This window comes from Streptantibioticus rubrisoli, from assembly GCF_024436055.1.
GTDB classification, from domain to species: Bacteria; Actinomycetota; Actinomycetes; order Streptomycetales; family Streptomycetaceae; genus Streptantibioticus_A; species Streptantibioticus_A rubrisoli.
Window position 1 is genome coordinate 1 of sequence record NZ_JANFNH010000011.1, and the last position, 57,460, is coordinate 57,460.

The window sequence follows — 57,460 nt, forward strand, 5'->3', positions numbered from 1 at the left end:
CCGGAGGCGCCCGCCGCCCCCGAGCCGCCCAAGCGGCAGGCGGTACTGGTGGGTTACGGGGTCGCCGAGTCCTCGACCAAGCGCCGTCCCCGCAAGGCGTCCGCCACCCCGGCGGCCCCCGCCGCCGTGACCCAGCAGCCGGTGCTCAACGGGCACGGGGGCACCGCCCAGGCCGCGCCGGAGCCGCCGCTGGCCCCCGAGCCGCCCCGGCCGCTGGCCAAGCCGCCGGTGCGCAAGCTCGCCAAGGACCTCGGGGTCGACCTGGCCACAGTGGTCCCCACCGGGCCGAACGGCACCATCACCCGCGAGGACGTCCAGGCGGCGGCCGCGCCCGCACCGGCACCGGTCGAGCAGGCCGCGCCCGTGGCTCCCGCCGAGCCGGTCGCCGTTTCACGTGAAACACGGGAAACTCGCGTGCCGATCAAGGGAGTTCGCAAGGCGACCGCACAGGCGATGGTGGCCAGCGCCTTCACGGCCCCGCATGTCACCGAGTTCGTCACCTTCGACATCACCCGCACCATGCGGCTGGTGCAGGAGCTGAAGACGGACCTGGCGTTCGCCGGGCTCAAGGTCAGCCCGCTGCTGCTGGTGGCGAAGGCGCTGCTGGTCGCCATCAAGCGCAACCCGCAGATCAACGCCTCCTGGGACGAGGAGAACCAGGAGATCGTGCACAAGGAGTATGTGAACCTCGGCATCGCCGCGGCCACCCCGCGTGGCCTGATCGTCCCCAACATCAAGGACGCGCAGGCCAAGACGCTCCCCGAACTGGCCCGGTCCCTCGGCGAGTTGGTGGCCACCGCCCGCGAGGGCAAGACCGCGCCCGCCGACATGCAGGGCGGTACGGTGACCATCACCAACGTCGGCGTCTTCGGCGTCGACACCGGCACGCCCATCCTGAACCCCGGTGAGTCCGCGATCCTCGCCTTCGGCGCGGTCAAGGAGCAGCCCTGGGTCCACAAGGGCAAGGTCAAGCCGCGTCAGGTCACCACGTTGGCGCTGTCCTTCGATCACCGCCTGGTCGATGGCGAACTCGGCTCGAAGGTGCTCGCCGACACGGCGGCCATCCTGGAGTTCCCGAAGCGCCTGATCACCTGGGCGTAGCCTCCGGTCATCAGACAGGGGCCCGAACGCGCACGACGCGTTCGGGCCCCTGCGCTTGCCGACGGTCCGTATGCCGGACACTCGGTTCTCACGCATACCTGTTGTATCTATGCTGTGCGCATCATGGATGCCGCCATCTCCACCAAGCAGCCGCCCGCCGCCGAGCGGGTCTACACACACGTCAAACGCGCCGTGCTCGACCGCTCCTACCAGGGCGGCACACTGCTGACCGAGGGCGATCTCGCCGAGGCGGTCGGGGTCTCGCGCACACCGGTGCGCGAGGGGCTGCTGCGGCTTGAGGCGGAGGGGCTGATCAAGCTCTACCCGAAGAAGGGCGCTTTGGTGCTGCCTGTCTCCGCGCAGGAGATCGCCGATGTGGTGGAGACCCGACTGTTGGTCGAACAGCACGCGGTGCGCAAGGTGGTACCCGCCCCCGCCCAACTCCTGAGCAGGCTCGAGGAGTTGCTGGACGAGCACGAGGAGCACCGGGAGACCGGTGACCTGGCCGCGGCCGCGGTCACCGACCGCTGCTTCCACGCCACCATCGTCCGGGCGGCAGGCAACGAGATCCTCTCCCAGCTCTACGACCAGCTGCGCGACCGCCAGTTGCGGATGGGCGTGGCCGTGATGCACGCCGAACCGGACCGGATCGCCAGGAACATCGAGGAGCACGCGGACATACTCGCCGCGCTGCGCGCGGGCGACGGCGAACGCGCCGCCGCCGTCGTACGGCAGCACGTCAGCCGGGTCAAGGCCATCGTCAGGGGGGAAGCATGAGTGCGCTCGACACGAGCCGAAGCAGGCCGCGGCTGCCCGGCGATCCACCCGGTGGCGCGCGCGCCTGCGCGGTGTGGGGGCTCGGCGTCTTCGTCTACTTCATCGCCGTGGTCCACCGCTCCAGCCTCGGCGTGGCCGGAATCGACGCGGCGACCCGGTTCCACATCAGCGCCTCCGAGCTGTCCACGTTCTCCATACTCCAGGTGCTGGTCTACGCCGGGATGCAGATACCCGTCGGCATGCTGGTGGACCGGTTCGGCACCAAGAAGGTGCTGACCGCCGGGGTCATCCTGCTCACCGTCGGCCAACTGGGCTTCGCGCTCAGCCACTCGTACGCGATGGCGCTGGGCTCGCGCGCGGTGCTCGGCTGCGGGGACGCGATGACGTTCATCAGCGTGCTGCGTCTCGGCTCCCGCTGGTTCCCGGCCCGGCACGGGCCGTTGATAGCCCAGGGCGCCGCCCTCTTCGGCATGGCGGGCAACCTGGTCAGCACCATCGCGCTGTCCCGGCTGCTGCACTCCGCGGGCTGGACCCCGACCTTCGTGGGCACGGCGCTCGGCGGCGCCCTCGTCCTGGTACTGATCGTGCTGTTCATGAAGGACCACCCCGAGGGGTTCGAGCCCCTGCCCGTGGGGCCGCGGCCGCGTGGTGCGGTACGGCGTCAACTCACCGACGCCTGGCGGGAACCCGGCACCCGGCTCGGCCTGTGGGTGCACTTCACGACGCAGTTCTCGGCGATGGTCTTCCTGCTGCTGTGGGGCATGCCGTTCCTGGTCGAGGGCCAGGGGCTGCCCCGGGGCACCGCCGGGTCACTGCTGACCCTGGTGGTGCTGTCGAACATGGTGCTCGGCATGGTCTTCGGCCAGATCATCGCCCGCCACCACGGCGCGCGGATGCCGCTGGCGCTGGGCACCGTGACGGTGACCGCGGCCAGTTGGGCCGTGGTGCTCGCCTGGCCCTCGGCACACGCGCCGCTGTGGCTGCTGGCCACGTTGTGCGTGGTGCTCGGTGCCAGTGGTCCGGCCTCGATGATCGGCTTCGACTTCGCCCGCCCGGCCAATCCGCCGGAGCGGTTCGGCACCGCCTCCGGCATCGTCAACATGGGCGGCTTCACCGCCTCGATGATCGTGCTGCTGGCGGTCGGTGTGCTGCTGGACGCGACCGGTGACGACTTCACCGTCGCGCTCAGCAGCGTCTTCGTCGTACAGGCGGTCGGCGTCAGCCAGATCCTGCGGCTGCGCGGGCGGGCGGCTCGGCGCGAGCGCGAGACGATCACCGTGAGCCGGGTGGAGGCGGTGCACACCGCCGAGGCCAGGGCCTGACGCCTGACCTCGGCGTGATGCCCGGTGCGTGACGGGGCTCAGGGCGTCACGGCGAGCGAGGCCAGCACCGCGTCCGCCAGCTCCTGGTCGCCCTCCACCTTGACCCGGTCCGCGACCCCTTCCGGCCGCACCCGTCCGCAGGCCAGCCGGAGGAAGGTCTCCCAGTCGGTCGCCAACGTCACCGTGGGGCCCAGCGAGACGCTGCTGTCGATCGTGCCGGTGCCCTCGGTGTCCACCCGCACCGTGCGCATGAACTCCACCGGGCCGTGCACGTCGAACGCCACCGTCGAACCGGCGGGCGCGCCCGCCGTCTTGGCGACCACCTTCGGCAGTTGCGGCAGCAGGAAGTCCCGGGTGACCACGGCGCCCGGCGAGTCCAGGTTGCCGGGCTTGTCCAGGGCCCGCCGGATGTCCTGTTCGTGCACCCACACGTCGAACGCCCGCATTCGCAGGGACAGTTCGAGGGTGCGCTCCGCGCCCATCAGGCCGCGCACCATGGTCTCCGGGTCGCGGTTCTCGTTCCTTAGCTGCCGGGACCGGCGGATGATCGTGTACTCCAGCTCCGCGGTCATCTCCGGCCCGGTGTGGCAGCGCCGTACGTCCACCGGCACCTCCATGTACCGGCTGAACTCGTCGGTGACGTGGAACAGGTCGCGCGGCAGCGAGTGGATGGGGCGCGGATCGCCCATCGCCTCGCACTCGACCCCGATCACATGCGAGACGACGTCCCGCACTGACCAACCCGGGCACTCTGTGGGCCGGTTCCACTCTCCCTCGGTGAGCTGCGAGACCAACTCCGATATCGCCTCTATGGAGTGGGTCCAGGCGTCGATGTAGGGCTGGAGCTTGCTGTGGACGGTCACGGTGCCCCTCGAACGGATCAGTGCGGTCGTGGCTTGTTCTGTACTGGATGGTTTCGCGCTGGCGCGCTTAATGGTGACGTGCGCCCAAATTACGCTGTGCGCTGGCACCATGGCAGTGCTTTCGTGTGACGATGGTAGGCCCGCGTTGACGCGGCGAACTTCTGGGCGGTGGTACGGTGCGCGCTTCGCTCCTGCAGATCGACGTCCGACCCGACGAGCGGGTCGCGGACCGGCGCTCCCGGGTGGCCGCTCTCGTACGTGAGCAAGCGGGCGCTGACCTGGTCGTTCTGCCCGAGCTGTGGCCGGTGGGCGCGTTCGCCTACCAGGACTTCGAGACGTACGCCGAGCCGCTGGACGGCCCGACCGCCAGGGAGTTGGGCGCGGCGGCGCGGGCGGCGCGCGTCTGGCTGCACGCGGGGTCGATCGTCGAGCGCGGCGGCGCGGGCGAGCCGCTCTACAACACCTCACTGCTGTTCGCGCCGGACGGCCAACTGCACCGTTTCTACCGGAAGATCCACCGTTTCGGTTTCGACACCGGCGAGGCGACGATGATGGCCGCGGGCGACGAGATCGTTACCGCGCGGCTGTCCGGTCCCGGCACCACGATCGGTCTGGCGACCTGCTACGACCTCCGGTTCCCCGAGCAGTTCCGGCTGCTGGTGGACGCGGGGGCGGAGTTGCTGGTGATCTGCGCGGGGTGGCCTGAGCGCCGCCGCGCGCACTGGTCGCTTCTGGCGCGCGCCCGTGCGGTGGAGTCCCAGGCGTACGTGCTCGCCTGCGGGACCGCGGGGACGCACGCGGGGGTCCAGCAGGCCGGGCACAGCGTGGTGGTGGACCCGTGGGGTGAGGTCCTCGCCGAAGCGGGCTCCGGTGAGGAGGTCCTCACCGTCGACCTCGACCCGTCCCGGGTCGCCAAGACGCGCTCGGAGTTCCCCGCGCTGCGCGACCGCGTCCTGGGCCTGCCCCGGCCCTAGCGGCCAGCACCTCGGGGGGCGCGGTGGGTTCGACGGTGCCGCAGCGACCGCAAGCCGCCGCCGCTACGGCAATCGGCTCACGGTGCGCTGCCCTGCGGGCGTGTCTGACGCATTCCGTGGACGTCGGGTGATCGGATTATCGCGGACAGTAGTGCACGCCCAGTCAGGGGAGCCGCCATGTACCGCGCCAGAGTCCTCATCGCCACCGTGGCGACGGTCCTCGCACTGTGCGGCGCGCGGACCGCGCCGCATCCCGTGCGCTATGTCGCCCTCGGCGACTCCGCGGCCGCCGCGCCCGGCGTTCCCGACCTGGTCGACGCCCGCTGTGTGCGCTCCAACCACAACTACCCCTCCCTGGTGGCCGCCCGCCTGCACGCGGCCAGCTTCACCGACGTCACCTGCAGCGGCGCCACCACCTCCGACCTCGGCGGCCAGTTCCGGGCGCTGTCCAAGCGCACGACCCTGGTCACCGTCTCCATCGGCGCCAACGATGTCGGTGTCACCGGAATCGTCACCAAGTGCACCGTCCTGGGGCTGTTCCACCCCGACGGCGCCTACTGCCGCGCCGCGTACACCCGCACCGGTACCGACGAACTCGACGAACGCCTTCACACCACGCAGCCGAAGGTCGCGGACGCGCTGCGCACCATCCACCGACTGGCCCCGCACGCCCGGGTGCTGCTCGTCGGCTACCTGCGGCTGACCCCCCTCGACCACCACGGCTGCCGCCCGCGCGAGTTGTTCTCCGACGGCGACCTGGCGTACCTCGACGACTTCGAGAAGAAGATGAACACGATGCTCAGCCGCACCGCCCAGGCGAACGGCGCCGTCTTCGTGGACAACCACCCGGCCAGCGCCCAACACGACATCTGCCGCCCCACCGGCACCCGCTGGACCGAGGCCCTGATCCCCAGCAGCCCGACCGTCCCCTTCCACCCCAACGCACTGGGCGAACACGCCATGGCCGAACAGGCGTTGGCAGCGGCCAACCGCTGAGCGCACGGCCGGTGCCGGACGCAAATCGCTCACTCTCCGCGGTTCCAGCGTCGAGACGACCGGGAGCCTGCCCGGCTGAGCGCTGGCTGTGCCGTCGCGACGGATCGGGCGGTGAGCGTGCCGTGCCGGGGCGCGCCCTGTTGCGCGGGATGCTTCCGGTTCCCCGTCAAGCCCGCCGGTACGCGCCCTTGACGGCCTTGGTGGGACGGGTGACGCTCGTGAAACGGTGTGGAACCCGCAGCAGACCGGAGGCAGTCATGGCACTACGGTTCATCGCCAAGGACCCCAACACCAACGGGACGCAGTGCCCTACGGCTTGGGTGGACGACGAAGCGGAAGAGATCGTGATTCAGGGCTGGAAAGCGGGTGAGGTGCTGCTGGCGCGGTGCCTTGAGACGGGCCCGATCCCGGAGACCGAAGCGGTGGTGAGGGTGCCGATCCGCATGGTGCCCGCGCTGAGGGAGGCGTGCGATGTCGCAGACCGACTTGGCGTTCGTTGACCTGCTGGCCAACGCCTGCCATTCGGCCGTGCACCTGGAGCTACGCGACTCGTACGGGATCGGGGAGGAGGCCGCCGAGTTCGAGAAGTGGCGCGCTGGTTGGCGTCCCGATCCCGACCCGGCGACCTGGTGGAACGACTTCCACACGTGGGTGCGTGATGCGACAGCGCGAGGGGTGGTGTTTCGTCGTGCGCGGATCGTGTCTGAGCCGGTAAGCGCGTACATCGCGTACGAGTACGGATGTACGTATCAGAACCTTGCCGCTGGTGAGTTGGTTCGCTGGCTACCGCGCCGCAAGGCATCTGACCTCGCGCTGCCTGGCAATGACTTCTGGCTGTTCGACGAGCGCGTGATCATGTGGAACCACTTCACCGGCGAGGGTGGTTCCGCTGGACCCGAGCTGGACGAACGGCCCGGCGTGGCCAAGTTCTGCGCGACGGCGTTCGAGGCTGTGTGGGAGCGTGCCACGCCGCACGAGGACTACCGGATCTGACGAACAACACATGCCCGCGTCCCCCTCTTCGAGTGTGCAGGCTGCCCGCAAGGCCGTCGCCGACCGGCTACGGGAGATCAGGAGGGACGCGGGCCTGTCCGGCAGTGCCGTGGCCCTCAGCGCTGGTTGGTACAAGTCCAAGGTCTCTCGGCTTGAGAACGGCGTCACTCCCCCTTCCTCCGCCGATATTCAGGCGTGGTGCCGGGCTTGTGGGGCTGAGGACCAGGCCGCCGACCTGATCGCGGCTGCTCGCTCGGCGGACAACATGTATGTCGAGTGGCGGCGCGTTCAGCGCTCGGGGCTGCGGCAACTCCAGGAGTCGTACCTGCCGCTGTATGAGCGCACACGGGTCTTCCGAACGTACTGCTCCAATGTGGTCCCCGGTGTTCTCCAGACCCACGCCTACGCGATGGCACTGCTGCGGTCCATCAGCACGTTCCACGAGACACCCGACGACGTGGCCGATGCCGTAGATGCCCGCTTGGACCGGTCGGCGCAGGTCGTGCGGAACAGCGACCACTGCTTCGCGCTCGTGCTGGAAGAGTCGGTGTTGCGGCACCGTGTAGGGGACGCTGAGACGATGGCTGGGCAGCTTGGCTATCTGTTGGCCGCGATGGCGTTCCCGTCCGTCTCGCTCGGGGTGATTCCGTTCGCTGCCGAGCGCCGCATGTGGATGATCGAGACGTTCACGGTCTACGACGAGGAGCAGGCCGAAGCGGAGTTGCTGACAGCGCGGGTGAACGTGACCACGCCGACCGAGGTGCAGCAGTACCTCAAGGCGTTCCGCGAGTTCGCCAAGCTGGCCGTCTACGGGGCCGATGCGCGTGCGCTGATCACGGCTGCTATCGACTCTTTGGGGTGATCCACGTGGAACTTGGTGGAACTTGCTGTGAGTTGGACCCCTCACGTTCCTAGCGTTGTCATCACACAGACGACGTTGAGGGGATCGGCATGACCGAGCCGACGAGATACCAGACAGCCCCGGTCGAGTTGCCCTTGCGCTTGGACCTGCGGGAGCCGACGCCCGTTGACGGTTGCCCAGGGTGTGTCGAGCTAGTGAAGGTGCGGGAGCGCGCCCGCGCGGGCGGGGACATGACCACCGTGACCGATTGCAACGTCTACATGCGACGGCACCCGGAGGGGCACGGATGAGCACGCGCACCATATTTCGGTACGTGCGGCACACGCTCCGGCACGTCCCAGAGGGCGGGATCACGTACGAAGCTTTCTGTGTCACGCACCGCTGTGATGAGGGCTCCGGCCCGCAGGAAGAGCAGGAAGCGGCACAGGACTGGTGCCTACGGCACACCGGGCGTACCGGTCATGACCTGTTTCGGCGCGTCTTCACGGACCATGCGCGGGTCGCCCGTCAGGCCGACGTTCGGCACTCCTGACACCCAAGCCCCCGTTCCGGCGCGCACTCCACTCTTGGACAGGTCGAGCGCCCGCAGCGGGTTCTTTGAGCAGTACCCACACAGGGAGGGAACCACATGAATCAGTGGTGGACGACCAGGGCGACCGGCGGAGGGAACCCGCAGGATGACAGCGACTCCAGTAACAAGCATGGCGGGGGCGGTTCCGACGAGGGTGGCAACACCAACGACGGCCAGGGCCCGGCGGACGGTAGGTAAGTGAGCACACAGCACGAGGCGGAGGCTGGCCCCGAGCGGCTGGCCTCCGCGCTGATCGAAAACGGCGCGCTGACGAGCGACTGGCTTCCCGCCTTCCAGGCCGTGCCCCGGTATCTGTTCGTGCCGGACACCATTTGGCCGGGGCGCGGAGGTATGAACAGGCAGAGTGATCGCGTCATCCGGGCGGACGACCCGGAGCTGTGGTGGAGGGCCGTCTACACGGACGCGCCGATCACCACCCAATGGGACGACGGCGCGTATACCGGTCCAGGGAAGGGTCAGACCCCCTCGTCGTCCAACTCCATGCCCACCATGGTCTTTTCGATGCTGGACGCGCTCAGTGTGGAGCCGGGGAACCGGGTGTTGGAGATCGGCACGGGTACCGGCTGGAATGCCGCGCTGCTCTCGCACCGGTTGGGCGCTGAGAACGTCGTCACGGTGGAGGTGGATGAGGCCAGCGCGAGAGACGCGCGGGCACGTCTGAACGCAGCGGGGTTCGATCCGCTGGCGGTTGTCGGCGATGGCGCGAAGGGGTACCCGGAGGGCGCACCGTATGACCGGGTGATCGCTACCTGCTCGATCGGCAGCGTCCCGCGAGAGTGGATCGAGCAGACCACGCCGGGCGGGGTGATCGTCGCTCCGTGGGGGCCGACCTACGGCGGGGAAGCGGTCGTACGTCTCACCGTCGCTGGGGACGGCACGGCGTCCGGTCCGTTCGTGGGCTCCTCGGCGTTCATGCGGCTGCGCGCCCAGCGCAAGGACCTGCCTTCGACCCAGGCGTACCTGGGCGGCATGGAATGGCCCGCCGACGGCGCCAAGAGCATGACGACGCTCTCACCGGACGACGTGGGCGACTGGATCCACATGTTCGCGATAGGCGTTCAGGTCCCGGGGCTGTTCTGCCGGGTGCGTTGGGGGGCGGACGGCGCGTACCGCCTGTGGCTGCATGACACCGACGTGACCTCGTGGGCGACAGCGGACTACGAGAAGGGGCGGACGCGGTACGAGGTCATGCAGTCCGGCCGCCGGAACCTGTGGGATGAGCTGGAGGCGGCTTGGCGCTGGTGGGACCGGCAAGGACAGCCCGGGTTCGAACGGTTCGGGCTCACGGTGTCAGGGCAAGGGCACACGATCTGGCTGGACAGCCCCAGGAACCGCGTACCCACCTTCCCCCGATGAACGGCACCCGTCCGAGCGCTGCCCCCGGTGGCGCTGCTCACAGCCGGGCCGAGCCGAAAGCCCGCAAGCCGGATGGCACCCTTGACCCCATGACCGACGCCTCACCCGCCCCGCGCGCCCGCGCCCGTGTCCGTGCCCCCGAGCTGATCGGCAAGGGCGGCTGGCTGAACACTGGCGGGAAGCAGCTGTCCCTCGCCGACCTGCGCGGTTCCATCGTCGTCCTGGACTTCTGGACGTTCTGCTGCATCAACTGCCTGCACGTCCTGGACGAGCTGCGCGAGCTGGAGGAGCGGCACCGCGACACGGTGGTGATCATCGGGGTGCACTCCCCGAAGTTCGTGCACGAGGCCGAGCACGCGGCGGTGGTCGACGCGGTGGAGCGGTACGGGGTGCACCACCCCGTGCTGGACGACCCCGAGTTGGCCACCTGGAAGCAGTTCGCGGTGCGTGCCTGGCCGACGCTGGTGGTGATCGACCCCGAGGGGTACGTGGTCGCCCAGCACGCCGGTGAAGGGCATGCACACGCCATCGAGAAGCTGGTCGAGGAACTGGAGGCCGAGCACTCGGCCAAGGGCACGCTGCGCCGCGGCGACGGCCCGTACGTGCCCCCGGAGCCGGAGCCGACCGTGCTGCGGTTCCCCGGTAAGGCGCTGCGGCTGCCGAACGGCAACCTGCTGGTCTCCGACTCGACCCGGCACGCACTGGTCGAGCTGGCGGCCGACGGCGAGACCGTGATCCGGCGGATCGGATCGGGTGAACGAGGTTTCGACGACGGCCCGGCGCAAAGCGCGCGGTTCAGCGAGCCACAAGGGCTCGCACTGCGGCCGGACGGTACGGCGGTCGTGGTCGCCGACACCGTCAACCACGCGCTGCGCGAGGTCGATCTGGCCACCGGCGCGGTGCGCACCCTGGCCGGTACCGGCCGGCAGTGGTGGCAGGGGGCGGCCACCAGCGGCCCGGCGCGCGAGGTCGACCTGTCCTCACCGTGGGACGTGGCGTGGTTCGACGGCCGGGTGTGGATCGCGATGGCGGGCGTGCACCAGCTGTGGACGTACGACCCGGCCACCGGCACCGTGTCGGTCGCCGCCGGTACCACCAACGAGGGGCTGGTCGACGGCCCGGCCGCCGAGGCGTGGTTCGCCCAGCCGTCCGGGCTGGCCGCGACGCGGGACCGGCTCTGGGTCGCCGACTCCGAGACCTCCGCGCTGCGGTACGTCACCAGGGAAGGCGACGGCTACACGGTCGGCACCGCGGTCGGCACCGGCCTGTTCGACTTCGGCCACCGCGACGGCGCCGCCCAACAGGCCCTGCTGCAGCACCCGTTGGGCGTCACCGCGCTGCCGGACGGCTCGGTGGCGGTCAGCGACACGTACAACCACGCGCTGCGCCGCTACGACCCGGCGAGCGACGAGGTCAGCACGCTCGCCACAGACCTGCGCGAGCCGTCGGACGCGGTCGTGGTGGACGGCGACGTGGTCGTGGTCGAGTCCGCCCGGCACCGGCTGACCCGGCTGCGGCTGCCGGAGGAGGCGGTACGGGTCGCCGCGGCGGCGCACCGTACCCAGCGGCCCGCGACCGAAGTAGCGCCCGGCAGGCTCCAGTTGGACGTGGTCTTCCAGGCTCCAGCGGGCCAGAAGCTTGATGAGCGGTACGGTCCTTCGACCCGGCTCCTGGTCAGCTCGACCCCTGCCGAACTGCTCGCCTCCGGCGAGGGGAAGGGCACGGACCTCACCCGCGAACTGGTCCTGAACCCCGAGGCCGGCGAAGGCGTCCTCCACGTCTCCGCGATGGCCGCCTCCTGCGACGACGACCCCACCAACGAGTACCCGGCCTGCCATGTCCACCAGCAGGACTGGGGAGTTCCGGTCAAGCTCACCGAGGGCGGCGCGACCAGGCTGCCGCTGGTGCTGGCCGGGATGGATGCGGACGGTGAGTGACCATCGTATTCCTCTGCGTGTACGGTAATTGGCCCTCGACGGAAGGGTGGCGGCCCTCGACGCGGAGATGCGCCAGGGCTTCGCCACCGTACTCACCGCTGTGCAGGCGATCGCCGACCGTCTCGACGACCGCCCGGGTGGCAACGGCTAACCCTCCAGGAACGCCTTCAGGGTGGAGGCGAGCAGGTACGGGTCCTGGGCGCCGCACAGTTCGCGGGCCGAGTGCATGGACAGGATCGCCACGCCGATGTCGACCGTGGTGATGCCGTGCCGGGCCGCGGTGATCGGGCCGATGGTGGTGCCGCACGGCATCGCGTTGTTGGAGACGAAGGACTGCCACGGCACACCCGCGCGCTCGCAGGCGGCGGCGAAGATGCCGCGACCGGTGCCGTCGGTGGCGTACCGCTGGTTGACGTTGACCTTCAGGATCGGGCCGCCGTTGGGCACCGGCAGGTGGCCGGGGTCGTGCCGCTCCGGGTAGTTGGGGTGCACGGCGTGGCCGGTGTCGGAGGACAGGCAGACGGTTCCGGCGAAGGCGCGCGCCCGGTCCTCGTAGGAGCCGCCGCGGGCGAAGACCGAACGCTCCAACACCGTGCCGAGCAGCGGGCCTTGCGCACCGGTGTCCGCCTGGCTGCCGTTCTCCTCGTGGTCGAAGGCGGCCAACACCGGGATGTGCGGCAGCGGTTGGCCCGCCACCGCGGCCAGCGCGGCGGTCGCCGCGTGCACCGACAGCAGGTTGTCCATCCGCGGCGCGGCCAGCAGCTCGCGGTCCCGGCCGAGGTAGGCGGGCGGCTGCACGTCGTGCGTCATCAGATCCCAGCCGACCACGTCGGAGGCGTCAACTCCGGCCTCCGCTGCCAGGAATCCGATGAGCGCGCCCTCGTCGGTGCCGCCCAGACCCCAGATCGGCTGCATGTGCTTCTGCCGGTCGAGCGTCATGCCCTCATTGACCTGCCGGTCGAGGTGGATGGCCAGTTGCGGCACCCGCAGCAGCGGCCGGTCCACGTTCACCAGCCGGGTACCGCCGTCCCGCAGCGTGAGGCGGCCCGCGAGGCCCAGGTCGCGGTCGAGCCAGGAGTTGAGCAGCGGGCCGCCGTAGATCTCCACGGCGATCTGCCGCCAGCCGTACGACCCGCTGTCCGGGCGCGGCTTGACCCGCAGGTTGGGCGAGTCGGTGTGCGCGCCGACGATCCGGAACGGGGTCTGCGGTCCCGCGCCCTCCGGCACGTACCAGGCGACGATCGCGCCGCCGCGCAGCAGGTACTTGCCGCCGGACGACCCGTCCCACGCCTCCGTCTCCTCGACCCGCCGGAATCCGGCCTTCTCCAGCCGCTCGGCCGCGCTGGCCACCGCGTGGTACGGGGACGGGCTCGCGGTGGTGAACGCGATCAGGTCATCGGTGTGGGCGCGGTCGAAATAAGGGGTCATGGGCACCAGCATAGAAGCGGACGGCGGCCCGCCCCCTGGCTGGTGGCGGGCCGCCGGAGCACTTGGCGAACGGCTCAGAAGGCCTCTTCCGGCAGCTCCATCAGCTCGTTGGTGACGGACTCGGCGAGCTGGCGCTGCACGCCGACGCCGGGCAGCACGTTCTCCGCGAAGAACTTCGCCGCGGCGACCTTGCCCAGGTAGAAGGCCTTGTCCTTCTCGTTGGCGGTGGCCAGCTTCTCGGCGGCGACGGCCGCGCCCTTGAGCAGCAGGTAACCGACGATCACATCACCGGAGGCCATCAGCAGGCGGGTGGTGTTCAGGCCGACCTTGTAGATCGACTTCACATCCTGCTCGGTGCCCGCGAGATCGGTCAGCATCTGGCCGACGATCGCCTCCAGGTCCACCGCCGCCTTGGCCAGCTTGGCGCGGGCGTCGGCCAGTTCGGCGCCGCCGGTCTCGGCGCCGAGGAAGCCCTTGATCTCCTCGGACAGGGCGGTGAGCGCCTGGCCCTGGTCGCGGACGATCTTCCGGAAGAAGAAGTCCTGGCCCTGGATGGCGGTGGTGCCCTCGTAGAGGGTGTCGATCTTGGCGTCCCGGATGTACTGCTCGATCGGGTACTCCTGCAGGTAGCCGGAGCCGCCCAGGGTCTGCAGCGACTGCGCGAGCTGCTCGTAGGACTTCTCCGAGCCGTAGCCCTTGACGATCGGCAGCAGCAGGTCGTTCAGCCGGTGGGCGGCGGAGGCGTCCTCGCCCGCGGCCTCCTTGATCAGGATCTCGTCCTGCACGGCGGCGGTGTAGAGGACGAGGGCGCGCATGCCCTCGGCGTACGCCTTCTGCGTCATCAGCGAACGGCGCACGTCGGGGTGGTGGGTGATGGTGACGCGCGGCGCGGCCTTGTCCATGAACTGCGCCAGGTCGGCGCCCTGGACGCGCTCCTTGGCGTACTCAAGGGCGTTGAGGTAGCCGGTGGACAAGGTGGCGATGGCCTTCGTGCCGACCATCATCCGCGCGAACTCGATGATCTTGAACATCTGGCGGATGCCGTCGTGCTTCTCGCCGAGCAGCCAGCCCTTGGCGGGGTGGTTGGCGCCGAAGGTCATCTCGCAGGTGTTGGAGGCCTTCAGGCCCATCTTGTGCTCGACGTTGGTGGCGTAGACGCCGTTGCGCTCGCCGAGTTCGCCGGTCTCCCAGTCGAAGTCGTACTTCGGCACGATGAACAGCGACAGGCCCTTGGTGCCCGGGCCGTGGCCCTCGGGGCGGGCCAGCACGAAGTGGATGATGTTCTCGGCCATGTCGTGCTCACCGGAGGTGATGAAGCGCTTCACGCCCTCGATGTGCCAGGAGCCGTCCTCCTGCTGGACGGCCTTGGTGCGGCCAGCGCCGACGTCCGAGCCCGCGTCGGGCTCGGTGAGCACCATGGTGGAGCCCCACAGCTTGTCGGTCATCCGCTGGGCGATCTTGTGCTGCTCCTCGGTGCCCTCCTCGTAGAGCACCCCGGCGAAGGCCGGGCCGGAGGCGTACATCCACACGGCCGGGTTCGAGCCCAGGATGGTCTCGGCGAAGCCCCAGAGCAGGGAGCGCGGCGCGGTGGTGCCGCCGATGGCCTCCGGGATGCCGAGCCGCCACCACTCGGCGTCCATGTAGGCGGAGAAGCTCTTCTTGAAGCTGTCGGGGACGGGCGCGGTGTTGGTCTCCGGGTCGAAGACCGGCGGGTTGCGGTCGGCGTCCGCGTAGGACTCGGCGAGTTCGTTCTCCGACAGGCGGGCGATCTCGGCAAGGATGTCCTTGGCGGTGTCCACGTCCATGTCGGCAAACGGACCGGTGCCGTAGACCGTGTCCCGGCCGAGCACCTCGAACAGGTTGAACTCGATGTCGCGCAGGTTCGACTTGTAGTGGCCCATGACGAAAGGCTCCGTCTGCTCGTGAGGACACGCCTGAGGACATGCCTCGCACATCTACTGATTAGTAGTTCACGATGATGCTACCCGTCGGTAATAAGAAGCAAGCCCCTATCGCTCAAGTGTGACTCGCTACTCTTAGGCGCGTGTACGGCTACGACCAGACTGCCGCCCCGGGTGCCGCCGCACCGCCCTCCGGAGGGTACGGCCCCCAGCCGCCGCTCTACCCCGAGCCGTCGCCGCCCTCGCTGGCCGACGCGGTGCGCGCCTTCACCACCGGTTCGATGTCGGCGGAGGACTTCCAGAGCGTCTTCGCCACTTCCCGGGTCTACTGCCCGCGCGGCGACAACCCCGGTTTCCTGGCGCTGCACAACACCCAGCAGCCGGTCATCCCGATGTTCACCTCCCTCAAGGAGCTGCGCCGGTACGCGGGCAAGGAGTCCAAGTACTTCGTGATCACCGGCGCGGAGGTGCTGGACCTGCTGCCGACCGGTTACGGGTTCGTCCTCGACATGGAGGGTGACCACCGGATGGTCTTCGACGCCAAGGCCGTGGAGCAGATGGTCGACTTCGCCATGCGGCGGATGTACGGCTGACGCGGTTCGCGCCGCTTCCACTCCTTTTGTCCGTGGCTTAAGCCCTGGCAGTGATCCCTGCTAGCGGCGGGTGTCCCTGGTGGCGCCTGGCCGGAATAGCTGACGCCTTGCAGGTTGTTCACCGTTCAACTAAATTGGACGGCGAAGGACCGAGGAGGTCGTCATGCCTGCCGTGACTGTTGAGAACCCGTTGACCCTGCCGCGCGTCGCGGCGCCGGACGGGGCCGTGAACCGTCCGGTGCTCGCGGTGTCCACCGCCCCCAGCGGCTTCGAGGGCGAGGGCTTCCCCGTCCGCCGCGCGTTCGCGGGCATCGACTACCGGCGCCTCGACCCGTTCATCATGATGGACCAGATGGGCGAGGTGGAGTACGCGCCCGGCGAGGCCAAGGGCACTCCTTGGCACCCGCACCGCGGCTTCGAGACCGTGACGTACCTGATCGACGGCACCTTCGTGCACCAGGACTCCAACGGTGGCGGCGGGGTGATCAACGGCGGTGACACCCAGTGGATGACCGCGGGCAGCGGTCTGCTGCACATCGAGGCGCCGCCGGAGGAACTGGTCGTCAGCGGTGGGCTGTTCCACGGCCTGCAGTTGTGGGTCAACCTGCCGCGTGAGCACAAGATGATGCCGCCCAGGTACCAGGACATCGACGGCGGCCGGGTCGCGCTGCTGACCTCCGCGGACGGCGGCGCGCTGCTGCGGCTGATCGCGGGCGAGATCGCGGGGCACCGCGGTCCTGGCATCACCCACACGCCGATCACCATGCTGCACGTCTCGCTGAGCCCGGGCGCCCAACTCACGTTGCCCTGGCGGGCGGACTTCAACGCACTGGCCTACGGCCTGGCCGGACGGGGCCTGGCGGGCGCGGAGGAACGGCCGTTCCGTACCGGGCAGACGGTGGTGTTCGGCGGCGGAGAAACGCTCACCCTGCGGGCGGACGCCAGCCAGGAGTCGCGCAGTCCGAACCTTGAGGTGGTGCTGTTGGGTGGGCTGCCGATCAGGGAGCCGATGTTCCACTACGGGCCGTTCGTGATGAACAGCCACGCGGAGCTGGCCCAGGCCTTCGAGGACTTCCAGGCGGGCCGCTTGGGCACGGTACCGGCCACGCGCCAACGCTGACCCTTCCCACCCGCCCGCCCCTTGGGGGCTCCGCCCCCAGGCCCCCGTCGGGCGGGAACAGGCTTCGGGGCTCCGCCCCGAGCCTCGGCATCGGGGGCTGCGCCCCCGGGCCCCCGCTGGGTGCGCGCCGTCTGTCCCGGTGGGCGGGGTGGAGGGCGGGCTCCGCCCCCAGCGCCACTACCGCAAGCCACCCCCAACGCGGGCAGGGTCCGGGCACACCGCCCCGAGCGGTCTGGGCGCAGCCCGGCTCCCCGGCCCCGGGGGCGCACCCCCCACCCCCATGCGGGCCGCGGGGGCACCGCCGCCACCCCCATGCGGGCCGCGGGGGCACCGCCCCGCCCCCGTGCCCCGGGGAGTCCGGGGGCGCTGCCCCCGGATTTGGGCTGAACCCCAGCGGGAGGCGTCACGGTACCCTTGGGGAGCCTGCTGTGTTATGGCGGGTCTGATCCGGATCCCAGACTTGGATGGACGATGCATCGGTACCGGTCCCACACCTGCGGCGAGCTTCGCGCCGCTGACGTCGACAAAGAGGTGCGCCTGTCCGGTTGGCTGCACAACCGGCGCGATCTGGGCGGCATCCTCTTCGTCGACCTGCGGGACCACTACGGCCTGGTGCAGCTGGTAGCCCGCCCCGGCACCGCCGCCTACGAGGCGCTGGACCGGCAGACCAAGGAGTCCGTCCTGCGGGTCGACGGCCGGGTGCTGGCCCGCGGTGCCGAGAACGTCAACCCCGAGTTGCCGACCGGTGAGATCGAGGTAGAGGTCACCGAGGTCGAGGTGCTGGGCGCCGCCGACCCGCTGCCTTTCCCGGTCTTCCCGGAGGACAACGCCAACGAGGAGGCCCGGCTCACCAACCGCTTCCTCGACCTGCGCCGTCAGCGCATGCACCGCAACATCATGCTGCGCTCCCAGGTCATCGCGTTCCTCCGCCAGGAGATGGCCGCCCTCGGCTTCAACGAGCTGGCGACCCCGATCCTGTCCGCGACCTCCCCCGAGGGTGCCCGCGACTTCCTGGTCCCCTCCCGGGTCCACCCCGGCAAGTTCTACGCGCTGCCGCAGGCCCCCCAGCAGTTCAAGCAGCTGCTGATGATCGCGGGCTTCGACCGCTACTTCCAGATCGCGCCGTGCTTCCGCGACGAGGACAGCCGCGCCGACCGCTCGCCGGGCGAGTTCTACCAGCTCGATGTCGAGATGAGCTTCGTGGAGCAGGAGGACGTCTTCTCCGTCATCGAGACGGTGATGACCGACCTGTTCGAGAAGTTCGGCGGTGGCCGCCACGTCACCTCGCCGTTCCCCCGCATCCCGTTCCGCGAGGCGATGCTCAAGTACGGCTCCGACAAGCCGGACCTGCGCGCCGAGCTCGAACTGGTCGATGTCTCTGGCGTGTTCGCCGACTCCGGTTTCAAGGCCTTCGCGGGCAAGCACGTCCGTGCCCTCGCGGTGCCGGACACCGCGGGCCAGCCGCGCAAGTTCTTCGACCAGATGGGCGAGTTCGCGGTCGAGCTGGGCGCCAAGGGCCTGGCCTGGATCCGCATCGGCGAGAACAACGAACTCACCGGCCCGATCGCCAAGTTCCTCACCGACGAGGACGTCAAGGCGCTGGTCGCGGCCGTGGACGGCAAGCCCGGCACCGCCGTCTTCTTCGGCGCGGGCGAGTTCGACGAGGTCTCCAAGATCATGGGTGCGGTCCGGGTGGAGGCCGCCAAGCGGTCCAGCCACTTCACCGAGAACGTCTTCCGGTTCTGCTGGATCGTGGACTTCCCGATGTTCGAGCGGAACGAGGACACCGGCCAGATCGAGTTCAGCCACAACCCGTTCTCCATGCCGCAGGGTGGCCTGGAAGCGCTGGAGACCAAGGACCCGCTGGACATCCTGGCCTGGCAGTACGACATCGTCTGCAACGGTGTCGAGCTGTCCTCGGGCGCGATCCGGAACCACGAACCCGACATCATGTACAAGGCGTTCGAGATCGCGGGCTACTCGCGGGAGGCCGTGGAGCACGAGTTCGGCGGCATGCTGCGCGCCTTCCACTACGGCGCCCCGCCGCACGGTGGCATCGCCCCGGGCGTGGACCGCATGGTGATGCTGCTCGCCGACGAGCCCAACATCCGCGAGACCATCGCCTTCCCGCTCAACCAGACCGCCCAGGACCTGCTGATGGGTGCTCCGAGCGAGGTGGACGAGGCACGGTTGCGTGAGTTGCATCTCAGCCTCCGCAAGCCCGCGGCCAAGCCGGGCACGGAAAAGTAGGACATAGCGCGACAAAGACCCCGGAATCTCCTTTTGATTCCGGGGTCTTCGCGTATGCGGACGCGCATCCGCGGGCCACAGCATCTGGCAAGGTCTACTAAGGTTCGCCTAAGCTAAGTTGCCCGTCCGCGAGAGGAAGCGACGACATGTGGGACGACGCGTTTCCCAGCTTTCTGATCGGCCTCAGAGAAGGACTCGAGGCCGGTCTGATCGTCTCCATCCTGGTGGCAACGCTGGTCCGCGCGGAGCAGAAGTCCCGTCTGCCGCAGGTGTGGACGGGTGTGCTGGGCGCGGTCGCGCTCTCCATGAGCTTCGGCGCGGTGCTCACCTTCACCGCCGCCAACCTCTCCGCCACCGCACAGGAGGCCTTCGGGGGCGCGCTGAGCGTCGTCGCGGTCGCCTTCGTCACCGCGATGGTCTTCTGGATGCGCCGCTCCGCGCGCAACCTGTCCGGTGAGATCCGCGAGAAGGTCACCAACGCGCTCTCCATGGGCGCGGGCATGCTGATCGTCACCTCGTTCCTCGCGGTGGGCCGTGAGGGACTTGAGACCGCGCTGTTCCTGTGGACCACCGCACGGGCCGCGGGCGAGTCCACCGGCCCGATGATCGGCGCCGCCATCGGCCTGGTGCTGGCCGCCGGGCTTTGCTGGGGCCTGTACCGCCGGGTGTTGAAGATCAACCTCACCAGGTTCTTCACCTACACCGGCATCGTGCTGATCGTCATCGCCGCGGGCGTGTTCGGCTACGGTCTGCGCGACCTCCAGGAGGGCGGCGTACTGCCCGGCGCCACCTCGTTCGCCGTCCACCTGAGCCAGAGCGTGGACGCCAGTTCGTGGTGGGGCACCCTTCTGCAGGGCGTCTTCAACCTCACCCCGCAGATGACCTGGCTGCAGACGGTCGCGTATGTCGGCTACCTCGCCGTCGTGATGACGCTGTTCGTACGCGGTGTTACGGCGGCCCGTCCGACAACCCCCAAGCCGCAGAAGGCGGTTGAGCCGCAGGCCGAGCAGCCCACACCGGAAGGGCAGGCGGAGCCGGAGAAGCAGCCCGCACCGCAGGAGCAGCCGGAGCCGCAGGAGCGGCAGGAACCGCAGGAGCGCCCGGAACCGCAGGGCGAGCAGCCGGAACCGCAGGAGCCGCAGAAGCAGCCGGAGCCGGAGCCTGAGCCGGAGAAGCAGCCTCACAGGCGCCCCGCGTGGGTCGTACCCGCGGCCGTGGTCGCCGTCCCCGTGGTGGTCGCCGGAGGCGTCATCGCGGTGTCCGGCGCCAAGCCCGACCAGACGCAGACCATCGCCGTCTCGGAGACCGACTGCGGCAAGGGCTTCAAGGCGCCCAAGCCGGGCCGCCAGAGCTTCCAGATGCACAACACCGGCAACAAGACCTCCGAGGTCTATCTGATCGACCCGTCGACCAACGCGGTCTACGGGGAGATCGAGGGCCTCGCGCCGGGCACCACCCGCGATCTGGTCGCCACCGTCGGCGGCGGCTCGTACGCCTGGCGCTGTGTGCCCACCGGCGGCAAGGTCACCACCTCCGCGGCGGTCCAGGTCAGCGGCGGCGGCAACGTCAGCGCGGTCGCTCCGGTCTCGGAAGACGACCTGAAGCCCGCCCTCGCGGCCTACAAGTCCTATGTGAACAAGGGCCTGGCCACCCTGGTCACCCAGACCCAGACCCTCCAGGACGACGTGCGCGGCAACGACCTGGACGCCGCCAAGCACGACTGGCTCACCGCCCATCTGACGTACTCCTCGCTGGGCGCCGCCTACGGCACCTTCCAGGACTTCGACAAGAAGATCAACGGGCGGTCCGACGGTCTGCCGCAGGGTGTCAACGACCCTGGTTTCACCGGCTTCCACAAGGTCGAGTACCAGTTGTGGCACAGCGCCTCCGCCTCCGACGTCCAAGGCGGTGTCGACCAACTCGCCAAGGACGTCCAGGGATTGCAGAAGGCCTTCCCCACCCAGGACTTCGACGTCTCCGACCTGCCGCTGCGCACCCACGAGATCCTGGAGAACACCCTCCAGTTCGAGCTGACCACCGACACCGACGACGGCAGCGGTACGAACCTGGCGACCGCCAACGCCAACCTCGCCGGTACCGAGGAACTCCTCGACGTGCTGCGGCCGTTGATCACCAAGCGCTCGCCGCAGCTGATCGGCACCGTGGACGCCGACATCGCCCGGGTACAAAAGCTCCTCGACGCGCAGCACAACGGCGACAGCTGGACGCCGGTCGAGAAGCTCGACCAGAACACGCGGATGGCGCTCAACGGCGCCACCGGCCAGCTCCTTGAGGACCTTTCCCCGATCCCCGACCTCCTCGAGATCCGGAAGTCTGCCTGATGTCCTGTCCTGTGAATCACGAAGCCATGTCCGCCGCCGCCCAGGGCGGCTGCCCGGCGGGCCATGGGCGCCGTTCGTTCATGAAGACGGCACTGGGCGCGGGCGCGGCCGGTGCGGTGCTCGCCGGTGGTGGCGTGGCGCTGAGCGCTGGCCGGGCCTCGGCCGAGGCCGACGGCACCACCGAGCATGGGGCGCCGATCACTAGCCGGGCGGGCGCTGTCGACTTCCACGGCCAGTACCAGGCGGGCATCCTCACCCCGCAGCCGACGGCCGCGACGTTCGTCTCGTTGAACGTGCTGGCGCGGAACCGCAAGGAACTCACCGACCTGTTCAGGACGATCACCGAGCGGGCGCGCTTCCTGACCGCCGGTGGCACCCCGGTCGACCTCGGCGTCGGCGCACCGCCGTCCGACAACGGCATCCTGGGGCCGGTGGTTCCCGCGGACGCGCTCACCGTCACGCTCGGCGTCGGCTCCTCGCTGTTCGACGACCGCTTCGGGCTCGCCAAGGCCAAGCCGCGCAAGCTGACCCCGATGCGCACCTTCCCCAACGACAACCTCAACCCGGCCGAGTGCCACGGCGATCTGTCGCTGCAGATCTGCGCGGGCAGCCAGGACACCGTGCTGCACGCGCTGCGCGACATCGCCAAGCACACCCGTGGCGCGATGCAGATCAAGTGGAAGATCGACGGCTTCCAGAGCGCACCGCGCCCGGCCGGTGCCCAGCGCAACCTGCTCGGGTTCAAGGACGGCATCGCCAACCCGGACGTGAGGTCCCCGCGCGAGATGGACCACCTGGTCTGGGTGACCGGCTCAAGTGGCGAGCCCTCGTGGGCCGTTGGCGGCAGCTACCAGGTGATCCGCATCATCCGCATGCTGGTGGAGTTCTGGGACCGGGTCTCGCTCACCGAGCAGGAGAAGATGTTCGGCCGCCGCAAGGACACCGGCGCGCCGCTCGACGGTGCCAACGAGACGGACATCCCGGACTACGCCAAGGACCCGCAGGGCAACGCGATTCCGCTGGACGCGCACATCCGGCGGGCCAACCCGCGCACCGCCAAGACCGACGAATCGCGCATCCTGCGCCGGGGCTTCAACTACGACCGGGGCGTGGACAACGTCGGCAACCTCGATATGGGACTGGTCTTCTGCTGCTACCAGCAGGACGTGGTGCGGCAGTTCGAGGCCACCCAGACGCGGCTCATTGATGAGCCGCTGGTCGACTACATCTCGCCGAGGGGCGGCGGGTACTTCTTCTGCGTGCCCGGCGTGCGGGACGAGAAGGACTGGCTGGGGCGCGGGTTGCTCGCCGGGTAGCCGCTTTTCCCCACCCCGCCCCTTCCCGGAACTGGGGGCTCCGCCCCCAGACCCCCGGGCTGTGCTGAGCGCGCGCTATGCAGCTTGCTCCGTGCCGCCGAAGCGCTCGCGGTAGGACTCCAGGTCCTCCTCGGTGATCTTCGCGAAGAGCACCGGCGGCACCGTGAACGGCGTCCCCGCCGGGACCGCGTCCAGGGCGCGGGCGTGGTCCGCCGTCACCCACTGGGCGTTGTCGCCCTCCAGCGAGAACGCCTCCCGCATGGCCCGGGCCGAGGCCGGGATGAACGGCTCGGAGATCACCGAGTACAGGTGGATCAGGTTCATCGCCGTACGCAGCGTGAGCGCCGCGCCGTCCTGGTCGGTCTTGATCTCCAGCCAGGGCGCCTTCTCCTCCAGGTAGGAGTTGCCCGCGCTCCACAGCGCGCGCAGCGCCTGCGCGGCCTTGCGGAACTGGAGGGCGTCCATGTGCTCCTCGTACTCGGCCAGCAGCTCGGCGATCTGCTCGCCCAGCTTGGCCTCCGCCTCGCCCGCCTCCCGGCCGGTCGGGACCGTGTCGCCGAACCGCTTGCGGGAGAAGGACAGCACGCGGTTCACGAAGTTGCCGAGGGTGTCGGCCAGGTCCTTGTTGACCGAGGAGGCGAACAACTCCCAGGTGAAGCTGGTGTCGTCGGACTCCGGCGCGTTCGCCATCAGGAAGTAGCGCCAGTAGTCGGCGGGCAGCAGGTCCAGCGCCGCGTCGGTGAACACACCGCGCCGCTGGCTGGTGGAGAACTTGCCGCCGTAGTAGTTCAGCCAGTTGAAGGCCTTGACGTAGTCGACCTTCTTCCACGGCTCACGGGTGCCGAGTTGGGTGGCCGGGAACATCACCGTGTGGAACGGGACGTTGTCCTTCGCCATGAACTCGGTGTAGCGGACGGTGTCGTCGGCCTCGTACCACCAGGACTTCCAGTCCCGGTTCTCCGGGTCGACGTCCGCCCACTCCTTGGTGGCGCCGATGTACTCGATCGGCGCGTCGAACCACACGTAGAAGACCTTGCCCTCGGCCGCCAACTCCGGCCAGACGTCGGCCGGTACGGGCACGCCCCACTCCAGGTCGCGGGTGATCGCCCGGTCCTGCAGGCCCTCGGTCAGCCACTTGTGGGCGATCGAGGAGGCCAGCGTCGGCCACTCCTTGCTGCCGTTGGTGTCCAGCCAGCCCTCGACCTCGGGCTGCAGCTTGGACTGGAGCAGGAACAGGTGCTTGGTTTCCCGGACCTCAAGGCGGCTGCTGCCGCTGATCGCCGAGCGGGCGTCGATCAGGTCGGTGGGGTCCAGCACCCGGGTGCAGTTCTCGCACTGGTCGCCGCGCGCCTTGTCGTAGCCGCAGTGCGGGCAGGTGCCGACGATGTAGCGGTCGGGCAGGAAGCGCTCGTCGTCCAGCGAGTACACCTGGCGGATCGCTCGCTCCTCGATGAAGCCGTTCTCCTTCAGCCGACGCGCGAAGTGCTGGGTGATGTCGCGGTTCTCCGCGGAGGAGCTGCGGCCGAAGTAGTCGAAGGACAGCTCGAAGCCGTCGTAGATGGCCTTCTGCGCGTCGTGCTGCTGGGCGCAGAAGGCGTCCACCGGCAGTCCGGCCTCCTTGGCGGCGAGTTCGGCAGGGGTGCCGTGCTCGTCAGTGGCACAGATGTAGAGCACGTCGTGGCCGCGCTGGCGCAGGTACCGCGCGTACACGTCGGCGGGGAGCATGGACCCGACCATGTTGCCCAGGTGCTTGATGCCATTGATGTACGGCAGGGCGCTGGTGATCAGGTGTCGGGCCATTGCTCGGGCTCCCAGGATTCGTCTACGGACTGTAGACATCGTATATGCGGGCTCCGGGGCGCTGTCTCCGGAAATCCCCTGTCACTCCTGCCTCAGCGGTCGCCGAGAATCCGCTCGACGACCAGGGCGATTCCGTCCTCTTCGTTGCTCGCGGTCACCTCGTCGGCAACCGCCTTCAGCTCGTCGTGCGCGTTCGCCATCGCGACGCCGTGCGCCGCCCAGCCGAACATCGGAACGTCGTTGGGCATGTCACCGAACGCGATGGTGTCCGCCGCGGTCAGTGCGAGGCGGCGGGCGGCCAGCGACAACCCCGTCGCCTTGCTCAGGCCGAGCGGCAGCAGCTCCACGATGCCCTCGCCCGCCATCACCACGCCCACCAGATGTCCGGCGGCACCCCGGGCAACCGCGGCGAGCTCGTCGTCGCCGAGCCGTGGGTGCTGGATGAACACCTTGCCGATGGGCGCGGCCCACATCTCGGCGCGTTCCCGAAGCCGGGTGACCGGCAGCTCGGTCGCCAGCTGGTAGCCGTCGCCCATCAGGAACTCGCCGTCCAGACCGTCCCGGACGGTGGCCACGGCCAGTTCGCCGGTCTCCGCCTCGATCTTCGCCAGCGCGGTGGCCGCCGCCTGCCGGTCGAGCGTCACCGAGGTCAGCAGCCGGTGCTCCCCGGCGTGGTAGACCTGCGCGCCCTGCCCGCAGACCGCCAGGCCCCGGTAGCCGAGGGCGTCCAGTATGTGCCTGGTACGGGACACCGGGCGCCCGGTCACCACGATGTGCGCGGCGCCCGCCGCGGTGGCCGCGGCGAGCGCCTCACGGGTGCGCGGTGAGACGGTGCCGTCGCCGCGCAGCAGCGTGCCGTCGAGGTCGGTGGCGATGAGGCGGTAGGACGGCGTCACTTGGCGACGGGCTCCAGCACCTCGCGGCCACCGAGGTACGGGCGCAGCACCTCGGGCACCACGACCGAGCCGTCGGCCTGCTGGTGGTTCTCCAGCAGCGCGACGATGGTGCGGGGCACCGCGCACAGCGTGCCGTTGAGCGTGGCGAGCGGCCGGGTGACCTGCTTGCCGTCGCGCTCCTCGCGCATCCGCACCGACAGCCGACGGGCCTGGAACTCGGTGCAGTTCGAGGCCGAGGTCAGCTCGCGGTACTTGCCCTGGGTCGGGATCCACGCCTCGCAGTCGTACTTGCGGGACGCCGAGGCGCCGAGGTCGCCGGTGGCCACGTCGATCACCTGGAACGGCAGGCCGAGCGCGCTGAGCCACTGCTTCTCCCAGGCCAGCAGCCGGGCGTGCTCCGCCTCGGCCTCCTCCGGGGCGACGAAGCAGAACATCTCCACCTTGTCGAACTGGTGGACCCGGAAGATGCCCCGGGTGTCCTTGCCGTATGTGCCCGCCTCGCGGCGGAAGCAGGGCGAGAAGCCCGCGTAGCGCAGCGGCAGCTTCGCGGCGTCGACGATCTCGTCCATGTGGTAGGCGGCGAGCGGTACTTCGGAGGTGCCGACCAGGTAGTAGTCGTCCTTCTCCAGGTGGTACACGTTCTCCGCGGCCTGGCCGAGGAAGCCGGTGCCCTCCATGGCCTGCGGGCGGACCAGGGCCGGGGTGAGCATCGGGGTGAAACCGGCCTCGGTGGCCTGCGCGATGGCCGCGTTGACCAGGGCCAGCTCCAGCAGGGCGCCGACGCCGGTGAGGTAGTAGAAGCGCGAGCCGGAGACCTTCGCGGCGCGCTCCACGTCGATGGCGCCGAGCGCCTGGCCCAGCTCCAGGTGGTCCTTGGGCTCGAAGCCCTCCGCGGCGAAGTCGCGGGGGGTGCCGATGGTCTCCAGGACGGCGAAGTCCTCCTCGCCGCCCACGGGGACGTCGGGGTGGACGATGTTGCCGAGCTGGAGCAGCAGGCGCTGCGCCTCCTCGGCGGCCTCGTCCTGCTCGGCGTCGGCGGCCTTGACGGCGGCGGACAGCTCCGCGGCCTGCTTCAGCAGTTCGGCCTTCTCGTCGCCGGTGGCCTTGGGGATGCGCTTACCGAGGGTCTTCTGCTCGGCGCGCAGCTGGTCGAAGCGGGAGCCGGACGACCTGCGCCGCTCGTCGGCGGAGAGCAGTGCGTCGACGAGGCCGACGTCCTCTCCACGGGCGCGCTGGGAGGCGCGCACACGGTCGGGGTCCTCACGGAGCAGGCGAAGGTCAATCACGGCTACAGGCTACCGGGATGCTGACCGTGACCGCGACAAGTTAAGTGCGATATGTGGCGATTTGCCCGTTTTAAGGAAAAGGCGGGGAAAGTCGATAAGGGTGGGAAAGGTATTCGTCAACCGAATTCACCGTCTCCCTCCCTTGAGGCATCTGCGCTATGGAGCATCGAAGTTGGGGGCCGGTTATCCACAGGTGGGCGGGGGTGCAATTCGTTATCCACAGGGTGTGCGCGCGGTCTGTGGAGAACGTGCTTGATCGTTTTGTGGTACGAGCTGGCGGCAATGATTCCGGGTTTAAACCGGCCGCACACTCACTTTCGAGTGAGAAACGCTCCGCTTGGTTCGCCCTGTAGAGTTGCTGTACGGAATTACGCTGACGAATGGTGCACGGTTGACCTCCGGGGCTCGACGCCCCGTTGAACCGATTTGTCGACTAAGCCGCAATCTCCTCCACGCCGATCTGTCGACTTATCCCCAGCTCCCAACCGGCCTGTGGATAACTCCGTGGATAACCCACAAGGGGCAGTCGCCCCACGGCCGACCGCGAGATCCACGCCGTTCCGGCCGCCCAGACGCGACCCGCTGTCCGCTGCGCTGGCGAGATCCGCGCCCTCTTAGCCCTCGCCGCGGGCGATCAGACCACTCGCGGGGTGCGCTGGGCGGGGCGGGTTCCCCCGCGGCGGGCGGGCGCTACGCCCGCCCGCGGAGCGCTACGCCCGTCCGTCGAGCGCTCGGGACAGCCAGTCGGCCGCGGCCGCGAACTCCTCGTCCGTGGTGCCCGGCCGTACCTGCGGCGCCGTCTCGTCGGCCCGCGGATACGAGCCGAGGAACCGCACCTGCGGGCAGATCCGCTTCAACCCCATCAGCGCCTCACCGACCCGGCGGTCGGTGATGTGGCCCTCCGCGTCGACCGAGAAGCAGTACCGCCCGATCCCGCCCCCGGTCGGCCGGGACTCGATGCGCACCAGGTTGACCCCGCGCACCGCGAACTCCTGGAGCAGTTCCAGCAGCGCGCCCGGGTGGTCGTCGCCCAGCCAGAACACCGCCGACGTCTTGTCCGCCCCGGTCCGCGCCGCCGCCCGGCCTGGCCGTCCGGCCAGGACGAACCGGGTCTGCGCGTTGGGCACGTCATGGATCTCGGTGACCAGCGGTTCCAACCCGTACGTCGGCGCCGCGAACTCGCCCGCGAACGCGGCGTCGAACCGGCCCTCCTGGACCTGCCGGGCGCCGTCCGCGTTGGAGGCCGCCGACTCCCACACCGCCTCGGGAAGGTTCGCCTTCAGCCAGTTGCGGACCTGCGGCTGGGCCACCGGATGCCCGGTGACCGTCTTGACGTCGGCCAGCCTGGTGCCCGGCCGTACCAGCAGCGCGAAGGCGATCGGCAGCAGCACCTCGCGGTAGATCATCAGCGGTTCGCCGGTGGCCAGTTCGTCCAGCGTGGCGTTGACCCCGCCCTCGACCGAGTTCTCGATCGGCACCAGCGCGCCGTCCGCCTCCCCGGCCCGCACCGCGTCCAGCGCGGCGGGCACCGACACCATCGGCACCAGCTCGCGGGTCGCCGCCTCCGGCAGCGTGCGGATCGCGGCTTCGGTGAAGGTGCCTTCGGGCCCTAGATACGTGTACCTGGCGGCGGACGAGGACATCATGGGGCCACCCTAGTGCGACGGCGGCCCGTCGCGGCGTGGCCGTCCACTACCTAGGACTCCAGCAACCGCTGCCCCACGTACTCGCCCGGCGCGCAGCCGCCCGGCACCGCGAACAGCGCGCTGGACTCGTGCCGGATGAACCGCGACAGCCCGTCCGCCCGGTCCAGCTTCTGCTGGACCTTGATGAAGCCGTTGAACGGGTCCGCCTGCCAGGCGACGAACAGCAGTCCGGCGTTGGGCGTGCCGTCCTGGTCGTATCCGTCGTGGTAGGAGAACGCCCGCCGCAGCATGGCGGCGCCGCCGTTGGAGGCGGGCGCGGCGACCCGGATGTGGGCGTCCCCGGGGATCGCCAGCGAGCCATCCGGATTGATCTTGTTCAGGTCCACCGGCGTGCTCTCGGTACCGCCGGACAGCGGTGCGCCGTCCGACTTGCGGCGGCCGATCACCCGCTCCTGGCGGTCGAGCGAGAGGTGGTCCCAGGAGTCCAGCAGCATCCGGATCCGCCGTACCACCGCGTAGGAACCGCCGTTCATCCAGCTGGAGTTGCCGGTCTGGCCGGAGACGAAGACCTTCGTCCCGAAGTCCTTGTCGGTCGGCTTGGGGTTGTTGGTGCCGTCGATCTGGCCCATCAGGTTGCGCGGCGTCCTGGGCCGCTCGGTGGCTCCGGGGGCGCGGTTGAACCCGTTCATCTGCCAGCGCGTTGTCGCCGTCCCGGCCGCCTCCTTCTGCAGTATCCGCAGGGCGTGGAAGGCGACCAGCGAGTCGTCACTGCCGATCTGCACCCACAGGTCACCGTCGCTCAGCTTGGGGTCGAGCGCGTCGGAGGAGAACGGCGGGATCGGGGCGAGGTTCTCCGGGACCCGGTCCTTCAGACCGGTCTTGTCGAAGAAGCCCAGCCCGAACCCGAAGGTCACGGTCAGTGAGGAGGGCCCCGCGTCCAGCGCGATCTGGTTGTCGTCGTTCGGCGCCCGCCCGGCCGTCATCGCCTCGGCCGCCGCCGACCAGCGGCGCAGCAGCGCGGCGGCCCCCTTGCGCCCGGCGCCCGGCGCCAGGTCGAAGGCGATCAGGTGCCCGGTGGCCTGTGCCGGTTCGACGATGCCCGCCTGGTGGTCGCCGTGGAACGGAACCGCCGTACTGCCCACCGACGTCAGCGGTGCCGCACCGGACGTCGCCGCGTAGCCGTACGCGCCGCCCGCGCCGCCGACCACCAGGCCCGCCGCGCCAGCGGCCGACGCGGTGCCCAACAGCCGCCGTCTGGTTATCTCCTGACGTCCAGTCAGCTCACTGGATTTGGCCGTAGCTTTCTTCATCAGCCGATCGCCACATTCTTGGTCTCGGTGACCTCGTCGATGTCGGAGGTGCGCACGGTCAGGGACAGTTGCCACTGCCCGGCCATCGGCAGCTGGACGGACGGCGCCGTCCACACGCCGGTGCCGTCGTGGCCGAGCTTCACCGGCAGCGGTCCGACGCCCCGGGACCTCAGGGTGAACGACAGGTCCACCTCGGGTACGTCGACCGGGTTGCCCGCCTGGTCGGCGATGGTCAGGTGCAACTCGTTGCTTCCGGTACGGGCCGGGTCGATGTGGACGCTCGCGGTGCCCTTGCCGTTCGCCCCGCCGGTGTCGAACGGGATGGTGGCGAACACCGGTCCGCCACTGGCCGGTACCGCGCTCGGCGTGGCTCCCGCGGTGGCGGTCTCCTCCACCGCGCGGCCCGGCTCGGTGCCGCTGAGCGCCGTGGCGACCGCCAGCACGAGCACCGCGACCGCCGCCTCGGCCAGCACCGAGCGGCGCAGCCCGGCCCGCGCCGGATCGGCGTCCCGTCGCCTGCGTGCCCGTGCGGTGGCCAACGCGGCGCGCTGCCGGGCGAGTTGGGCGGCCCGCGCCGGATCGCTCGACGTCACCTCGACGGACGCCGCCACCGGTTCTGGCTCCTCCTCGGGCACGTCCTGGTCGGCCAGGCGACCGGTCCAGCGCCGGGAGACGTACGCCGCGCCGAGCACCACCGCGACCAGTGCGACCTTGGCGATCAGCAGCCGCCCGTACGAGGTCGTGGCCAGCGCGTGCCATGAGCCGACCTGCCGCCATGACTGGTAGATCCCGGTCGCCGCCAGTACGCACACGCACCCGAAGGCGGTCCGGGAGAACCGGCGCACCGCCTCCCGTTCGATCCCGGCGGTCCGGTACAGCGCGGTCAGCAGTGCCGCGAGCCCGCCCAGCCAGACCGCCATCGCCAGCAGGTGCAGCACGTCCAGCGGCACCGCGACGCCCGGCTGGATGCCGACCGAGGCGTGCTCGGCCAGCGACCAGGTCGCCGCGAGACCGACCGCGATCACCGCGCCGCCGAGGGCGAGCCCGATCGCCAGGTTCCGCCGCCCGGCCCACGCCCCCCGGGTGAACTCGGCACCGAACAGCACCGACAGGTACACCGCCGCCGCGGCGAGCAGCAGCAGCCGGCACAGCAGCGCCGCCCCCGGCTTGGTGTCGATCACCGACCGCACCGCACCGAGGTCGAACACCCCGCCAAGACCGGTGCCGTTGACGTAGGGACCGCGCAGCAACAGCAGCGCGAGCGTGGCGGCCGCCATCGCCGCCCAGCCGCCGACCGCCAGCCGCCGCATCACCCGCAACCGGGCACCGCGCGGCCAGCACACCGAAAGGAACGCGCAGCTACCGACCAGCAGCGCGAACCCGCCGTACGCCAGGTAGCGCCCGATCCCGTACAGCACCCCGGCGGTGCCGCCGCCGGCGTCCTGCTCGGGCACCGCCGCGGAGGTCTTCGACGGCGCGCCGACGGAGAACGTCCAGGCGCCCGCGACCGGATGGGTGTCCGCCGAGACCGCCTTCCACGCCACGGTGTACGTGCCGTTGCCGAGGTCAGGGCGCAGCCGCACGGTCGCGGTGTCGGTGGCGCCGCCCGCGTGCTGGGCGGCGCCCTGCTGGACCTGCTTGCCGGACGGGTCGAGCACCCGCACCGAGTCGGCGGACAGCAGTACCCCCTCGGAGAAGGTGAGCAGCACCTTCGACGGCGCCGTGAACACCACCGCCCCCTGGCCGGGGTCGGTGCGCAGCAGCGCGGCGTGCGCGGACGCGGGGGCCGCCCCGGCGAGCAGCGCGGTCAGCAGCGCGGCGAGCACCAGCAGCAGCCGCCGCGCGGTCGTCCTTCCCCTCGCGGTGGTCAGCGGTTCGGCGGCCATGGGCGGATCAGCCCTTCGGCCGGTAGGTGGCCGGTTCCACCGGGACGGTCACCGTGATCGGCGCCGACTTGGCGAAGCGCAGGGTGAACGACACCTTCCCGCCCACCGTCGGCTTCTTCCGCATGCCCATCAGCATCAGGTGGTTGCCCCCGGTGCTGAGCACGAGCCTGCCGTGCGCGGGCACGGTGAAGGACTTGACCTCCTGCATCATGTTCGACTCGGTGCGGTGCATGGTGACGTCGGAGGCCACATCGCTTGTCACGCCGGTGAGTTGGTCATCGGCGCCGCCGGTGTTGGTCACCGTGAAGTAGCCCGCCGCCATGTCGTCCATCGCGGGCTGGGGTACGTAACCGCCGCTGACCTTCAACTCGGGCCTGGCGTCTGCGTCGTTGTGGCCGGAACCGGGGGATCCACATCCGGTGAGCGCCATGGCGCCGATCGCGAGCGCGGCCGTGGCCGCCGCGAGCCGCCTCACAGGTCCTCACCCTTGATCAGCTTGGGGATGTCCCGCTGGTAGGTGGCCGAGTCCGCGCTGTCGGTGTACGCGTAGTGCGCCTTGTCGTCCTTGGGGGAGAACGCCAGGACCTCGGCGCTGTGGGTGACGGTGTAGCTGCCGTCCTGCTGCCTGACCGGCTTCTCGACCGTTATGCCGAGCGACTTGGCGCCCGCCTGGATGGCGTCGAAGCTGCCGGTCAGCCCGATGAAGCCCTGACCCTGGCCGGGCAGCCAGCTGGCGAGGCGCTGCGGGGTGTCCCGGTCGGGGTCGGTGGTGACGAAGATGACCTGGATCTTGTCCTGTTCGTCCTTGGGTAGCTTGCGCTTGGCGTTGCCGATGTCGGACATGATCAGCGGGCAGACGTCCGGGCAGTGCGTGTAGCCGAAGTACAGCAGCACCGGCTTGCCCGCGGTCTCCTTGGCGAAGTCGAACTTCTGGCCGTGGGTGTCGGTGAGCACCAGGTTCGGCTTGGTCATCGGCGGGGTGAGCGGCAGTGCGCCGCCGCTGGTGGCGGAGGCGGAGACGGAGGCGACCGGCTTGTCGTCGGTGGAGCCGCCGCACGCGGTCAGGGTCAGCGCGGCGGCCGCCGCGAGCGCCGCGGCGAGGGCGACCGTGCGGTCGCGGTGGTTGGGTGTGCGCATTCAGGGGTTCCCGGGGAGTGGGCCCCGGTCCGCGCTCGACGGACCGGGGCGGCCGTACGGAGGCAGGGTCAGGCGGCGGAGCCGTCACCGCGGCGGCGACCGGCGAACACGCCGTAGCCGACACCGGCGGCGCCGAGCAGGATGCCGACGACACCCAGCACGCGGGCGGTGTCGTCGCTGTCGCCGGACGACTTGGCCGCGGTGGTCCGCGCGGCGTTCTGGGCGTCGGTACCGCTCTTGGCGTCGGTCAAGGTGATGGTCGGCGCCGGGTGCGCGGGCTCGGCACCGCCCGGCGTCGAGGTGTCGATCCAGCGCACGACCTGGTTGTTGTCGTAGGTCTGGAGCGCCTTGAAGCTCAGCGTGCCAACGTCGGTCGGCAGCGGGCCCAACGCCACCGGGAAGCGCTGGAACTCACCGGGCTTGATCTGGCCGCCAGACCAGGTGATCTTGGTGACGGCCTCGGTGACCTGGCCGTCGTCGGTGCTGATCGGCTTGGCGAGCTTGGTCTTGGTGACCGTGGCGGTCCAGCCCGGCACCGGCTCGGTCTGCACCGAGGCGAGCGGGTGGTCGGTGGGCAGGTTGACCTCGACCTTGACGGTGTTGGCGTTGTCCTCCTCGTTGGGGACCTTGAACTCCACCGTGCTGTAGCTGCCCTTGACGGCGCTCTTGGGGGTGACGGTGACGTGCGCGAAGGCCGGTGCGGCGAGCAGCAGTACGGAGGCGCCCGCGGCGGCGCCGACGGTGGCGAGACGGTTGACGGCGCGCTTGTGTGAGCTGGTCATGGTGATGGAACTCCACGGAGGCGGAAGGCGATCTTCAGGGTGACGCGCATGCGGCCGCGACCCCGGTACGTACGCCGACGGGCGTGTTCCGCCGATCCGGGTAGGGGAGGGTCGCCTCAGGCCGCGAGGGCCACCGCGGGCGGACCCCGGCGAATCACCGAATGCTGAAGGAGCACCGACTCCGGATGGCCGCAGTCGTACGCCGTACGGCGCCGCCGTACGCCGGTCAGCCGCTCGGCGAGCAGCCCGGCGACCAGCGCCAGGGTGCGGACCGCGAACAGCGCGGCGCGCAGCGGCAGCAGTGCGGCGGCCTGCCGCACGCCATGGCCGGAGAGTTGGACCAGCCGCCACAGCGCGGCCTCACCGCGGCGCAGCAGCCATCCGGTGACCAGCGCGGCGGCCAGGTGGCCGCAGAGCATCGGCAACGAGTACGACAGACAGCCGTACCCGACCGGCATTCCCGGCATCCCGGTCATACCGGGCATTTTTTGAGGGAGGGTGGGAGCGGTCGACGGGTCGATATGGGCCTGCCGCAGCAGGTGTTCGGCACTGGCCGGCGTGAGCCGCAGCAACTGGTCGTTGCAGAGCAGATGCCCGGCGAGCGCCATGATCCGGTCCGACCGGGTGCCGGTCACCGGTTCGGCGCACCACTGCCCGGTGCTGAACAGGGCGTGCAGCGCGAGCTGTCCGCCCAGCATGGCCGCCGCGATGGCGGGCAGCGATCGCTCCCGTCCCGCCAGCGGTGCCGCCACCGCGAGCACCCCGACCCACCCGGCAAGCAGCGCCCACAGCGGAATGCCGCCCCCGGACGCCATCGCGTGCCCGGCCGCGGACAGCGTGACGCAGACCGCGGCGAACACCGCGGCCCTCAGCAGTCTCAGATCAGCGCCGGCGCGCACGGGGGCAGTCATGGCGGCGCCATCATCCCACCCGCCCCGGTCAGCTCGAACAGCAGGGTGCCCGGCTCGGGGTGGTGCGCGAAACGTATCGGTATTACTCCGCTATGCCTGTTCTGTCCGTCCGCCGAATGAGCGGCATCACGTCAACACCACGCTTACCGGTCGACTTTCCCGGCAATACGTATCCGTACATCGAGCCGCGGCCAGGAGGCTGGAGCATGAGCATCTGGTGGTCACTCCATTTGCGGCGCGAAGCTGCGAGCGTTCCGCTCGCCCGTCGGCTCCTGTTGGGCACGATGGAGACCGCGGGTGTCGATCCGGACATCTCCTACGACCTGTCGGTGGCGCTCTCCGAGGCGTGCGCCAACGCCGTGGAGCACGCGGGTGGCGCGGGATCGAACAGCGGATACCAGGTCACCGCCCATATCGAGGGCGACCGCTGCCGGATCGAGGTCACCGACTCGGGGCCCGGCTTCCCCCTCGGCCGCATCCGGCGCACCGTGCGCCCGCTGGGCCGCAGATCCCATCAGGCGGAGCACGGCCGCGGGCTGTTCCTGATCGAATCGCTGGTGGACCACGTCCACTTCCACAACCGCCCCGGGCACGGCGCCGTCGTCAGCTTCGACAAGGTCCTCAAGTGGCGAGAGGACTCGCTGCTGAAGGCGTCATGAACCGCCGCCATCGAGCCGGACGGATCCGCTGACCAGAGCGTGTGGACCGCGGTGTGGGGCGCGCGCCCCACACCGCGATCGCCGGGCCGTCGGGCCTCAGCCGCGCAACTCCCGCATCCACGCCTCGACTTCGTCCGCTCGCCGGGGCAGCGCCGCCGACAGATTGCGGTTGCCGTCCTCGGTGACCAGGATGTCGTCCTCGATCCGCACGCCTATGCCGCGGTACTCCCGCGGTACCAACTGGTCGTCGGCCTGGAAGTACAGCCCGGGCTCCACGGTGAGCACCATGCCCGGCTCCAGCGTGCCGTCGACATAGGTCTCGGTGCGGGCCTGGGCGCAGTCGTGCACGTCGAGGCCGAGCATGTGGCCGGTGCCGTGCAGCGTCCAGCGGCGCTGCAGGCCCAGCTCCAGGACCCGCTCGACCGGCCCCTCGACGATGCCCCACTCGACCAGCTTCTCGGCCAGCACGCGCTGCGCCGCGTCATGGAAGTCCCGGTACTTGGCGCCCGGGCGGACGGCGGCGATGCCCGCCTCCTGGGCCTCGTACACCGCGTCGTAGATCTTGCGCTGGAGCTCGGTGTACGTACCGGAGACCGGCAGCGTGCGGGTGACGTCGGCGGTGTAGAGGGTGGTGGTCTCCACGCCCGCGTCCAGCAGCAGCAGGTCGCCGGAGCGCACCGGGCCGTCGTTGCGCACCCAGTGCAGGGTGGTGGCGTGCGGACCGGCCGCGCAGATGCTGCCGTAGCCCACGTCGTTGCCCTCGACCCGGGCGCGCAGGAAGAACGTGCCCTCGATGTACCGCTCCGAGGTGGCCTCGGCCTTGTCGAGGACCTTCACCACGTCCTCGAAGCCGCGCACGGTGGAGTCCACCGCCCGCTGCAGCTGGCCGATCTCCCACTCGTCCTTGACCAGCCGCAGCTCACTGAGGAACTCCTTGAGCTCCCCGTCCCGCTCGGCGTCCAGCACGTCGGTGAGCGCCTGCTCAAGGGCCGCGTCATAGCCGCGGACGACGCGCGTCGGGGCCGGGGCTGCGGCGGTCAGCTCCTCGGCGGTCTTGCGCACATCGCGGGTGGGCAGCCCCAGCAGCCGCTCGGCCTCGGCCAGGCTGTGCCGGCGGCCGACCCACAACTCGCCCTGGCCGTCCAGCCAGAACTCGCCGTTCTCCCGGTTGGACCGGGGCAGCAGATAGACGGTCGCGGTGTGCCCGTCCTCAGTGGGGTCCAGCACCAGCACGGCGTCCTCGCTCTGGTCGCCGGTCAGGTGCACGTACTCCGACGAGGCGCGGAAGGAGTACTCGGTGTCGTTGGAGCGGGTCTTCAGGTTGCCCGCGGGGATCACCAGCCGCTCGCCGGGGAAGCGCGCGGACAGTGCGGCGCGGCGCTCGGCCGCGTACCGGGCCTGGTCGATCGGCCGCAGGTCGCGCAGCTCGGTGTCGGCCCAGCCGGACTTCATCAACTCGGCCAGCTCATCGGAGACGGCCGGGTACAGGCCGTTCTTCCGCTGCTTGATCCCCGCCGCGTCAGCGGAACGATCGGTTGGGGTCTCGCCTTCGGGGTTCTCCGGGGCGCGCTCCTCGGCCACGTCATGCCTCCTCGCACTAGGACGAATGCCATCGTAAGCGCGTGCGGACGCGCGCAGAGCGGCCTGTGGACAACACTTGCGCCGCCCTGTGGACAACATCTGTCGCGCCCGCGTCAGCGAGCCCTCGGCGGTGCCGCTCAGTCGTCGAACCGGGCCGCCAGCAGCACGATGTCATCCTCGCCCGGCGCTCCGGGCTCGTCCGGCAGGCAGACCCGCAGCACGTGGTCGGCGAGCAGTTCCGGGTCCTCCCGGGCGGCCCTGGGCGCGTCCGCCGCCGCCGCGTGCAGCAGCGCGAACGCCCGGTCCACCGGCTGGCCCATCCGGTGCAGCAGCCCGTCGGTGTACAGCAGCAGGGTCTCGCCGCGCTCCACCTCGAACTCCACGCTGGGCGCCTCCCAGCAGCTGAGCATGCCCAGCGGTGCGGACAGCGAGGTCTCCACGTACTCGGCGCGCCGCTCGCCGGCGATCAGCGGCGGACAGTGCCCGGCCCCGGCCAGCAGCAGCTTGCGCGTCCCGGGCTCCACGTAGGTGAACAGCGCGGTCGCCGACCGGGCCGGTTCCGTCACCCGCAACAGCAGCTCCAGGTCGGACAGCACCGCGACCGGATCCTCGCCCTCCATCACCGCGTACGCCCGCAGTGACGCCCGCAGCCGTCCCATCGCGGCCACCGCGCTCGGCCCCGACCCGGTGACCGAGCCGACCGCGAGCCCGAGCGCCGCCTCCGGCAGCGGCAACGCGTCGTACCAGTCACCGCCGCCACCCGGCCCGGTCCGGTGCCGCACCGCCATCCGCACCCCGGGCACCCGGGGCAGCCTGCTGGGCAGCAGTTCCTCGCGCACCACCGCGAGGGCGTCGTGCGCCCTGGCGCGGTCGATCTGCCGGGCGACCAGTTCGGCCGCGTACCGCACGTACAGCGCGGCCAAGTGCCGCTGGCGGTCGGTGGGTTCGGCCGGTTCGTCGTAGAGCCAGACGACGGCGCCGATGCGGCCGCTGGCGGCGGTCGCCAGCCGCAGTCCGTAGCTGGCGCCGAAGCCGAGCTGCCGGGCGACCTCGCGATGGCGCCGGTCGAGGTCGGGCTCTCGGGCCAGGTCGGTGTGCAGCACCTCCACCAGGCCGTCGGCGCAGCCGACCACCGGGCCGTCCAGCAGGCGGCCGAAGGCGGCCTCGCCGCGCGGCACCGTCTCCATGGTGCCGAGGTCGGCGCGCGGCAGCCGGTAGCCGATGGACCGGTGCGGGCCGAGACCGTCCGCCGGTTCGAGCACCGCCAGGCCGCGGCGGGCGCCGACCAATCCGGCGCCGGTGCGCAGCAGTTCCTGGAGGGTGGCGTCGAGGGTGGCGGTTCTGGCCAGCTCCTCGGTCAGCTCGTGCAGCGTGGTGAGGTCGGAGATCCAGGAGGCCATGCGGTCCTGGAGGGCGGCGAGTTGGTCGATCGACCGGAAGGCGTCGGCGAGTTCGTCGGCCGCGGGGGGTGCGCTGCGGCCGGTGCGGGGTGCGGGGTGCGCTGCGGCGGAAGACGTTCCGCTGGTCGCGGACGGGTTCTGCGGGGCTTCGGCGGACGGCGCTGACGGGGTGCTGGCGGCGGCTTCGGCGGGAGGTGGGTCGGCCATGCTGGCCGGATTTTCGGTGAGGTCAGTAGTGGGAGGATCGATTCCGGCCACTTTCGGGACGCGGGCTGCACTCATGGTCGGGGGCTTCCGGAGTGAATCCGGTCGCAGCGGAGGTTGCCCGGATTTCTACCGCTTTGCGGGCATTTGGAAGTGGTGATTGCCTCGGCAGTCCAACTGCCCTTTTCTGTCAATAGCATCGCAAACCCCCATGTCATGCTGCGCCGCTATCAATACCTCCCTTGTACACGCATGGATGAGGGCATGTCCAGGATTGCGCAGGTGGCCGCGTAGGTGTCTCCGAGGGGGCACGGAAGCGGCTCATGGTGAGAGGTTGACTTAAAATAGCCGTTGGCTAAGTCAATTCGCGATCGACTGACGCCAATCAGTGCCAATCACCAGCATGTCCAACAGTGCGTCATATCCGCGTCGGCGGGTACGTACGTGATGGGACACGGGCAGGGCCGCCGATCGATCCGATCAGGCAGGAACCCGCGACCCGGCCCGCGCGTCCTACACGACGACGGCTGACGAACCCCTGTACAAGGGGTTGCGACAACAGAGGCGTTGCGAGCAGAGGGGCTGTCGGCAGGCGACACCGGCGTCGGGACTTTTGCCAGTGCGGCAAGCGAAGCGCCATGTGAGCGCCACCCCTCGCCATGTTTCACGCTCGGCCGACGGCGTGATGCGCTGCCTCGTACGCGGTGTGCTGCCCTCACGGGGGAGACGCGGTTCGGGTTGGTAACGGGCAGATCCTGGAGCGTTTACGGGAAAGGAACGAGCGCAGATGCGCGAGATCCTCGGAAGGCGACGCGGGTTCATGTGGTCCAAGTGGTCCAAGCGGGAGCGGGCGACACCGCGCGCCGCGGCGCTCACCTACGCCGAGCGATGGCACTGGCCGGTGCTGCCCGGCGTCGGATGCGCACTACCGGCCGACGAACGGCGCGGTGCGTCCCGTGGCGGTGCGGTGCGGGCCTGCGGCTGCGCGCGGGTGGACTGCGCGGTGCCCGGTGCCCATCCGCACGACCCCGAGTTGCTCGCCGCGACCACGGATCCGCGGATGGTCGGCTGGTGGTGGACCAAACGCCCGGACGCCCCCGTGCTGCTGGCCACCGGCCGCCCGGTGTCGGCGGTCAGCCTGCCCGCCAGCGCCGGGGTCAAGGCGCTGGCGACGCTCGACGCGATGGGGGTGCGGCTCGGTCCCGTCGTCGCGACGCCGACCCGCACCGCGCTGCTGGTCGCCCCGTACTCCATGGAGGAACTCGGCGAACTGCTGTACCGGCACGACTGGGTGCCCTCCTCGCTGCGCTACCACGGGCCCGGCGGCTACGTGGTGCTGCCGCCCTCGCGTACCGGCGCCGGTCGGGTGGGCTGGGAGCGGGCGCCGCAGCCGGGACCGGGGGGCGGCGCGCCGTGGCTGCCGGATATCTCGGTCATCGTCGACACACTGGTCGAGGCGGGATCGTCCGCGCCCGACGGTAGCCGTCTCGCGTACTGAGCCGGGGTTCACTCTTTCGGGTGTGAGAGGCCGCCCATAGCGGGTTGTACCGCGCGCGGCCACCGGAACAGCCCCGTTCCGCCCGATATGTTCGGCGCACCGAAGCCGTCCCCCCCGCACCGCAGGTGGTCCCCATGGAGCGCGCGTCGAATCTGCGCATGATCGCCCTGGCAAGCGTCGCCGCCCTCGCCGTGGCACTGCCGCTGGCCGCCGCCACGGCGGGACCGGCCGGGCACGGAAAGGCACCGGTGAAATCGACCGGACTGATCGGCGACGCGACCCGGAACGCCGCCAAGGACGCCGCCGATCCGACCGGTTCGGGGAAATCCACTGACGACAAGCCGAAGGATTCACCTTCGCAAGCGGCCGGTCTGCTCGGCGAGTCCGGGCTGGACCTTCCGTCAATTCCCGGAGTGGGCACATCCAGTGCGCGGCCGAATATCGGAGGGCAATCTTCCGCATCTGCCAACTGCGGTCCCCAACTCACTTCCCGGAACGCGGTGGAAGCCCAGACCTGTGTGCTCACCGACGGCCACGACACCTGGGGCCGCACCTACTACCGGAATATGACCGGCGGTCCGCTCGCCGCCGTACTCACCCTCCTGCGACCCGACCAGCGAACCGTCGTGGTGCACTGCCCGGTGGCCGCCGCGGCCGATCCCCGGGTGTGCGAGACGCCGCACGACCCCACCGTGACCGCGGGCCAGGACGCGCTGCCGTACCAGGCGGTGGCGGAGTTCGCGGCGCCGGAAGGCGACCGGGTGCTGCTGCACGCGGGCAGCGATGACGGCCGTGACCCCGGCCAATAGCCGCTGGTCCGAACCAGGAGTCCGCCGGGCTGAGCCGTCGGTGCGTTCGGACATGGAAAGGCCCGGTCGCTGGCGACGGGGGATGCACCAGCGACCGGGCTGTAATTAACGGTAACAAGAGATCGCCCGTTCGCAAATTCGTGTGCCGAGATCGGAACCCCTGTCTACCGGCCCCTACGGGGAGTTGTGACAGGGATCACGCCGTAATCACGTGCCGATCACGCACTGGTCAATGCTTGAACCGTTGGCGATCCACCGCCGTTCAACTCAATGTGATCTGCCGGTTCGCCAGACCGTTGCGCGCCCTGCGCTCCTGCGCGGTCAGCGGCGCGTCCGAGGCGAGCGCCTCGCCGAGCCGCTCGCCGAACGCCGCCGCGGGCTGCTCGACGTCCTGCGCCCGTACCGACACCGGCAGGTCCCACACCGGCACCACCAGGCCGTGCGCCCGGAACGAGCCCACCAGCCGGGTCCCCTCGCCCAACGAGGAGGCGCCCGCCGCGTGCAGCCGCGCCAGCGCGTCCAACAGTTTCTCCTCCGGATGCGGCATCACCCAGCGCAGGTGGTTCTTCTCCGGCGTCTCGCACCAGTACGCGGCCTCAACTCCGGTCAGCCGCACGGTCGGTAGCGCCGCCTCGTTCGCCCGCTCCAGGGACGCGGCGACCTCACCCGTGGCCTTCGCCGCCTCCTCCGGGCCGCCCAGCCAGAACTCGAAGCCGGTCTGCACGGCAGGGGTGAACGGCGCCGTCAGATCGAGCAGGTCCTGCAACCGCGGGGCGGACGGGTCCGGGCGGCGCGCCTCGACCTGGTTGCCGGGCTCGGTCTCCAGCGCGCGGCTCAGCGTGTCGGCCAGATCGCGGCTGATGTCACCGGACGCGGTGTCGTTCTGCAGGCCCAGCATGACGGTGCCGTCCTCGCGGCGCAGCGCGGGCCAGGCCATCGGCAGCACGGTGGCCAACGTCACCGACGGCACGCCCTGCGGCAGCCCGCCCTTGAGCGTCAACTCCGCGGTGGCGGCCGGGACCAGCTCGCGCAGCGCCACCCAGTCGCACTCACCGGGCAGGCCCTCGAACGGCCGCTGCACCAGCTCGGTCACCGCATGCGCCGCCGCCCGCCCGTGGCAGGCCTTGTACCGGCGGCCGGAACCGCACGGGCAGGCCTCCCGGGCACCGACGACCGGGACCTCCCCCTCCGGTAGCGGTGCGGAGGGCTTGCGGTCCTTGGTGAGCGGGCGCTTCTTGGCCATGGCTGGGTGTCTCCCACGTGCGGTGTACGTTTCCCGCGCGAGCCTAATGCCCTACGCGCCGCGTACGTTGCCGCACCGGACGTGTCCACCAGGGAAGAAACCCGGCTGCCGTCACCCGAGTTCGTCGAAGAGGCCGCCGAGGTCGCCCAGCCCCGCGGGCACCGTCATCCGGGTACCCACGGCATCGCGCCTGATGTGCCGACCGTGCACCGGTAGCACCGCCCACACCGTCATCTCGCCCGGCCCGTCCCTGACGCCCCAGTCGAGGGACAGCGCGCCGACGATGCCGAGCCCCCGGCCGCCGCGCGCGGTCAAGGAGGGGCTGGACGGCTTGGGCCGGGTGGGCCCGCCGCCGTCGGTCACCTCCAGGGTCAACAGTCCGTCCGCGTCCAGCCGCCAGGCCGCGCGGATGCCGGACTCGCGTACGCCCTCGCCGTCACCGTTGATCGGGCGGCCGTGCCGACAGGCGTTGCTCAGCAGCTCCGACAGGACCAGTACCGCGTCGTCCACCACCGCGTCCGGGGTCTGGCACACCGACAGTTCCTCACGCAGTCGCCGACGTGCCGCACCGACCCCCGCCGGACCATGAGGCAGGGCCATTGTCGAGGATGCCGTTACCTCTCGGGCTGCCACCAACGCCACCCCCGCTACCTCCTTCACCCCACGCCACGGATTGGATGCCCCAAAGGACTGGACCGGAAACAGTCCATTCACCATTCCTTGGCGCACTCTTGGTGGTCGAACACGGTCCGAACGCGCCGGTGTACTCCGCGTGTGGGGCAGGTGCCGAAGTGATCCAGCTATCACCGAATCTTGTCTGGTTCCTAGGTTTATCGCCCGAGTTGTTCCAGTACTCGTCTGGGTCGATTGGTGATGATGGCGTCAACTCCCAGGCGAACGCACAGCTCCACGTCCGCGGGATCGTCCACCGTCCAGACGTGAACCCGATGTCCGGCCCGATGCAATCGCGCCACATATCCGGGGTTGGCGCGCAGGATGCGGATGCCGGGGCCGGCGATCCGGGTCCCGGCGGGCAGCCGTCCGTCGCGGTATCTCGGCAGTACGTAACTCATCAGGAATACCGTGGGCAGTTCCGGCGCGACGGTCTGGACCCGGCGCAGCGAGCGTGCCGAGAAACTCATCACGCGTACCTGCGAGCGGCCGTCCACCGGACGCAACAGGTCGAAGCGGCTCAGCAGTTCCAGCAACCGCTGCTCGACCTGGCCCGCCCAGCGCGTCGGATGCTTGGTCTCGATCGCCAACTCGACGCGCCGCTCCGCGCTGACCACGAGTTCCAGCAGCCGCTCCAGGGTGAGCACCGAACTGCGCTCCAGCGGATCGGGCGTCCAACTCTCCCAGTCGGGCGACTCGTACGGGTCCTTCCACGACCCGAAGTCCAGTGCCGTCAGGTCGGCCAGCTCCAGCGCGGAGACCGCACCGCGCCCGTTGGACGTACGGTTGACGCGGCGATCGTGCACACAGACCAGGTGGCCGTCGGCGGTGAGCCGTACGTCGCACTCCAGCGCGTCGGCGCCGTCCTCGATCGCCTTGCGGTAGGCGGCGAGGGTGTGTTCGGGGGCGTCTTCCGACGCGCCGCGGTGAGCGACGACTTGAATGGCCTTCGGGCCGGGCTGGGCATCTCCGGCCTGGTACGCGTGGGTCACGAGGTTATCGTGCCATCGTCTGGTGACAGAGTCCGATTGACCGGAGTTGTCCGCTTCATAAGAGATGGCCGTTTCGCCGCTTATAAAGGACGGTGGCCGCCTGGGCGGTGGCTGCTTACCGTGGTCCGACGGCCCATGCGAAACACTGTGCTACGGCACAGTCATCCCATCAGTCCGCATCGCGTCCCATCGCGCACCTTCGAGGAGATACAGCTGTGAGCACCGAGAACGAGGGCGGCCTCCCCGCCTCCGGGCAGGACGGTGGCGGCTGGCCCATGGAGGGCGAGCCGGGCGTCTCGGAGCAGCCCCGCGACACCGCGCAGATGCCCACCGTCCCCCCGACGTACCCCACCACGCCGCCTCCGGTAACGCCGTCGGCCTTCTCCACCCCCGGCCAGCCCGCTCCGCCGCCGGGCCAGCCCCCGCTCGGGCAGCAGCCGCTTGGGCAGCAGCCGCTTGGGCAGGAGTCGCCGAACGGCCCTCAGGACCCGTACGGTTCGTACGCGCTGAGCCCCGCGCCCGAGCCGAAGCGCCGTGGCGCGGGCGGTCTGATCGCCGCCGTCATCGTGGCCGCGCTGGTCGCGGGTGGTGTCGGCGGTGGCATCGGCTACTGGGCGGCCGACCGCGCCGGGGGCGGCTCGACCACGGTGTCGTCCGCCGTCGACCCCAAGGCGCTCAACCGGCCGCCCAACTCGGTGGCCGGAATAGCCAACAGGGCGCTCCCCAGCGTGGTGACGATCAACGCCAGCGGCAGCCAGGAGAGCGGCACCGGCACCGGCTTCGTCTACGACACGCAGGGCCACATCCTCACCAACAACCACGTGGTCGCCCCCGCCGCGGGCGGCGGCAAGCTGACCGTCACCTTCTCCAACGGCAAGACGTACGACGCCGAGGTGGTCGGCCGAGCCCAGGGCTACGACATCGCCGTGATCAAGCTCAAGAACGCGGGCGACGCCAAGCTGACCCCGCTGCCGCTGGGCGACTCCAACCAGGCCCAGGTCGGTGACTCGACCATCGCCATCGGTGCGCCCTTCGGCCTGTCGGGCACGGTCACCACGGGCATCGTCAGCGCCAAGAACCGCCCGGTCGCCTCCAGCGACGGTCAGGGCTCGACCGCCTCCTACATGAGCGCCCTGCAGACCGACGCCTCCATCAACCCCGGCAACTCCGGCGGCCCGCTGCTCAACGCCAACGGCGCGGTCATCGGCGTCAACTCCGCCATCCAGTCGGCCAACAACGGCGGCGGGAACATGTTCGGCGGCTCGTCGCAGGCGGGCAGCATCGGTCTGGGCTTCGCCATCCCGATCAACGAGGCGAAGTACGTCGCCGACACCCTGATCAAGACCGGTCAGCCGGTGTACGCGGTGATGGGCCTGTCCGTGAACATGAACTACAACGGCCAGGGCGCCCAGATCTCCGACAACGGCGCGGGCGGCGGCTCCGCGGTCACCCCGGGCGGCCCGGGCGACAAGGCGGGCCTCAAGGCGGGCGACGTGATCACCAAGCTGGACGACACCATGATCGACAGCGGCCCGACCCTGATCGGCACGATCTGGCAGCACCGCCCCGGTGACAAGGTCCAGGTCACCTACCAGCGCGACGGCTCCACCCACACCACCACGGTCACCCTGGGCGAACGCAAGGGCGACAGCTGACCGACAAGATCCCCCCGAACCGGCTAGGCTGTCCCTCGCGTCGCCCAGACGACGCGGGGGAGAGTTGCCCGAGCGGCCTAAGGGAACGGTCTTGAAAACCGTCGTGGCAGCGATGTCACCGTGGGTTCAAATCCCACACTCTCCGCGCAGGTCAGCTTAGTTGCTGGTCGGAAGGGGTGCCCGGTCATCGGAGCACCCCTTTCGCGTGCAGGCCTGTCTCACCTTTTCTCGCGCGTATCCCAGGTCTGACCAGTGCGTATGGGCCATCTGTGGGCCAGCGTCAGGGCTGGTCCCCCTCACCAAGCGCGCGGGCGATCAGGTTGTTGGAGTGCTGCTGCCCACCCTTGAGGATCTTGGCGTAGAAGCGGTAGAGCACGGCGATGCTGTGCCCGGCCCGGGCCGCGACCTCCGCAGGGTCTACCCCCGACTTGATCCAGAGGGAGACCCCCGCATGCCGCAGGGAGTACGGCACCGCCGCGAGCGCGGACGAGACCTCGCGGCGAGAGAGCACGGCTTTGCGAGCTTTCTCCCAGACGGCGCAATACTCCGTGGACGCCACCCGCCCACCCCGCGCCGCCCGGAACAGTCGGCCGTCGTCGGCTGTGCCGTATTGGGCAATGTGCTCACGGAGTAGATGAACCAAAACAGGCGGGATGGGCAGGGTCCGCGTCGCGCCGCGCTTACGGCGCTTGAGACCGCGCGTCTCGTACGACATGCCGTCGTCTGTCCAGCCCCCGCCAACCTCTGGGCGACTCTCGCCGAGCAGTAGTTCGCCCCATTTCTGCACAGAATCAGGCGAGTTGGGCGGCAGAGTGCAGTCTGATTCCTTGAGTGCGACAACTTCGCTCGGCCGCATAGCCGCGTAGTACAGGCATGCGAAGAATGCGTGCAAGTGCTTGCCGCGTGGCCCGGAGTCGCGAACGGCCCCAAGCAAGGCACGCGCAACGTCCGGGCCTGGCACGTACCGGAAATCAATCTCGTCGTCGCTCTCCGCTGGCGTCCAGTCCACACGCGGCAAAGGGTTCGCCGCCAGCAGGCCCCTTTCCTCGACTGTGTAGCGCAGCACGTTGCTCAGCACCATGCGCTTGCGTCGGGTCGTGTTCTCTGCCGCCTTGCTCCCGTCCAGCCGGAGCGAGATGGCTTCCAGGGCGGGACGCAGAAGCGAAGGGTCATCCAAGTCCTTGACCTTGAGCGAACGAGCGGCAATCCACTCCAGTGCGGAGCGGATCTCGGCGGGCGGCTCCTCGACGACGTGCCGCGACACCCAGACCCCCTCCGGACTGCGAACCGCCCGGAACGCCCACTGATACAGCGCGGCACGCATCACTGCCGGGCGGGGCTCTCCGCGCCTGCTGGTGACGAGCGTAGGAGTGACGACGGCGAGCGATTCCGCGATGCTTGCCCGGTGCTTGGCGGCGGCACGCGGCCACTTCATGAGCACGTACCCCGTGGCGTGCTCGTACCAGGAAGGGGAAGTGCGCGCCATCAACTCACCTGCGGGAAGGCCGGTCTCCTCGTCGAATTGCTGGTGGTCGCGAAGAGCTGCCATCAACTCTGCCCGGCGCCCGTCCGCCTGCGGCTTGAGCTTGAAACTGCGGGAGTGGGGCCGCTCGCCAACCCTCCAGCGGAGCTCCCACGGCTTCGGGCGTCCGGAGCGCTTGCGGATGGACCAGATGTCGACGTCGTACGTGAGCATGTCTCTCCAAGCAGAACGAGGGGCCCGCGCTCAGCGCGGGCCCCAGTGAAGCGATCGGATTTACGCGGCGCGCTGCTTGCAGCGCTCCCACCAGGCGTCGAGGTCGGCGCGGCTGACGCGGAGTTGGCCGTTCGGGAGCTTCTGGAGACGTGGGGCTTGGCCGCGGGCGCGCATGCGGTAGAAGGCGGCGCGGCTCATGTCGATCTCTTCGAGGACTTCGGAGAGCTTGAGCATCTTCGGGCGAGCCATCGTTACGACTCCTCGTCTCGGGCCTTCTGGGGAATCCGCAACATCCGCCACGCCGCAACATTGCTGGTCAAACGGCTTGTGTTTGGGGCGAATAGCGGTTTGTGGCGGATAGATGCCGCCGCGCGCGGGCGCGGCGGGCCGTGCTAGTCGGGTTGTTCTCGGGGCGGGTGCCCGCGTCTGTCCGAGGTGTGGATTTCTGCGTCATTGCGTCAGCAGCGTCATTTCTGCTTCTGACCTGCGGTTTTGTGTGACGCGATGGTTTAGGGGTGCGTCAGCGGCGCGTCATGGGTTGCGTCATGGGGTGACGCAGATGACGCAGGATGACGCAGAGGCCGGAGTCTGCGTCATGCCTTTCGCCGCAGGTCAGGGGCCGTTTTTCGTCCTGCGTGACGCAGATGACGCAGCGTCTTTCCTCTTAGGACAAAAGAGGGGGTGGTGTCTGTTGTAGTGCGTGCCTTACAGCGTGAAGAAGGAGCCGCTGCGCGGCGCGTCCTTGGGGCGGCGCGTTGCGCCGAACTGCAAGAGGAGCACGCCCGGGCGGTGGTGCTCTTCTTGCTTGTCCGGGCGAGCGTGCGGATCGCGGGTCAGAGCAGCCGCTTCTGCTCGTGTGGGGGCGGGGTGGCCAGGCGAGTCATTTCGAGGTAGCGGCCTGCGCTGGTGCGCCCCCAGTCGATGAGGACGCCACGGGCGGCCAGGGTGGGCTGTAGGCGCTTGAGCCGGTCGGAGAGGACCTTGCCCGTGGTCGGCCACCCCTTGGGCAAAGGCCGCAGCTCGTCGCTGCTGTAGAGGCTGCTGAGGAGGTGCAGCCACTCGGTGGACGTCATCCGCTGGTCCGCGCCTGGGGCGAGGGTGTCGGCGTGCCTGAGGACGGTCTGCGCGAGCAGGTCGCCCTCGATCACGTCGTCGTTCAGGTCGTCCAGACTGGCCCGGTAGGCGGTGAGCGCTCCGAGTCCGGTAGCGGCGTCGAGCTGCGCGCACAGGTGGGCGAAGTCCGCCATCCGCAGATCAGTAGGCGTTTCTGCCTCCGCCCCACGGACCTTGACCGTGAGGTCCAGGAGAGACCCGAGAACGACAGGCAGAACCTCCGCGTACTCGGCCCACAACTCCGCCTCGGTGCGCCGGACTTTCGGTCGCTCCAGACGCAGCGGCAGGAGCCGTTCCGCGAGGTCGGGGCGGATGACGCCGACATCGATGCCGGTTAGCAGCAAAGGGCGGCGGTAGCCGACGCGGAACACGTCCCCATCGGTCCACAGAGCACGCTTGACGTTCTCGGCGCCGGTGACGATGCAGCACATCGCGTCGGACAGGTCCGGGGTCATGTGGGAGAGGTTGTCCAGGGCGGTGACCCACCCGGCCGCTACCGCCGCGATCAGGTTCTCCTCGTCTCTCGGGGCGCGGCGCAGGTCGCCGCTCATGCCCTCCACGATCCGCACGAGCATGCGCCCGCCGGTGGACTTGCCCGCGCCCTGCGGCCCGGTGAGGAACGGCGCGGGAACGGGCACCGACGGTTCGAGGCAGCCGATCAGCCAGGCGATGGCCAGGCATTCGGTCTCCGCGTTGGCGAAGTTGCACAGCCTGAGCAGGAGGTCGATGCCCTTGCCGTTGGTGTCCTTGGTCGGCAGGGGCAGTTCTCCGGTGAGCTGGGTGCGCCGCCAGCACACCTCGCGCGGGTCGGGGATGGCAATGTCCCAGCCGGTGGGATGGATGCGGACGGACTGCCCGTCGTCGCGGCCCAGGTCCAGCCAGGTCGCGCCGTCGAATCCGGGCGCGACGCGGATGTGGACAGACTGCACGTCCTCGGTCAGCGCGAGTGCTTCGATCAAGTCCAACGCCTCCTTGAGCGCGGTCCCGTTGAACACGCCGCACCCGTCCTTGAACAGGCCGACCATGAGTTCCTGGCGGTGGCTGCCCGTCGTGCCCTGGGAGCGCATCGGGCGGGCCACGGGGTGGCCGTTCCTCTGCGCGTACACGGTCCCGTCGGCGGTGCGGAAGTACCGGAAGTGGGCCCGGGCGTAGTCGGTGATGACCTCGCGGGCCGGGGTCTTCTCGTCGTCGGACATGGCTACAGTCCCAAGCGGTTACGGGCGTTGGCCCAGGCGTCCGTGCAGTGCCGGGGCGACTCCCCCTTGGCCTGGGCGGCGGTGAACAGTCGCGCGACGTGGGCCTCGGTGAGGCAGCCGCACCGGCCATGGACGGACAGCACAGCGAGGAAGGTGCTGTAGACGGTGTTGTGGATCGCGCTGTCGGCTTCGGCGATGCGCTGCTCTGCCATGGCGATGCCACGCTCCAGGTACGCGGGCGTGCGGTGACGGCACGCCCCTGCCTCGGCCCCTGCGGGCACGGCGATGGCCTGCGGTGCGGGCTGGACGGTGGGGGGCTCCTTCACGACGAGGGCGCGGACGGTATCCGGCAAGGCGGTCATGGTGCCGGTGCCGGGTCCGAGCCAACGGGCATACGACATCAGCGATTTGATATCCACGCCCGGCCGAACCTTGTTGGCCGACCGCATGGCCCCGCGGTAGATCCAGTGCTCCCCGCGGGTGGTGGGCACGGTCTGCGTGGCTGGCAGGTTCTCGCGCGCCCACGTAATCGCCTCGGCGTTGTCCAGGTCCACGACCGTCAGCCACGCCCCGCCGGGGTGGTAGGCGACCGCGGTCGCCCGTACCCATGCGCGGCGCCAGACGCCGGAGCGGATGACGCCCGGGTCGGTGGTTGCGGCGGCCCATGCGTGGCAGGGGGCGGGGCAGGCGCAGCGCCCGGCGTCCTTCATGTTGGGTCGGCCGCCGCAGGCGTTGTTAGCGCAGGCCCGGCAGTTGCCGAACGGCACCTTCCCGGCCCGTAGCGGCAGCACCGGCACGCCGGAGGCTGCCAGGGAAAGAGCGGTCCGCAGGTGCTCTCCCCGAATGTCGGTCGGTTGCGTCATGCTGGGAGACCTCCACAGGTCAGTTGATGGCAGGTGGACAAGGGCGGCCCGGTCTTTCGCGAGAGGGGGCCGCCCTGGTCGTTGTCAGCGGTGGAGTTCGTTGCGGTTGCGAGCGATCAGCCCGTACGCGGGGGCGGTGATCGTGTTGGTTTCCTGCCGGACCGGTCCGGCGTAGTGGTGGTGGGTTTCGGTGTGGGCGGTCTTGAGGGCCCGCAGGGCGGATCCGATCGCTGCGGCGACCGCGGCCACGGCCGCGATCGGGAGGGTGACGAACAGGACGCTGGTCAACGTCACGGCGGCGAATCCCTGGCAGGCGAGCCAGATCCCGCAGCCGACGCCGACAAACGCGGCGCCGGTACCGATGCTCGCGACGGCGGTGCCCGCGGCCCAGGCGGGCACCATCCGGCGGTCGGGCTGGGGAACCGGCGGGGTGGTGCCGTAGGCGGGCAAGGGGGCGGTGTCCCGGTAGGACGTCGGCGTGTGTGTCACGGGCCGGTAGGCGTCGGCGATGATCCGGCGGGCTTCGGCGTTGACTTCGGCGTCGCTCATCCGCGCGTAGGGGTGACTCGAGTCGGGGGTGCTCTCGCCCGGGGTGGGGTGCACAACGGGGTCCTTTCAACGCGGCGGGCCGCACCCCGCGTTGGGGAGCGGCCCGCGCCGTGCTTGTCGCCTGGCTTGTCGTCTGGCTTGTCGTGAGAGCTTGTCGCTTGTCTTGTCTTGTCGCCTGTCGCCTCCCAGGTCACAAGCCGTTTTCGAGCCCCAGGGCCGCCGCAACGGCTTGTGTTCGGAACGGGGCGACAAGCGAGAAGTGATCAGCCCTCGGGGGGTTGATCGGGGGCGTGCTGGCGGTGGACGTAGCGGGCTTTGGTGCCCTCCCCTACACGGACGGCGGTGCCGTCCTTGACCCATGCCTTGAGCCAGCCGACGACCGTCTGACGGGTTGTGCCGTACTGGTCTGCCAAGGCGCGGGCGATGGCGGATGCTCCGGTGCCCTCACGTCCGGCGGCGAGCAGCAGCGCGAGCGCGGCCTGTTGGGCGGGGCTGTCCTGCTCACCCCGCAGCGCGGAGAGGTTCAGCCCCGGCATGTTGTCGCTGGGGTCGTTGTCGCGGTCTGGTTCGGGGGTGGTGCCGAACCGTTCGTCGATCTCGCGCATGAACCGCCGGGCGAGTTGGTCGGCCTGGTCGTCGGTCTCTTGGTCGCGTAGGGCCCGCAGGTTCAGTCCGCCACCGATGGACGGGTGCGGGTCAGCGTCCTTGCTGGGGCTCTGCGGTGGTTGCTCGACGGGGTGAGCGTCGCGCATCCACGCGATGCGGTCGGCATCCCAGCGCTGGGCGTAGGCGTCCCCAGCAGCCTGCGCGGAGACGGCGTCCAGCGTCGGGTGACGGGTGGAGGTGGCGGCCACGATGTCCCGGATCTGGTTGGGCAGGATCCGCCACGCTTTGAACAGGGCGGCGGGGGACTCTGGCGTGCCCATGAACCCGGCTCCCTTGTACGGGGCTTGGTCCACTCGTAGCCCGCGGCGGCCGGGGAACATCTTGCCCAGGTCCATGCCCTCGGTCTCGCCGCCGGTGAGGGCGACGCGGACTTTGGCTTCGCGGCGGATCATCAGGTTGCCCAGCACGCTGCCGGTCGCACCGAGGGCGGTCAGGATGGTGCGGATGCCCATGGCGCGCAGCATGCGGATGACTTCCAGGATCTTCGCGGCGAGCTGCTTCATCTGCCGGTCGGTGCTGGTCAGGATCTCCGCGCCCTCATCGATGACCAACAGGATCTGAGGAATCTTGGCGCTGATCGGGAGCAGGTCGGTGTTCTTCTCGGCCAGCAAACCCTGGTAGGCCTTCTTGCGGTGCAGCCCGATGGCCAGCGCCGTATCGAGCATCAGCATGGCCTCCTCATGGGAAGCGGCCAGCCAGTCGATGCCGGGCCGAACGGGCTTGCCGTCCTCCCGCTCGATCTCGCCGTTCAGGGCCGGGAGGACCCAGGGCAGCCCGGCGGATCCGGCGTTCAAGTCGATGACCCAGGTCAGCATGTCCTCGGCGCGGGCGAATCCCGCCAGGATCTCGTGCACCAGATTCGTCTTGCCCGAGCCGGTCGGACCGACGACCAGGGCGCACTGTTCGCGCAGGTAAGCGCGCACGATGTCCCCGTTGGTGCGCACGCCCCACGGGATGCCGGTCAGCACCGACAAGGGCCCGTAGTCGTCAGGGTAGAAACAGTCTTCCTTCAGGACGTTGACGGTGGTCACGTCCAGAATGGCCCGGCCCTGGTGGATGCCGGGGGAGGCGGTGGCGGTGCAGCCGTGGGGGAGTTTGGCATCCGCGGACAGGGCCACGGAGTACTGGGCGATGCGGTCGTAGGTGATACCGCCCTGCGGTTCCAGGTCCAAGGAGTACCCCGTTCCGGTCTGCCACTTCTCCACAGCCAGCACCCGTACGGTGATGTTGCAGATCCGCTGGATCCGCTCCACCCATTCCGCGGCGATCGCCCGGCGCTCCGCGGACAACTCCCGCGCGATCTGCCGCTGCTGGGCGGCGATCGCCTCCTCCTCACGGGCCTCCTCATACAGAGCCGTGGAGCGGGCGGCGGCGCCGATGCCGACGCCGATGGTGGCCAGCGATCCGAGCGCGGCCCAGGTCAGCGGTCCGTGGGTGATGGCCCAGGTAGTCCACCCGGCCCCGACGAGCCAGGAGGCGGCGCGGGTGGCCAGGGTGCGTCCGGCGTTGCGTACCCGCAGCCCGGCGACGGTGTGGCCGATGGCGCCCGCGGCGCCGACGGCCAGGGCCCAGCCTGGGGGCATGCCGGTTGCTGCGCCGGTGGTGGCGACGGCGAAGGCTCCGGTGGTGGCGGACAGGGCGCCGGTCACGGGTCCGTGACCGGCGGCCCAGTCCAGCACCGGGCCACTGCTGTTGTTGTTGGCGGTGGCAGTGCTGGTCATTTCAGACGTTCCATCCCTTCTCGGCGTCGGGGCCGTTGCGGGGGTCCTCGTGGCGGGCGATGTCCTGGGCGTGTACCTGCCGAAACAGCGGGCCCATGTCCTCCGCGACGGCGACGGCGCTCATCAGGGCGCCGAAGATGTCGTTGAACCCGTCGGCGATCTCCTTCTCCAGCGGGAACTCGCTGTCGGAGCGCTCGGCGAGGGTCTTCATTACGTTCGCCACGCTGGTCAGCGCGGCGGGCAGCCCTTCGACCATGGCCAGGATCTCCATGGCGTTCTCGGGCTCGTAGGAGTTGGCGGCCTGCTCCATCTCGGATGCGGCCTCTTCAAACTGGAATCCGGACACGTGCTCTCCTTCACTCACCTCGGGTGGAGTGCTGGTGGGGACCTCGACGGCCGCGCGCTCGACGCCTTGACCCGGCCCCTGCGATCCGTCCTTGGCGGCCTCCGCGTCTGCTGCGGACTCCTGCTCGCGCAGGTCCTTGCGGGTGGCCTCGTCCCGCTCCGCGCGCTGCTCGGCAGCCGTGCGCACCAGACGCCGATACAGGCGGCGGCCGGGGTACATCAGCCACGGGATGCCGAACTTGCGCCCGATCGGCGTGGTCAGGCAGCCGAGCAGGCCGATCGGCAGCGCGAGCAGGGCGGCGAGCAGGCGACGGCCGTGGAAACGGGCCGCAGACCGGCGCAGCGCCTTCCGGGCCGCCTTGCGCGCGGGGGCCTTGCGGACTGCTGCCCGCTGCGCGGCCACCGTGGCACCGGTCTTGGCGTCGCGTTTGGCGCGGTTCTTGGCGATCGCCGCATCCCGTGCGGCACGGGCCTTGCGGGCGGCACCGCCCAGCAGGCGGCCCCGGCCGTTCTCGCGCTTGCCCAACCGGCTGCCGCCAGTCGCCGCTTTGCGGCGGGCGTCGGCGACCGCGCGGCGGGCCGCAGTGGTCTGCGCCCGCTTACCAGCGCGGGACCCGGCCGCGGCCTGCTGCGCGGCTCGCAGCGCCTTTATCTGCCCGACCCGGCCGGTACGGCCCAGTACGCCCCGGCCAGTCTGACCAGCCTTATTGCGGGTCTTCCCGCTGGTGGAGGTGCTGCCGTGGCGGGCCGCCGGGCCGGTGCCGCGGCGGCGTTGGCCCGGCACGCTGCTCGACCGGCCGCTGAAGCGACCAGCACGAGAGACAGGCGAACGGCCTCCCGTTGCCCCTGTGCCGCTGCGGCGCAGGCCCGCACTGCGGGCAGCCGCACGGCCAGCGGCACGCGCCGTGGCCCGGCGGGCTTCGCGGCGCGCGTTGGGCTTGCGCTTGCGGGTGGCGGCAAACGTTCCGAGAACCACCGCCCCGGTCGTAGCCACGATCGCAGCGATCGGGCCCCCGGCCAGCGACGCGGTAGCGACCGTGCCCACGGTCGCATTCGCCCCGGTCAAAGCGAGCGGGACAACCGGCCAGCCGCCGGGCGTGTGCTCCACCTCCTTCGCCGCCTGCGCCGTGGTGGTGTGCGGCCCAGGTGTCGGGGGCGGCGCGGTCGGGGCAGCCTCAACGGCTATCGGCTCAATGCTGAGTTCCGTCATGCTGAGTGCACTCCTCTCTGGGGAGTAGGGCCCGGCCGGGGCCGTGGAACGTGCCGGCCGGGCCCGCCAACGGGTTCATGCAACGCGCTGTCCTTCAGGCCCGAGCGCATGCTGGCGCCCGGGTTACCAGGCCCTTCCGAGGCGAGCCGGAAGGTGTAGATGGGGATGCCGTACGTGGCGCCGGTCGGGTTGTAGAACCGCATGGCGCGGTCAACTCGCGATGGTCGCTGGGAAGCTGGCGAGGTACGGCTCGCGGTTCTTGACCCGGCCGCGGGCGGTGCGGGCCGTCGACTCCGACGCGCCCAACCCTGCGGCGACCATGGCAGCCGTCATCTGGCTCGTGGTCGGCTGAGCCCCCAACGTGCCGTACAGGGCCCGCACCAGTCCGTCGACGCGGTTGGCGTAGACGACCGGCGGGCACACACCGACGGCCGTCGACGCCGCCTCGACGGCAGGTTCGGACGACGCCAACTCTGGCACCGCCGCAGCCTTGACGGCATCCGGCGAGGCGTCGGCCACCTTGGGCCGGTCGACGGCCACGCCGGTGGGCGTCGACGGGTGCTCGACGGGCGTCACCACCCGCCGGGCCAGGTAGGCGTGGACCTGCCGCATCAGGGCGCCGAAGGCGAGCAAGGCGGCGACCGGTGGCACGGCGGCCACCACGTAGTCCATGGGCTGGGCCTGTGCTCCCACGCCCGCCACGTTCAACGCGATGGAACCGCCGGAACCAATGCTGGCCAGGGCGACCGCCCACCCGTCCACACGGCGCGCCAACGACGCGCGCAGGATGAGCAGTTCACCGATGACGATGAACAGGTCGACGGTGGCGGGCCACGCCCACGACCGCACGGCGGCGTCACCCATGCCATGACGGGCGGCGACCTCTTGCAGGTGCTCGTAGCTCAGCCAGAACGCCGCGGCCGTCAACACCACGGTGAGTGCCCCCGCCAACGCGGTGATCACGCCCTCGACGGTGACGGACGACGACGTCCCGTCGACGCCGGTCGACCGCACCCGGCCGCGGCTTGTCTTCGCACGGTCGGCGATCATCACGCACCTCCTTCGAGGTGACGGGCGTCGTGGCCGTCGGGCCGTCCGGCGTGACGGCCGTTGACAGCGCTCATGACGCACCGCCTTGCTGGGAGGGGGCGACGTAGCGCAGGCCGGTGGTGGTGATACGGATCATGCATGCACCGCCGCACCAACGTTGGCGCGGTCGCGCGTACGGGCCAGGGATTCGCCGAAGCCGACCAGCATCAGCTCAGCCCCAGCGAACTCGCGGCGCGCTCGCAGCATCCAGATGCGGCCCGCATTCAGCTCGATGAACTCCACGTCCGCGGCAGCGATGCTCAATGCGGCCCGCCACGTCTCGAACAGCCCCAGATCGTCGTAGAGCGACAGCTCCAGCTGGTTCGGGTAGACGCTGGAGATCTTCACCGACGGCGCGGGCAGACCAGCGAAGTCCACCGCCAGTACCCGCAGCGCGGTCAGCGGGGCGGACAGGTCGGCGACCTGGCCGCGGGTGAAAATGCTGCGCTCGTTCATGCCGCAACCTCCAGCACAGCAGCGGTGCGGCCCACGGCGGCGTGTGCGGCCTGACGGGCAGCGGCCATGTCCTCGGCCGTGCGGGCCGGGGGCAACATGGCGCCGGTGTCGGCGGACTGCACGTGTCGGCGTGTGGCTTGGTAGTGGTCGACCACGACGCGTGCGCCGATGGCCAGCAGCCAGGCGTAGGCGTCGTCGGCGCCCGACGGGCAGTGGTGGATGTTCTGGGCGGCGTGGGCCCAGGTTCGGCTGGCGAGTTCGGGAGCGTGGTGCCAGTCGTAGCGGCCCAACTTGGCCGTCAGGTACGCCTCGACCTTGGGGGCGTAGACGTCGAACAGGCGGGTCAGACGTGCCTGATCGGCGTTGTGAGCGGCGATAACCTCAAGCATGGGTCGTGCTCCTTCCGAGAGCGGAACGGCCCAGACAGCGGCCCCCGGTGTGTGCTCACCGGGGGCCGCGCTGGCGTTGCGTGTGGGGTGGTTCAGCGGGCGGGGGGTGTGGTGCCGCGTCGTCCGGCGCGGCGGCCGTTGACGGTGGGCGATGCGGGCTGCGGTCCGTCGGCGATGTACCAGCCACCACCGGACCTCTTCGCCGCGTACATCGCCTCATCAGCACGGCGCCACGCCCGCTCCAGCGACGGAACAGGCAGGTCATCGCAGACGAACGCGCCGATGGAAGCGCCCAGCAGCAGCTCGCGGCCGTCGAACGGCACGGGCCCAGCCAGCAGTTGAGCAAGCTCATGCAGGCTGAACGGCAGGTCGGCGGGATGTTGTGGGGTGATGATCGCGGTGAACTCGTCACCGCCCAACCGGCCCGCAACTCCACCCAGCGCGGCGCACCACGCGGACAGCCGTGCGGCGACGGCCACCAGGGCAGCATCCCCAGTCGCGTGCCCGTAGGTGTCGTTGAGGGGCTTGAACCGGTCGAGGTCGACCAGGACCACGGTTGCGCCCGGGGTGCGCAGCAGGCGCTGGGCGCGGGCGGTGAAAGCGTCCCGGGTCCACAACCGGGTCAGCGGGTCGCGACGCGCGGTGTTCAACTGGCGCCGCATCCACAGGCTATGGACGGACCATCCGGCGGCGGCTAACGGGCCGGTGGCAGCGAGGGCGGAGACGACGGTGCTCACCGGCGGTCACCGCTGTCCTGAGCCGTGGCAGTCGGGGCAGGAGTGCCACGTCTGCCGCAGCACCCCGTCGTCGGTCGTTTCCTCGGTGGTCGTCCCGGCGTTTCCGTTGCACGTCGTGCACGGTGGGGCTTCGTAACGCGTGATCACGCGCCGGGTGATGCCGATACGATCCATGGTGGATCGCCTCCTGAGTTTGGTCAGGTGGTGGTCAAGGCCCCGGCCGGTGCTCCAACACCGTTCGGGGCCGCTTCGTTGGAACCGGATCCGGCTCCCCACGCCCCGCCCGTACGAACCTCCGCGCAGTGCGCGGGGCTGGACGGGCGGAGGAGGCAACCGGCCG

At 70.2% G+C, this 57,460-nt stretch carries 50 protein-coding genes and 1 tRNA gene; 22 read left to right on the forward strand and 29 right to left on the reverse strand.

Annotated features, from left to right (window positions below):
• The 3 genes from NON19_RS13145 to NON19_RS13155 form a co-directional block, all read left to right on the forward strand.
• A partial coding sequence (locus NON19_RS13145) for a dihydrolipoamide acetyltransferase family protein (protein WP_255927601.1) occupies positions 1-1,101 on the forward strand: 1,101 nt, incomplete at its 5' end.
• A 123-nt stretch (positions 1,102-1,224) separates the two neighbouring features.
• A complete protein-coding gene (locus tag NON19_RS13150) occupies positions 1,225-1,878 on the forward strand; it encodes a GntR family transcriptional regulator (RefSeq protein WP_255927603.1) in 654 nt (217 codons plus the stop codon).
• Positions 1,875-3,200 (forward strand): MFS transporter, encoded by a 1,326-nt coding sequence (locus NON19_RS13155; protein ID WP_255927605.1) that lies wholly within the window; start codon positions 1,875-1,877, stop codon positions 3,198-3,200. Before NON19_RS13150 ends, NON19_RS13155 begins: the two co-directional genes overlap by 4 nt.
• Positions 3,201-3,238: 38 nt before the next feature.
• Here NON19_RS13155 and NON19_RS13160 read toward each other — a convergent pair whose 3' ends face one another.
• Positions 3,239-4,063: a maleylpyruvate isomerase family mycothiol-dependent enzyme gene (locus NON19_RS13160; protein ID WP_255927607.1), complete on the reverse strand. Its 825-nt coding sequence runs from the start codon at positions 4,061-4,063 to the stop codon at positions 3,239-3,241.
• Positions 4,064-4,239: 176 nt separating this feature from the next.
• Between NON19_RS13160 and NON19_RS13165 the strand changes: the two genes are divergently transcribed.
• From NON19_RS13165 to NON19_RS13200, 9 genes are all read left to right on the forward strand, one after another.
• On the forward strand, positions 4,240-5,037 hold the full coding sequence (locus NON19_RS13165) for a carbon-nitrogen family hydrolase (protein ID WP_255927609.1): 798 nt from the start codon (positions 4,240-4,242) through the stop codon (positions 5,035-5,037).
• Between the two features lie 177 nt (positions 5,038-5,214).
• On the forward strand, positions 5,215-6,033 hold the full coding sequence (locus NON19_RS13170; protein WP_255927611.1) for an SGNH/GDSL hydrolase family protein: 819 nt from the start codon (positions 5,215-5,217) through the stop codon (positions 6,031-6,033).
• 320 nt (positions 6,034-6,353) lie between these two features.
• Positions 6,354-6,533, forward strand: a complete 180-nt coding sequence (locus NON19_RS13175; protein WP_308213685.1) for a hypothetical protein — start codon at positions 6,354-6,356, stop codon at positions 6,531-6,533.
• A complete protein-coding gene (locus NON19_RS13180; RefSeq protein WP_255927615.1) occupies positions 6,505-7,026 on the forward strand; it encodes a DUF6879 family protein in 522 nt (173 codons plus the stop codon). The genes NON19_RS13175 and NON19_RS13180 overlap by 29 nt, the downstream gene beginning before the upstream one ends.
• Before the next feature lie 10 nt (positions 7,027-7,036).
• Entirely contained in the window at positions 7,037-7,888 is an 852-nt protein-coding gene (locus NON19_RS13185; protein ID WP_255927617.1) for a helix-turn-helix domain-containing protein, read from the forward strand.
• Positions 7,889-7,977: 89 nt separating this feature from the next.
• Complete coding sequence (locus tag NON19_RS13190) at positions 7,978-8,178, forward strand: hypothetical protein (protein WP_255927619.1); 201 nt, start codon at positions 7,978-7,980, stop codon at positions 8,176-8,178.
• Positions 8,175-8,420, forward strand: coding sequence for a DUF7848 domain-containing protein (locus NON19_RS33915; RefSeq protein ID WP_443729339.1), 246 nt, complete (start codon positions 8,175-8,177; stop codon positions 8,418-8,420). The genes NON19_RS13190 and NON19_RS33915 overlap by 4 nt, the downstream gene beginning before the upstream one ends.
• Positions 8,421-8,657: 237 nt before the next feature.
• Positions 8,658-9,836: a methyltransferase domain-containing protein gene (locus tag NON19_RS13195; protein ID WP_255927621.1), complete on the forward strand. Its 1,179-nt coding sequence runs from the start codon at positions 8,658-8,660 to the stop codon at positions 9,834-9,836.
• A gap of 89 nt (positions 9,837-9,925) precedes the next feature.
• Complete coding sequence (locus tag NON19_RS13200) at positions 9,926-11,773, forward strand: NHL domain-containing thioredoxin family protein (protein ID WP_255927623.1); 1,848 nt, start codon at positions 9,926-9,928, stop codon at positions 11,771-11,773.
• Between the two features lie 147 nt (positions 11,774-11,920).
• Here NON19_RS13200 and NON19_RS13205 read toward each other — a convergent pair whose 3' ends face one another.
• Positions 11,921-13,201 carry a M18 family aminopeptidase gene (locus NON19_RS13205; protein WP_255927625.1) on the reverse strand — a complete coding sequence of 427 codons (1,281 nt, stop codon included), beginning with the start codon at positions 13,199-13,201 and terminating at the stop codon, positions 11,921-11,923.
• Between the two features lie 74 nt (positions 13,202-13,275).
• Positions 13,276-15,102, reverse strand: coding sequence for an acyl-CoA dehydrogenase (locus tag NON19_RS13210; protein WP_255927627.1), 1,827 nt, complete (start codon positions 15,100-15,102; stop codon positions 13,276-13,278).
• Positions 15,103-15,245: 143 nt separating this feature from the next.
• Between NON19_RS13210 and NON19_RS13215 the strand changes: the two genes are divergently transcribed.
• The 5 genes from NON19_RS13215 (at position 15,246) to efeB (NON19_RS13235) (ending at position 22,723) form a co-directional block, all read left to right on the forward strand.
• The gene (locus tag NON19_RS13215; RefSeq protein WP_255927629.1) at positions 15,246-15,695 is read left to right on the forward strand and encodes an SseB family protein; all 450 of its coding nucleotides are present in this window, start codon (positions 15,246-15,248) and stop codon (positions 15,693-15,695) included.
• A gap of 163 nt (positions 15,696-15,858) precedes the next feature.
• On the forward strand, positions 15,859-16,815 hold the full coding sequence (locus tag NON19_RS13220; RefSeq protein WP_255927631.1) for a pirin family protein: 957 nt from the start codon (positions 15,859-15,861) through the stop codon (positions 16,813-16,815).
• A gap of 471 nt (positions 16,816-17,286) precedes the next feature.
• A complete protein-coding gene (aspS, locus tag NON19_RS13225) occupies positions 17,287-19,065 on the forward strand; it encodes an aspartate--tRNA ligase (RefSeq protein WP_255927633.1) in 1,779 nt (592 codons plus the stop codon).
• A gap of 146 nt (positions 19,066-19,211) precedes the next feature.
• Positions 19,212-21,407, forward strand: coding sequence for an iron uptake transporter permease EfeU (gene efeU / locus NON19_RS13230; protein ID WP_255927635.1), 2,196 nt, complete (start codon positions 19,212-19,214; stop codon positions 21,405-21,407).
• A gap of 26 nt (positions 21,408-21,433) precedes the next feature.
• Complete coding sequence (gene efeB / locus NON19_RS13235) at positions 21,434-22,723, forward strand: iron uptake transporter deferrochelatase/peroxidase subunit (RefSeq protein WP_255927637.1); 1,290 nt, start codon at positions 21,434-21,436, stop codon at positions 22,721-22,723.
• A gap of 75 nt (positions 22,724-22,798) precedes the next feature.
• On the opposite strand, the gene metG is transcribed toward efeB (NON19_RS13235), so the two are convergent.
• The 10 genes from metG to NON19_RS13285 form a co-directional block, all read right to left on the reverse strand.
• Positions 22,799-24,523, reverse strand: coding sequence for a methionine--tRNA ligase (gene metG / locus NON19_RS13240; protein WP_255927639.1), 1,725 nt, complete (start codon positions 24,521-24,523; stop codon positions 22,799-22,801).
• Positions 24,524-24,615: 92 nt separating this feature from the next.
• A complete protein-coding gene (locus NON19_RS13245; RefSeq protein WP_255927641.1) occupies positions 24,616-25,419 on the reverse strand; it encodes an HAD family hydrolase in 804 nt (267 codons plus the stop codon).
• On the reverse strand, positions 25,416-26,705 hold the full coding sequence (gene serS, locus NON19_RS13250) for a serine--tRNA ligase (RefSeq protein ID WP_255927643.1): 1,290 nt from the start codon (positions 26,703-26,705) through the stop codon (positions 25,416-25,418). The genes NON19_RS13245 and serS overlap by 4 nt, the downstream gene beginning before the upstream one ends.
• Before the next feature lie 710 nt (positions 26,706-27,415).
• Complete coding sequence (gene pheA, locus NON19_RS13255; RefSeq protein WP_255927859.1) at positions 27,416-28,348, reverse strand: prephenate dehydratase; 933 nt, start codon at positions 28,346-28,348, stop codon at positions 27,416-27,418.
• Between the two features lie 53 nt (positions 28,349-28,401).
• The gene (efeB, locus tag NON19_RS13260; protein WP_255927645.1) at positions 28,402-29,661 is read right to left on the reverse strand and encodes an iron uptake transporter deferrochelatase/peroxidase subunit; all 1,260 of its coding nucleotides are present in this window, start codon (positions 29,659-29,661) and stop codon (positions 28,402-28,404) included.
• Complete coding sequence (locus tag NON19_RS13265) at positions 29,661-31,547, reverse strand: FixH family protein (RefSeq protein ID WP_255927647.1); 1,887 nt, start codon at positions 31,545-31,547, stop codon at positions 29,661-29,663. Before NON19_RS13265 ends, efeB (NON19_RS13260) begins: the two co-directional genes overlap by 1 nt.
• Before the next feature lie 7 nt (positions 31,548-31,554).
• Positions 31,555-32,022, reverse strand: coding sequence for a copper chaperone PCu(A)C (locus NON19_RS13270; protein ID WP_308213686.1), 468 nt, complete (start codon positions 32,020-32,022; stop codon positions 31,555-31,557).
• Complete coding sequence (locus NON19_RS13275) at positions 32,019-32,684, reverse strand: SCO family protein (RefSeq protein ID WP_255927649.1); 666 nt, start codon at positions 32,682-32,684, stop codon at positions 32,019-32,021. The genes NON19_RS13270 and NON19_RS13275 overlap by 4 nt, the downstream gene beginning before the upstream one ends.
• A 68-nt stretch (positions 32,685-32,752) precedes the next feature.
• Positions 32,753-33,466, reverse strand: coding sequence for a YcnI family copper-binding membrane protein (locus NON19_RS13280; RefSeq protein WP_255927651.1), 714 nt, complete (start codon positions 33,464-33,466; stop codon positions 32,753-32,755).
• 116 nt (positions 33,467-33,582) lie between these two features.
• The gene (locus NON19_RS13285) at positions 33,583-34,377 is read right to left on the reverse strand and encodes a hypothetical protein (protein ID WP_255927654.1); all 795 of its coding nucleotides are present in this window, start codon (positions 34,375-34,377) and stop codon (positions 33,583-33,585) included.
• Positions 34,378-34,583: 206 nt separating this feature from the next.
• Here NON19_RS13285 and NON19_RS13290 point away from each other — a divergent pair, with 206 nt between their 5' ends.
• Positions 34,584-35,036 carry an ATP-binding protein gene (locus NON19_RS13290; RefSeq protein WP_255927655.1) on the forward strand — a complete coding sequence of 151 codons (453 nt, stop codon included), beginning with the start codon at positions 34,584-34,586 and terminating at the stop codon, positions 35,034-35,036.
• Between the two features lie 96 nt (positions 35,037-35,132).
• Here NON19_RS13290 and NON19_RS13295 read toward each other — a convergent pair whose 3' ends face one another.
• Both NON19_RS13295 and NON19_RS13300 read right to left on the reverse strand, forming a co-directional pair.
• Positions 35,133-36,617: an aminopeptidase P family protein gene (locus NON19_RS13295; protein WP_255927656.1), complete on the reverse strand. Its 1,485-nt coding sequence runs from the start codon at positions 36,615-36,617 to the stop codon at positions 35,133-35,135.
• A 137-nt stretch (positions 36,618-36,754) separates the two neighbouring features.
• The gene (locus NON19_RS13300) at positions 36,755-38,224 is read right to left on the reverse strand and encodes a PP2C family protein-serine/threonine phosphatase (RefSeq protein ID WP_372514123.1); all 1,470 of its coding nucleotides are present in this window, start codon (positions 38,222-38,224) and stop codon (positions 36,755-36,757) included.
• Between the two features lie 784 nt (positions 38,225-39,008).
• Between NON19_RS13300 and NON19_RS13305 the strand changes: the two genes are divergently transcribed.
• Both NON19_RS13305 and NON19_RS13310 read left to right on the forward strand, forming a co-directional pair.
• A complete protein-coding gene (locus NON19_RS13305) occupies positions 39,009-39,719 on the forward strand; it encodes a bifunctional DNA primase/polymerase (protein WP_255927659.1) in 711 nt (236 codons plus the stop codon).
• 134 nt (positions 39,720-39,853) lie between these two features.
• The gene (locus tag NON19_RS13310; protein ID WP_255927660.1) at positions 39,854-40,528 is read left to right on the forward strand and encodes a hypothetical protein; all 675 of its coding nucleotides are present in this window, start codon (positions 39,854-39,856) and stop codon (positions 40,526-40,528) included.
• A 262-nt stretch (positions 40,529-40,790) separates the two neighbouring features.
• On the opposite strand, the gene NON19_RS13315 is transcribed toward NON19_RS13310, so the two are convergent.
• The 3 genes from NON19_RS13315 to NON19_RS13325 form a co-directional block, all read right to left on the reverse strand.
• The gene (locus NON19_RS13315) at positions 40,791-41,771 is read right to left on the reverse strand and encodes a DUF5926 family protein (protein ID WP_255927661.1); all 981 of its coding nucleotides are present in this window, start codon (positions 41,769-41,771) and stop codon (positions 40,791-40,793) included.
• Between the two features lie 111 nt (positions 41,772-41,882).
• Positions 41,883-42,371 (reverse strand): ATP-binding protein, encoded by a 489-nt coding sequence (locus NON19_RS13320; RefSeq protein WP_372514124.1) that lies wholly within the window; start codon positions 42,369-42,371, stop codon positions 41,883-41,885.
• A gap of 230 nt (positions 42,372-42,601) precedes the next feature.
• Positions 42,602-43,435 carry a glycerophosphodiester phosphodiesterase gene (locus tag NON19_RS13325; RefSeq protein WP_255927665.1) on the reverse strand — a complete coding sequence of 278 codons (834 nt, stop codon included), beginning with the start codon at positions 43,433-43,435 and terminating at the stop codon, positions 42,602-42,604.
• A 215-nt stretch (positions 43,436-43,650) separates the two neighbouring features.
• On the opposite strand from NON19_RS13325, the gene NON19_RS13330 reads away from it, so the two are divergent.
• Together NON19_RS13330 and NON19_RS13335 are read left to right on the forward strand one after the other, a co-directional pair.
• Positions 43,651-45,090, forward strand: a complete 1,440-nt coding sequence (locus NON19_RS13330; protein ID WP_255927667.1) for a S1C family serine protease — start codon at positions 43,651-43,653, stop codon at positions 45,088-45,090.
• Positions 45,091-45,148: 58 nt separating this feature from the next.
• A tRNA-Ser gene (locus NON19_RS13335) sits at positions 45,149-45,235 on the forward strand.
• 135 nt (positions 45,236-45,370) lie between these two features.
• Here the strand turns inward: NON19_RS13335 and NON19_RS13340 are convergent.
• From NON19_RS13340 to NON19_RS13390, 11 genes are all read right to left on the reverse strand, one after another.
• Positions 45,371-46,786 (reverse strand): tyrosine-type recombinase/integrase, encoded by a 1,416-nt coding sequence (locus tag NON19_RS13340; protein ID WP_255927669.1) that lies wholly within the window; start codon positions 46,784-46,786, stop codon positions 45,371-45,373.
• Positions 46,787-46,846: 60 nt separating this feature from the next.
• A complete protein-coding gene (locus NON19_RS13345; RefSeq protein ID WP_255927671.1) occupies positions 46,847-47,035 on the reverse strand; it encodes a helix-turn-helix transcriptional regulator in 189 nt (62 codons plus the stop codon).
• A gap of 584 nt (positions 47,036-47,619) precedes the next feature.
• Positions 47,620-49,095, reverse strand: a complete 1,476-nt coding sequence (locus tag NON19_RS13350; protein WP_255927673.1) for an AICE element replication initiation protein — start codon at positions 49,093-49,095, stop codon at positions 47,620-47,622.
• 2 nt (positions 49,096-49,097) lie between these two features.
• Positions 49,098-49,958, reverse strand: a complete 861-nt coding sequence (locus NON19_RS13355; RefSeq protein ID WP_255927675.1) for a bifunctional DNA primase/polymerase — start codon at positions 49,956-49,958, stop codon at positions 49,098-49,100.
• Positions 49,959-50,042: 84 nt separating this feature from the next.
• Positions 50,043-50,561, reverse strand: coding sequence for a hypothetical protein (locus tag NON19_RS13360; protein ID WP_255927677.1), 519 nt, complete (start codon positions 50,559-50,561; stop codon positions 50,043-50,045).
• Positions 50,562-50,770: 209 nt separating this feature from the next.
• Positions 50,771-52,894, reverse strand: coding sequence for a hypothetical protein (locus tag NON19_RS13365; RefSeq protein ID WP_255927679.1), 2,124 nt, complete (start codon positions 52,892-52,894; stop codon positions 50,771-50,773).
• A 1-nt stretch (position 52,895) separates the two neighbouring features.
• Positions 52,896-54,023 carry a hypothetical protein gene (locus NON19_RS13370; RefSeq protein WP_255927681.1) on the reverse strand — a complete coding sequence of 376 codons (1,128 nt, stop codon included), beginning with the start codon at positions 54,021-54,023 and terminating at the stop codon, positions 52,896-52,898.
• Positions 54,024-54,659: 636 nt separating this feature from the next.
• Positions 54,660-55,499, reverse strand: coding sequence for a DUF2637 domain-containing protein (locus tag NON19_RS13375; RefSeq protein ID WP_255927683.1), 840 nt, complete (start codon positions 55,497-55,499; stop codon positions 54,660-54,662).
• A gap of 132 nt (positions 55,500-55,631) precedes the next feature.
• Positions 55,632-55,994 carry a hypothetical protein gene (locus tag NON19_RS13380; RefSeq protein WP_255927685.1) on the reverse strand — a complete coding sequence of 121 codons (363 nt, stop codon included), beginning with the start codon at positions 55,992-55,994 and terminating at the stop codon, positions 55,632-55,634.
• Positions 55,991-56,383: an RNA polymerase sigma factor gene (locus NON19_RS13385; RefSeq protein WP_255927687.1), complete on the reverse strand. Its 393-nt coding sequence runs from the start codon at positions 56,381-56,383 to the stop codon at positions 55,991-55,993. Before NON19_RS13385 ends, NON19_RS13380 begins: the two co-directional genes overlap by 4 nt.
• A 92-nt stretch (positions 56,384-56,475) precedes the next feature.
• Entirely contained in the window at positions 56,476-57,120 is a 645-nt protein-coding gene (locus NON19_RS13390; RefSeq protein ID WP_255927689.1) for a GGDEF domain-containing protein, read from the reverse strand.
• Between the last annotated feature and the right edge of the window lie 340 nt (positions 57,121-57,460).

Bases quoted from the DNA above. Each gene is read 5' to 3' on its own strand.
- NON19_RS33915 (WP_443729339.1), top strand. From the start codon at position 8,175: ATGAGCACGCGCACCATATTTCGGTACGTGCGGCACACGCTCCGGCAC.
- efeU (WP_255927635.1), top strand. From the start codon at position 19,212: ATGTGGGACGACGCGTTTCCCAGCTTTCTGATCGGCCTCAGAGAAGGA.
- NON19_RS13280 (WP_255927651.1), bottom strand. From the start codon at position 33,466: ATGACCAGCTCACACAAGCGCGCCGTCAACCGTCTCGCCACCGTCGGC.
- NON19_RS13205 (WP_255927625.1), bottom strand. From the start codon at position 13,201: ATGACCCCTTATTTCGACCGCGCCCACACCGATGACCTGATCGCGTTC.
- NON19_RS13320 (WP_372514124.1), bottom strand. From the start codon at position 42,371: ATGGCCCTGCCTCATGGTCCGGCGGGGGTCGGTGCGGCACGTCGGCGA.
- efeB (WP_255927637.1), top strand. From the start codon at position 21,434: ATGTCCGCCGCCGCCCAGGGCGGCTGCCCGGCGGGCCATGGGCGCCGT.
- NON19_RS13200 (WP_255927623.1), top strand. From the start codon at position 9,926: ATGACCGACGCCTCACCCGCCCCGCGCGCCCGCGCCCGTGTCCGTGCC.
- NON19_RS13285 (WP_255927654.1), bottom strand. From the start codon at position 34,377: ATGACTGCCCCCGTGCGCGCCGGCGCTGATCTGAGACTGCTGAGGGCC.
- NON19_RS13150 (WP_255927603.1), top strand. From the start codon at position 1,225: ATGGATGCCGCCATCTCCACCAAGCAGCCGCCCGCCGCCGAGCGGGTC.
- NON19_RS13170 (WP_255927611.1), top strand. From the start codon at position 5,215: ATGTACCGCGCCAGAGTCCTCATCGCCACCGTGGCGACGGTCCTCGCA.
- NON19_RS13385 (WP_255927687.1), bottom strand. From the start codon at position 56,383: ATGCTTGAGGTTATCGCCGCTCACAACGCCGATCAGGCACGTCTGACC.
- NON19_RS13340 (WP_255927669.1), bottom strand. From the start codon at position 46,786: ATGCTCACGTACGACGTCGACATCTGGTCCATCCGCAAGCGCTCCGGA.
- NON19_RS13220 (WP_255927631.1), top strand. From the start codon at position 15,859: ATGCCTGCCGTGACTGTTGAGAACCCGTTGACCCTGCCGCGCGTCGCG.
- pheA (WP_255927859.1), bottom strand. From the start codon at position 28,348: ATGTCCTCGTCCGCCGCCAGGTACACGTATCTAGGGCCCGAAGGCACC.
- efeB (WP_255927645.1), bottom strand. From the start codon at position 29,661: ATGAAGAAAGCTACGGCCAAATCCAGTGAGCTGACTGGACGTCAGGAG.
- NON19_RS13365 (WP_255927679.1), bottom strand. From the start codon at position 52,894: ATGACCAGCACTGCCACCGCCAACAACAACAGCAGTGGCCCGGTGCTG.
- aspS (WP_255927633.1), top strand. From the start codon at position 17,287: ATGCATCGGTACCGGTCCCACACCTGCGGCGAGCTTCGCGCCGCTGAC.
- NON19_RS13290 (WP_255927655.1), top strand. From the start codon at position 34,584: ATGAGCATCTGGTGGTCACTCCATTTGCGGCGCGAAGCTGCGAGCGTT.
- NON19_RS13300 (WP_372514123.1), bottom strand. From the start codon at position 38,224: ATGGCCGACCCACCTCCCGCCGAAGCCGCCGCCAGCACCCCGTCAGCG.
- NON19_RS13305 (WP_255927659.1), top strand. From the start codon at position 39,009: ATGCGCGAGATCCTCGGAAGGCGACGCGGGTTCATGTGGTCCAAGTGG.
- NON19_RS13210 (WP_255927627.1), bottom strand. From the start codon at position 15,102: ATGGGCCACTACAAGTCGAACCTGCGCGACATCGAGTTCAACCTGTTC.
- NON19_RS13275 (WP_255927649.1), bottom strand. From the start codon at position 32,684: ATGCGCACACCCAACCACCGCGACCGCACGGTCGCCCTCGCCGCGGCG.
- NON19_RS13180 (WP_255927615.1), top strand. From the start codon at position 6,505: ATGTCGCAGACCGACTTGGCGTTCGTTGACCTGCTGGCCAACGCCTGC.
- NON19_RS13315 (WP_255927661.1), bottom strand. From the start codon at position 41,771: ATGGCCAAGAAGCGCCCGCTCACCAAGGACCGCAAGCCCTCCGCACCG.
- NON19_RS13375 (WP_255927683.1), bottom strand. From the start codon at position 55,499: ATGATCGCCGACCGTGCGAAGACAAGCCGCGGCCGGGTGCGGTCGACC.
- metG (WP_255927639.1), bottom strand. From the start codon at position 24,523: ATGGCCCGACACCTGATCACCAGCGCCCTGCCGTACATCAATGGCATC.
- NON19_RS13350 (WP_255927673.1), bottom strand. From the start codon at position 49,095: ATGTCCGACGACGAGAAGACCCCGGCCCGCGAGGTCATCACCGACTAC.
- NON19_RS13380 (WP_255927685.1), bottom strand. From the start codon at position 55,994: ATGAACGAGCGCAGCATTTTCACCCGCGGCCAGGTCGCCGACCTGTCC.
- NON19_RS13190 (WP_255927619.1), top strand. From the start codon at position 7,978: ATGACCGAGCCGACGAGATACCAGACAGCCCCGGTCGAGTTGCCCTTG.
- NON19_RS13345 (WP_255927671.1), bottom strand. From the start codon at position 47,035: ATGGCTCGCCCGAAGATGCTCAAGCTCTCCGAAGTCCTCGAAGAGATC.
- NON19_RS13310 (WP_255927660.1), top strand. From the start codon at position 39,854: ATGGAGCGCGCGTCGAATCTGCGCATGATCGCCCTGGCAAGCGTCGCC.
- NON19_RS13265 (WP_255927647.1), bottom strand. From the start codon at position 31,547: ATGGCCGCCGAACCGCTGACCACCGCGAGGGGAAGGACGACCGCGCGG.
- NON19_RS13155 (WP_255927605.1), top strand. From the start codon at position 1,875: ATGAGTGCGCTCGACACGAGCCGAAGCAGGCCGCGGCTGCCCGGCGAT.
- NON19_RS13355 (WP_255927675.1), bottom strand. From the start codon at position 49,958: ATGACGCAACCGACCGACATTCGGGGAGAGCACCTGCGGACCGCTCTT.
- NON19_RS13185 (WP_255927617.1), top strand. From the start codon at position 7,037: ATGCCCGCGTCCCCCTCTTCGAGTGTGCAGGCTGCCCGCAAGGCCGTC.